Annotated in this window: 47 protein-coding genes (1 of these 47 running past the window's edge); 26 read left to right on the forward strand and 21 right to left on the reverse strand. The window is 45.6% G+C overall.

Annotated elements, in window-relative coordinates:
- Positions 1-144: 144 nt before the first annotated feature.
- Positions 145-1,296: a TauD/TfdA family dioxygenase gene (locus EHO57_RS16130; RefSeq protein ID WP_135641787.1), complete on the reverse strand. Its 1,152-nt coding sequence runs from the start codon at positions 1,294-1,296 to the stop codon at positions 145-147.
- A gap of 350 nt (positions 1,297-1,646) precedes the next feature.
- Here EHO57_RS16130 and EHO57_RS16135 point away from each other — a divergent pair, with 350 nt between their 5' ends.
- Both EHO57_RS16135 and lfb1 read left to right on the forward strand, forming a co-directional pair.
- A complete protein-coding gene (locus EHO57_RS16135) occupies positions 1,647-4,892 on the forward strand; it encodes a carboxyl transferase domain-containing protein (RefSeq protein WP_135641789.1) in 3,246 nt (1,081 codons plus the stop codon).
- 99 nt (positions 4,893-4,991) lie between these two features.
- Positions 4,992-5,351, forward strand: coding sequence for an LIC10280 family protein (gene lfb1, locus EHO57_RS16140; RefSeq protein WP_135641791.1), 360 nt, complete (start codon positions 4,992-4,994; stop codon positions 5,349-5,351).
- Between the two features lies 1 nt (position 5,352).
- Here the strand turns inward: lfb1 and EHO57_RS16145 are convergent, their stop codons facing one another.
- From EHO57_RS16145 to EHO57_RS16175, 7 genes are all read right to left on the reverse strand, one after another.
- The gene (locus EHO57_RS16145) at positions 5,353-7,536 is read right to left on the reverse strand and encodes a caspase family protein (protein WP_135641793.1); all 2,184 of its coding nucleotides are present in this window, start codon (positions 7,534-7,536) and stop codon (positions 5,353-5,355) included.
- Positions 7,537-7,551: 15 nt separating this feature from the next.
- Positions 7,552-8,463 carry a prohibitin family protein gene (locus EHO57_RS16150; RefSeq protein ID WP_135641795.1) on the reverse strand — a complete coding sequence of 304 codons (912 nt, stop codon included), beginning with the start codon at positions 8,461-8,463 and terminating at the stop codon, positions 7,552-7,554.
- Positions 8,464-8,546: 83 nt separating this feature from the next.
- A complete protein-coding gene (locus EHO57_RS16155) occupies positions 8,547-9,578 on the reverse strand; it encodes a DUF4384 domain-containing protein (RefSeq protein ID WP_135641796.1) in 1,032 nt (343 codons plus the stop codon).
- A gap of 127 nt (positions 9,579-9,705) precedes the next feature.
- Positions 9,706-10,770: a sulfate/molybdate ABC transporter ATP-binding protein gene (locus tag EHO57_RS16160; RefSeq protein ID WP_135641798.1), complete on the reverse strand. Its 1,065-nt coding sequence runs from the start codon at positions 10,768-10,770 to the stop codon at positions 9,706-9,708.
- Positions 10,771-10,779: 9 nt separating this feature from the next.
- Positions 10,780-11,679, reverse strand: a complete 900-nt coding sequence (gene cysW, locus EHO57_RS16165) for a sulfate ABC transporter permease subunit CysW (RefSeq protein ID WP_135641800.1) — start codon at positions 11,677-11,679, stop codon at positions 10,780-10,782.
- Entirely contained in the window at positions 11,676-12,503 is an 828-nt protein-coding gene (gene cysT / locus EHO57_RS16170; protein ID WP_135641803.1) for a sulfate ABC transporter permease subunit CysT, read from the reverse strand. Before cysT ends, cysW begins: the two co-directional genes overlap by 4 nt.
- A gap of 105 nt (positions 12,504-12,608) precedes the next feature.
- The gene (locus EHO57_RS16175; protein WP_135641805.1) at positions 12,609-13,640 is read right to left on the reverse strand and encodes a sulfate ABC transporter substrate-binding protein; all 1,032 of its coding nucleotides are present in this window, start codon (positions 13,638-13,640) and stop codon (positions 12,609-12,611) included.
- A gap of 222 nt (positions 13,641-13,862) precedes the next feature.
- Here EHO57_RS16175 and EHO57_RS16180 point away from each other — a divergent pair, with 222 nt between their 5' ends.
- The 7 genes from EHO57_RS16180 (at position 13,863) to EHO57_RS16210 (ending at position 21,460) form a co-directional block, all read left to right on the forward strand.
- Positions 13,863-15,893 (forward strand): PP2C family protein-serine/threonine phosphatase, encoded by a 2,031-nt coding sequence (locus EHO57_RS16180; RefSeq protein WP_246050751.1) that lies wholly within the window; start codon positions 13,863-13,865, stop codon positions 15,891-15,893.
- A gap of 198 nt (positions 15,894-16,091) precedes the next feature.
- Entirely contained in the window at positions 16,092-16,226 is a 135-nt protein-coding gene (locus tag EHO57_RS19040) for a hypothetical protein (protein WP_008589440.1), read from the forward strand.
- 85 nt (positions 16,227-16,311) lie between these two features.
- On the forward strand, positions 16,312-18,798 hold the full coding sequence (locus EHO57_RS16190; protein ID WP_135641807.1) for a hypothetical protein: 2,487 nt from the start codon (positions 16,312-16,314) through the stop codon (positions 18,796-18,798).
- A complete protein-coding gene (locus EHO57_RS16195) occupies positions 18,783-19,934 on the forward strand; it encodes a DUF445 domain-containing protein (protein ID WP_246050753.1) in 1,152 nt (383 codons plus the stop codon). Before EHO57_RS16190 ends, EHO57_RS16195 begins: the two co-directional genes overlap by 16 nt.
- A 56-nt stretch (positions 19,935-19,990) precedes the next feature.
- Complete coding sequence (locus EHO57_RS16200) at positions 19,991-20,287, forward strand: hypothetical protein (protein WP_135641810.1); 297 nt, start codon at positions 19,991-19,993, stop codon at positions 20,285-20,287.
- Positions 20,284-20,628: a hypothetical protein gene (locus EHO57_RS16205; RefSeq protein WP_246050754.1), complete on the forward strand. Its 345-nt coding sequence runs from the start codon at positions 20,284-20,286 to the stop codon at positions 20,626-20,628. The genes EHO57_RS16200 and EHO57_RS16205 overlap by 4 nt, the downstream gene beginning before the upstream one ends.
- A gap of 115 nt (positions 20,629-20,743) precedes the next feature.
- On the forward strand, positions 20,744-21,460 hold the full coding sequence (locus tag EHO57_RS16210; RefSeq protein WP_135641811.1) for a pirin family protein: 717 nt from the start codon (positions 20,744-20,746) through the stop codon (positions 21,458-21,460).
- A gap of 232 nt (positions 21,461-21,692) precedes the next feature.
- Here the strand turns inward: EHO57_RS16210 and EHO57_RS16215 are convergent, their stop codons facing one another.
- Together EHO57_RS16215 and EHO57_RS16220 are read right to left on the reverse strand one after the other, a co-directional pair.
- Positions 21,693-22,718: a S1C family serine protease gene (locus tag EHO57_RS16215; protein WP_135641813.1), complete on the reverse strand. Its 1,026-nt coding sequence runs from the start codon at positions 22,716-22,718 to the stop codon at positions 21,693-21,695.
- Positions 22,719-22,902: 184 nt separating this feature from the next.
- Entirely contained in the window at positions 22,903-23,214 is a 312-nt protein-coding gene (locus EHO57_RS16220; RefSeq protein WP_135643211.1) for a putative quinol monooxygenase, read from the reverse strand.
- Positions 23,215-23,295: 81 nt separating this feature from the next.
- On the opposite strand from EHO57_RS16220, the gene EHO57_RS16225 reads away from it, so the two are divergent.
- Positions 23,296-24,213, forward strand: coding sequence for an NAD(P)H-dependent flavin oxidoreductase (locus tag EHO57_RS16225; RefSeq protein WP_135641816.1), 918 nt, complete (start codon positions 23,296-23,298; stop codon positions 24,211-24,213).
- Between the two features lie 73 nt (positions 24,214-24,286).
- On the opposite strand, the gene EHO57_RS16230 is transcribed toward EHO57_RS16225, so the two are convergent.
- From EHO57_RS16230 to EHO57_RS16250, 5 genes are all read right to left on the reverse strand, one after another.
- The gene (locus tag EHO57_RS16230) at positions 24,287-24,559 is read right to left on the reverse strand and encodes a hypothetical protein (RefSeq protein WP_135641818.1); all 273 of its coding nucleotides are present in this window, start codon (positions 24,557-24,559) and stop codon (positions 24,287-24,289) included.
- A gap of 135 nt (positions 24,560-24,694) precedes the next feature.
- Positions 24,695-25,339 carry an MXAN_6521/LA_1396 family lipoprotein gene (locus EHO57_RS16235; protein ID WP_135641820.1) on the reverse strand — a complete coding sequence of 215 codons (645 nt, stop codon included), beginning with the start codon at positions 25,337-25,339 and terminating at the stop codon, positions 24,695-24,697.
- Entirely contained in the window at positions 25,336-28,251 is a 2,916-nt protein-coding gene (locus EHO57_RS16240) for an efflux RND transporter permease subunit (RefSeq protein ID WP_135641822.1), read from the reverse strand. Before EHO57_RS16240 ends, EHO57_RS16235 begins: the two co-directional genes overlap by 4 nt.
- The gene (locus EHO57_RS16245; RefSeq protein ID WP_246050798.1) at positions 28,251-28,790 is read right to left on the reverse strand and encodes an ABC transporter substrate-binding protein; all 540 of its coding nucleotides are present in this window, start codon (positions 28,788-28,790) and stop codon (positions 28,251-28,253) included. Before EHO57_RS16245 ends, EHO57_RS16240 begins: the two co-directional genes overlap by 1 nt.
- A gap of 184 nt (positions 28,791-28,974) precedes the next feature.
- Entirely contained in the window at positions 28,975-29,607 is a 633-nt protein-coding gene (locus EHO57_RS16250) for a TIGR04282 family arsenosugar biosynthesis glycosyltransferase (protein WP_135641826.1), read from the reverse strand.
- A 252-nt stretch (positions 29,608-29,859) separates the two neighbouring features.
- Here EHO57_RS16250 and EHO57_RS16255 point away from each other — a divergent pair, with 252 nt between their 5' ends.
- The 4 genes from EHO57_RS16255 (at position 29,860) to EHO57_RS16270 (ending at position 32,311) form a co-directional block, all read left to right on the forward strand.
- The gene (locus EHO57_RS16255; protein ID WP_135641828.1) at positions 29,860-30,042 is read left to right on the forward strand and encodes a hypothetical protein; all 183 of its coding nucleotides are present in this window, start codon (positions 29,860-29,862) and stop codon (positions 30,040-30,042) included.
- Positions 30,039-31,271, forward strand: coding sequence for an LIC_12337 family protein (locus EHO57_RS16260; RefSeq protein ID WP_135641830.1), 1,233 nt, complete (start codon positions 30,039-30,041; stop codon positions 31,269-31,271). Before EHO57_RS16255 ends, EHO57_RS16260 begins: the two co-directional genes overlap by 4 nt.
- Positions 31,272-31,496: 225 nt before the next feature.
- On the forward strand, positions 31,497-31,811 hold the full coding sequence (locus EHO57_RS16265) for an ArsR/SmtB family transcription factor (protein WP_135641832.1): 315 nt from the start codon (positions 31,497-31,499) through the stop codon (positions 31,809-31,811).
- Positions 31,808-32,311 (forward strand): SRPBCC family protein, encoded by a 504-nt coding sequence (locus EHO57_RS16270; RefSeq protein ID WP_135641834.1) that lies wholly within the window; start codon positions 31,808-31,810, stop codon positions 32,309-32,311. Before EHO57_RS16265 ends, EHO57_RS16270 begins: the two co-directional genes overlap by 4 nt.
- A 156-nt stretch (positions 32,312-32,467) precedes the next feature.
- On the opposite strand, the gene EHO57_RS16275 is transcribed toward EHO57_RS16270, so the two are convergent.
- Positions 32,468-33,802 (reverse strand): sterol desaturase family protein, encoded by a 1,335-nt coding sequence (locus tag EHO57_RS16275; protein ID WP_135641836.1) that lies wholly within the window; start codon positions 33,800-33,802, stop codon positions 32,468-32,470.
- A gap of 167 nt (positions 33,803-33,969) precedes the next feature.
- Between EHO57_RS16275 and EHO57_RS16280 the strand changes: the two genes are divergently transcribed.
- The 10 genes from EHO57_RS16280 to EHO57_RS16325 all read left to right on the forward strand — a co-directional run bounded on the left by EHO57_RS16280 (position 33,970) and on the right by EHO57_RS16325 (position 50,273).
- On the forward strand, positions 33,970-35,031 hold the full coding sequence (locus EHO57_RS16280) for a saccharopine dehydrogenase family protein (protein WP_135641838.1): 1,062 nt from the start codon (positions 33,970-33,972) through the stop codon (positions 35,029-35,031).
- A gap of 92 nt (positions 35,032-35,123) precedes the next feature.
- The gene (locus tag EHO57_RS16285; RefSeq protein WP_246050756.1) at positions 35,124-35,801 is read left to right on the forward strand and encodes a hypothetical protein; all 678 of its coding nucleotides are present in this window, start codon (positions 35,124-35,126) and stop codon (positions 35,799-35,801) included.
- The gene (locus EHO57_RS16290; RefSeq protein WP_210409991.1) at positions 35,798-36,700 is read left to right on the forward strand and encodes a hypothetical protein; all 903 of its coding nucleotides are present in this window, start codon (positions 35,798-35,800) and stop codon (positions 36,698-36,700) included. The genes EHO57_RS16285 and EHO57_RS16290 overlap by 4 nt, the downstream gene beginning before the upstream one ends.
- Before the next feature lie 348 nt (positions 36,701-37,048).
- Entirely contained in the window at positions 37,049-38,473 is a 1,425-nt protein-coding gene (locus EHO57_RS16295) for a circularly permuted type 2 ATP-grasp protein (protein ID WP_135641840.1), read from the forward strand.
- A gap of 77 nt (positions 38,474-38,550) precedes the next feature.
- Complete coding sequence (locus EHO57_RS16300) at positions 38,551-39,495, forward strand: alpha-E domain-containing protein (protein ID WP_135641842.1); 945 nt, start codon at positions 38,551-38,553, stop codon at positions 39,493-39,495.
- Between the two features lie 48 nt (positions 39,496-39,543).
- A complete protein-coding gene (locus tag EHO57_RS16305; RefSeq protein WP_135641844.1) occupies positions 39,544-42,849 on the forward strand; it encodes a transglutaminase family protein in 3,306 nt (1,101 codons plus the stop codon).
- Positions 42,850-43,047: 198 nt separating this feature from the next.
- A complete protein-coding gene (locus EHO57_RS16310; protein ID WP_246050757.1) occupies positions 43,048-44,256 on the forward strand; it encodes an imelysin family protein in 1,209 nt (402 codons plus the stop codon).
- Positions 44,256-46,658, forward strand: a complete 2,403-nt coding sequence (locus tag EHO57_RS16315) for a TonB-dependent receptor family protein (protein ID WP_135641848.1) — start codon at positions 44,256-44,258, stop codon at positions 46,656-46,658. The genes EHO57_RS16310 and EHO57_RS16315 overlap by 1 nt, the downstream gene beginning before the upstream one ends.
- Positions 46,659-46,861: 203 nt before the next feature.
- Positions 46,862-49,378 (forward strand): circularly permuted type 2 ATP-grasp protein, encoded by a 2,517-nt coding sequence (locus EHO57_RS16320; RefSeq protein ID WP_135641850.1) that lies wholly within the window; start codon positions 46,862-46,864, stop codon positions 49,376-49,378.
- Positions 49,371-50,273 (forward strand): transglutaminase family protein, encoded by a 903-nt coding sequence (locus tag EHO57_RS16325; RefSeq protein ID WP_135641852.1) that lies wholly within the window; start codon positions 49,371-49,373, stop codon positions 50,271-50,273. The genes EHO57_RS16320 and EHO57_RS16325 overlap by 8 nt, the downstream gene beginning before the upstream one ends.
- Before the next feature lie 60 nt (positions 50,274-50,333).
- Here EHO57_RS16325 and EHO57_RS16330 read toward each other — a convergent pair whose 3' ends face one another.
- Positions 50,334-51,422: an acyl-CoA desaturase gene (locus EHO57_RS16330; RefSeq protein WP_135641854.1), complete on the reverse strand. Its 1,089-nt coding sequence runs from the start codon at positions 51,420-51,422 to the stop codon at positions 50,334-50,336.
- A 181-nt stretch (positions 51,423-51,603) separates the two neighbouring features.
- On the opposite strand from EHO57_RS16330, the gene pyrE reads away from it, so the two are divergent.
- A complete protein-coding gene (gene pyrE, locus EHO57_RS16335; protein WP_135641856.1) occupies positions 51,604-52,161 on the forward strand; it encodes an orotate phosphoribosyltransferase in 558 nt (185 codons plus the stop codon).
- 3 nt (positions 52,162-52,164) lie between these two features.
- Positions 52,165-52,875, forward strand: a complete 711-nt coding sequence (locus EHO57_RS16340) for a hypothetical protein (RefSeq protein WP_135641858.1) — start codon at positions 52,165-52,167, stop codon at positions 52,873-52,875.
- Between the two features lie 14 nt (positions 52,876-52,889).
- Here the strand turns inward: EHO57_RS16340 and EHO57_RS16345 are convergent, their stop codons facing one another.
- From EHO57_RS16345 to EHO57_RS16360, 4 genes are all read right to left on the reverse strand, one after another.
- On the reverse strand, positions 52,890-53,828 hold the full coding sequence (locus EHO57_RS16345; protein WP_135641859.1) for a hypothetical protein: 939 nt from the start codon (positions 53,826-53,828) through the stop codon (positions 52,890-52,892).
- A 49-nt stretch (positions 53,829-53,877) separates the two neighbouring features.
- On the reverse strand, positions 53,878-56,385 hold the full coding sequence (locus tag EHO57_RS16350; protein WP_135641861.1) for an FtsX-like permease family protein: 2,508 nt from the start codon (positions 56,383-56,385) through the stop codon (positions 53,878-53,880).
- Positions 56,382-57,086 (reverse strand): ABC transporter ATP-binding protein, encoded by a 705-nt coding sequence (locus tag EHO57_RS16355; protein ID WP_135641862.1) that lies wholly within the window; start codon positions 57,084-57,086, stop codon positions 56,382-56,384. Before EHO57_RS16355 ends, EHO57_RS16350 begins: the two co-directional genes overlap by 4 nt.
- 175 nt (positions 57,087-57,261) lie before the next feature.
- Positions 57,262-57,671, reverse strand: partial view of a SpoIID/LytB domain-containing protein gene (locus EHO57_RS16360; protein ID WP_135641864.1) — the 3' portion only. 712 nt of this gene lie beyond the right edge of the window; only the last 410 of its 1,122 coding nucleotides appear in the window; its start codon lies beyond the right edge, outside the window; the stop codon is at positions 57,262-57,264.

Genomic DNA, 57,671 nt, shown 5'->3' on the forward strand with positions numbered 1-57,671 from the left:
GAGGGGGGAGTGGCTCGTGGGCTTTCCTTCCTGCGCTATATCACAAAAATTGGATCCGCGCAAGAAAAATATTGAGCAGTTCCCATTCGCGTAGGAACTCTTGAGGTTCTTTGTAGGAACTGTATAAATTCTCTATAAGAAAATCTACTTTGTCCAAGCGACTTGGATCTCTCTCGGTCCGACGAACGGGAGTCTTCCGTGAGAGACGGAATAGTTGTCTATATACAAGATGTCGTTCTTTTTCCAGGAGAAGATCTGGATATTCTTCCAGAATACATCCAGTATTTCTTTGATCTCTTTCTGGCTGATCTCTACTCCATCCCCATAGGTAGCGTGCACGTCCAATTCTTCCGATCTATGAAATAGTTTTTTGAAGAAGGTGAGGAAATTCAATGTCAAGAAGACTCCGAGCCCTCTCAAGGTCCTCTGTCTATTAAGCACGTATTTGTATTCTAATCTTGGGGAATCTATATGAAAGGTTTGGATATGATTGTGCCAGGCTTCTGTTCCAGAAGAAGGGTGCCTTCTTGTCCCGACCTGAATATTCGTTAATCGTAATTTGTTTTTAGGAAGCCATGCATGTTGGAAGTTTTGCTTCTTAAATTCCTTCTCTGCATTTTCTTTTCGCGTCGTATTGAACATTTCACTCCAACGCTTCGTTTTCCAGAGGCTGAATCTGGAAGAATCCGGACCGTCGTAGTGTCGGATATAGCGAACTCCTTTTTCTTCTATCTTCTTTCGGATATTTTCCGGGATCTGCTTTAAGACTGCTCTAAGATCTGTAATCGGAGTTTCCCCATTCTTGTTTGGGGCTGTCTTCGCGTAGAAGAAAAGTTTTTTAGGAGGTTGGTCTAGAAAACTCATCTCTGCATGTTGCATGATTGGATAGGCTGAGGGAAGTTCACTTGCCGTATGAACATATTTCGTAACCTTATCTCTGGGAGAAGTGCCCAAATATGCTTCGGAAAGATTCGAATCTAAGGCGAGGGCAATCTTCTCAAAGTTCTTGGAATCCTCTATTTCAAACCCTCTGAATAGGATCGCTCCATAGATGAGCAGATCCCGTTGGATCTCTCTTTGGTTCTTTTTGATCCAAGAACTTAAAATATCCTCGCTCGCAAATTTAGAAGCAGAAGGAGAATAAACGATCGGTAATTTAAGACCTGGTAAATGATCTTTGAATATAATATTTTCTTTATGCTCTTTCTTCTGTTTAGGGATTTTTCGGACTGGGGTTAGTTTCCTGGAGGAGAGTTTCGATTTTCCGGAAGAGGATTTGGATTTTGTTTCAGCCATTTTTTTTCTCCTTTTGCCCAGCTTGGAAATCGGAACGGTTCGGCCTATTCCTATATCTCATATCATGAAGGAAAATTCGTTATAATGAATAGGCGCTTGCTCGACTGCTCACTATATTGTTCTTCCTTCCAATCCTATTTATCCAGGTGTGGATTTCGGAGTTCCTACAAAGGGTGGCCAATAGTTCCTACGCGTGTGGAAGCACTTTTTATTCTCCTTGCTCTGGCACAGTTTCTGTGATATAGCGCGAGGAGCTCCCACGGGCCACTCCCCCCACCCAATACAGGGCGGGGGCCCTCTTGAAAATAGATCGACCTCACGCAGTTTTTAGAAAAAGTACTGCGCATTCTATGAAAGTATCCAAATTACTTATCGCGAACAGGGGAGAAGTCTCTCTTCGCATTTCTCGCGCAGCTGCGGAGCTCGAGATCCAATCCGTTTCCATTTACTCAGAAGACGATCAAAATTCAAGACATAGGCTCGCGGCGGACCAGGCCCTTCCTTTACGCGGGAAGGGAGTTCCCTCCTATATGGACCAAGAGCAGATCTTAAAGCTGGCTAAAGAGAATCATTGCGATGGTATTCACCCTGGTTACGGCTTCTTGAGCGAGAATCATGAGTTCGCAGAAAAATGCGAAAAATCTAATATAGGATTCATTGGTCCAAATTCTTCCACATTGAGGATGCTTGGAGATAAACTGGAAGCAATTCGCTTAGTAGAGGAATTGGGTCTGCCTGTGCTTCCCGGAATTCGGAAGGTCGCGAGTTTGGAAGATGCGAAAGAATTCCTTTCTGAACAAGGATCTATCATGATCAAGGCTTTGGCTGGAGGAGGGGGAAGGGGCATCCGAGTCGCCACAAAACGGGAAGAGTTAGAGGAATTATTCAAGACCTGTTCGGAAGAGGCAAGGGCTGCATTCGGAAATTCTAATGTATATCTGGAGAAGTTCCTTCCAAAGGCGAGGCATATAGAAGTTCAGATCTTAGGGGACGGGACCGGGGATATAGTCCATCTATGGGAAAGGGATTGCTCCTTGCAGCGGAGAAATCAGAAACTTGTGGAGATCGCGCCAGCTCCCTTTCTACCTTCTCAAATTAGAGAGAAGATCTATTCATATTCTAAGACTATTGCCAAACATTTGCAGTATAAGAATCTTGGGACCTTTGAATTTCTCTTGGATTTGGAAGATCCGAAAAATGTCTATTTTATGGAGGCCAATCCTCGTTTGCAAGTAGAGCATACGGTTACGGAAGAAGTTACCGGACTGGATCTTGTACAATTGCAATTGCAAATTGCGAATGGAAAATCCCTGAAAGATCTATCTTTAACCCAAGAATCTATCCCTTCTCCTAAGGGATATGCGGTGCAGATCCGGATCAACTCCGAGATCATGGATGAAAAGGGGAATACTCGTCCTTCTTCCGGAAATATCCGTTTGTTCGAGCCTAGTAGTGGGCCAGGGATCCGAGTGGATAGCGCCGCTTATTCCGGCTACGATCTGAACCCGAATTACGATTCTCTGCTTGCGAAGTTGATCGTTCGTTCTAGGTCAGAGAACTTTACGAATTTATTATCTTCTTCTCTGCGTGCCTTGGAGGAATTTAGGATTGTAGGAGTTCCTACTAATATCGGTTTTCTACAAAATTTACTGCGATCCAAAGAAGTACGAGAATATTCCATCCATACTCAGTTTATCCAGGAAAGGATTTCTGAATTGGTTCAAGCCAAACCTTCTGATTCTAAGCAATTCCCCTTTGAAGTCGGATCTCTAACTCTCTCCAAGAGTAAATCGGATGCGGATGAAATCTTTGCGGACGGGATCGTTCGCTTTGCTTCTCCGATGGCAGGAAGGTTGATGGAAATACTTCCTTCCGAAGGGGATTACATTCGTAAGGGACAGAAATTGGCTTTGCTTTCTTCCATGAAGATGGAGCACGTATTGAGCTCTGAGATCAGCGGTTATGTGGAGAGCATCCTTGTTTCCGCAGAAGATACTGTTTCGGAATCCCAGACCCTTCTTCTGATCCGCAAATCGGACCAAGAAGAAGAACATCATACGGAAGATGTTTCCGTGGATCCGGATCGCATTCGTGTAGATCTGCAAGAAGTAAAAGATCGATTGTCCATAAACGAAGATGCTGCCAGATCCCAGGCAGTTTCCAAGCGTCATAAGAGAGGGCAAAGAACGGCAAGAGAGAATATCGCAGATCTTTGCGACCCTGGAAGTTTTGTGGAGTATGGCGCTCTTGCTTTAGCCGCGCAGCGTCGTCGAAGAACCTTGGAAGAATTGATCAAACTGAGTCCGGCTGACGGTCTCGTGGCGGGACTCGGAACGACTAACGGAGATCTTTTCGAACCGCATAGATCCAGAATTTCTGTATTAGCTTATGATTATACAGTTTTTATGGGAACACAGGGGGCTATGAATCATAAGAAGACGGACCGCTTTCTGCAAATGATAAAAGAGCAAAGACTTCCTCTGGTATTTTTTACGGAAGGAGGAGGAGGTCGCCCGGGAGAAGTAGATGTGCCGGCAGTCGCAGGCTTGGATCTGCATACATTCCGTCAATATGCGAGTTTAAAGGGCATCTTACCTAGGATCGCAGTGAATGCGGGCAGATGTTTTGCGGGGAATGCTGCCTTATTTGGAGCCAGCGATATTCGGATTGCAACAGAAGATTCTAATATAGGAATGGGCGGACCAGTCATGGTAAAGGGGGGAGGCCTTGGCTCCTTCTCCGCAGAAGAAATTGGACCTACCAGTGTGCAGACTCGAAATGGGGTAATAGACATTCTGGTCAAAAATGAATTAGAAGGAGTCCGAATCGCTAAACAGGCATTATCCTATTTTCAAGGGAATCTTCAGAAATTCGAATCTTCCGACCAAAGAGCACTTAGGAATAGTATTCCGGAAAATCGCCTTCGCTCTTACGATATCCGAAAGTTAATAGAGGTCTTAGCAGACAAACATTCCGTTCTCGAACTCCAGAGAGAATATGCGAAAGGTATTGTGACTTCCTTTATTCGAGTAGAAGGAAGGGCTCTGGGCCTTGTTGCAAATGATCCCACTCATTTGGGAGGAGCGATCGATGCAGAAGGAGCGGAGAAATCCGCCAGGTTTTTGGACTTCTGTAATACATTCAAAATTCCTGTATTATTTCTTTGTGATACTCCTGGATTCATGGTAGGACCGGATGTGGAGAAGAAAGGACTGGTCCGAAAAGCCGCCGAGCTATTTGGTGCCGGAGCCTCCTTAAGGGTTCCGGTATTCACGATCATTCTCAGAAAAGGATACGGTCTGGGAGCCATGGCGATGGCAGCAGGAAGCTTTCACGCTCCCGTGTTTACGATCTCTTGGCCTACGGGAGAATTCGGTGCAATGGGGATCGAGGGGGAGATCAGGACCGGCTTCCAAAAGGAGTTGGCCGAAGTTAAGGATTGGAAGGAAAGGCAATTACTCTTTGAACGCTTGGTCGCAGAAGCCTATGAAAGAGGGAAGGCGATCAATATGGCTTCGTATTTAGAGATAGATGCCGTCATCGATCCAGTCGATTCCCGCAAATGGATCGTCCGAGGCTTGGATTCCTGCGATTAGAGTTATTCTACTTTGGAAATAAATGTTTTTCTTCCTCCAGGAAAAATCTTGATAAGATCCTGATCTATGATCAGATTTTGCCTCTCTTAGGAGGATGGCATGTTTAAAAATCCCAAGGCCAGGATCTTGACTCTCGTAACGATCCTTGTGTTGATCGTTTCCTTTTCCTATGCGCATGCGCAAGGCTTGAACGTCTACGGAATGTACAAGGTAACTGGAACGAATCCGGATGGTAGTAGATACAAAGGTACAGTGAATGTTACCTTAAACGATGATGGTTCTTACAATTTCGAATGGAGTGTGGGAAACACTTTTTCGGGTACGGGTTCTTTGGATGGTAATACTCTCACGGTGGATTGGGGGGACACTTATCCTGTGATCTATACCGTGAAGAACGGAGGTGCGAAACTGGAAGGTACCTGGGGAAATGGTGCCGGGACAGAGATCCTATCGAAATAGTTTATTCCGCGATCACGAAATCTCTGCCTCGCTGGGAAGAATACGGGAATTGTTCCTTCTTGATCACAGATTTCGCGATCTCAGGCACTCTTAAATTTATATAAGAGATCAAACTGGAAGCTGTGACCTTTCCGTTCGTATTTGCTCTTCCTCCCAGCCCCTCCAATAACGCAGTAGTAAATACTCCGTGTTCCAAAGCGGAAGATTCATATGCATCTTCTTTTTCTAATGTAGATGCAATTACGCAAAGCCCTGCGGATTTAGCAAGATTTCCTAACTCTTTGAATTGGGTGGTCCATTCTCCTCCCGAATCACAGGTATCGAAGATCAATAGCTTTCGGGTAGCGTTCACTTTTGCAATGGAGGATACAAAGTCTTCTTGGCTAAAGCCATTCTCAGAATAATTAGGATTTTCAGGGTCGAATGTAGAAGTGAGAAAATAGAACTTACCATCCTGGTTCGCTCCGTGTCCCGCGATAAAAACGAGTAAAAGATCTTCAGGAGCGGATTCTTTAGCTACTTCCTCAAAGATCGAGAGGATCCCTTTCTTGTCGGCTTTTCTATCGTAAGCGGTATAGATCTTAGTAGAAGAGAATATATTCTTCTTTTTGAATGCTTCCGCCCCGGAAAGAGCAAGCGCGTCTTTTACCGCATATCTCAGGTCCATGCTCTTTCCTTTATAATCATCCACAGCTAACAGAACTAAATGAAGTTTTGGTAATGTGGATCCAGACGCTGTTTTATGAAAGGATACCATTTTAGAATATCCGACTATTCCTGCCTTGCTTGCGCTCGAGACCCTAAAATAATTTTCTCCGGGAGAAAGATCCGGAGAGAATGTCTTATGCACGCAAGTGTCTCCGGGGATGAGTCGGATCGCTCTGGACGTTTCTAACGAGACCAAGGAGTCGTTGTGATATAAGTAGAGATCCCCGACTCCTCCTCCTTCGTCGCATGCCTTTACGGAAACGGAAACTGTTTCACGATCCGAAGAAGGCTCTAAACTGATATCCACTCTTGGAGGAGGAGAAGTATTGATGAGATCGGAGACGCTTGGCCTTGTTTCCTTGCTACCCTTGAAGATTTTTTGGATCAAACCGGGAGAAAAGAAAAGACTGTAAAAGGAATCTAGCCCGGAATGAATATCTACATTTTCCGTATTGAAATAGAAATAGCTCTCCAAGAATTCCGAATCATAGTCGAATCCTCCGCTTGGATCGAAGACTATCTTTCCCTTATCGGTTAGGACTATATTCGCTAGTTCCTTTCCATTTATATCGAAGATCTTTTGGGTTCCGTCGTCACTCCCTGTAAGGATCTGCTTTTCATCGTTAATGAAGATGGCTTGATTAACAGTATCGGAATGACCCACTAATGTGGCCTTTAGTCCTGTCTTGGTATCCCAGATCTTTACTGTTAGATCTTCCGAAGAGCTTAATAGATACTTTCCAGTTTTTGAATATACTACGGATCTGACAGAGGAAGTGTGCCGTCCTATTTCTGTCTTTTTTCCGTCTTCGACGAAAATCTCTCGGATCTTTCCATCGTCTCCGCCTGTAGCTACTTTCTTACCGTCCTTTGAGATCTTTGCGCACAATATAGGACTGTCCCTAGTATCCAGGACTTTGATCTGAGTTCCTTCAGTATTCCACAAGGAGGCAGTTCCATCCTCGCTGGCAGTTAATATGGATCTTCCATCCGGAGAGAATTGCACAGAAGTGATGGATAAGGAATGGGCCTGAAAGTTTCCTCGGATCTTGCCACTTAGGTCCCAGATCCTGACTCTTCCATTTTCATCTCCTCCTACTAGCTTAAGGCCATCCGGGGAGAAATCCAATGAAGTAATGGAGCCAAGCGAATTTGGGATCTCCATGTTTGTCTCTAGATCTGGAGAAAGGATCTTGATCTTACTTTCATCCGATTGATAGGCGATTTTGCCCGACGGATCGGAATGAGCGATGGAAGAAATAATGGAAGTATTCGAGGTCAATGCCTTGAATTTTCGATTGGTAAGATTCCAAACCAGAACTGTTTTATTTTCCAGACCTGTAGCAATGCTTCCATTTCCAAGATCCGTAAACGCAGTGATAGCTGAGGATTCTTTCCAAGCAGGATGGAATGGGTTTTCTATGGCGAGTATTCCCGCACTTAGAATGAAACATGCCGCTAAGAAAAAGATCCTCATCGTACTATCCTTACGTTAGTTATTGTCATCGTCCGAATTGATCGAATTTTGCTTCGTATTCGTAAAAGAGCCGCTCACATTCGCTTTGGATGGCGACTTAGCGCTTCCGATCGGTTCGTTTATATTCATTCGAACCGTCACAGGCAAACCGTTCGGACCGACGGGAACAAAGATCAGTTTATTCTGAGGGTTATCATACGCCTTGTACTGGATGTATTTGGAGGAAATAGCCTCGTTCACAATTTTGATCGCATCGGCTTCTGCTTTCGCCTTAATGCTTACGATCTCGGCGTCCCTCTGCGCATTCATCCTAGCGATCTCATTGTCCTTTTTCTGGATGGCGATCTCGAATTTCATGGTTTCTAATTCTTGTTCTTTCGTAAGCTTCTTCTGGATAGCGTCCATGATCTGTTGGCTAAAAGAAATATCGTCTATGTTCACATTATTGATCTCGATATGACGGGAGCTTAGTTTATCCTCCATCATCGCCTTGATCTCTTTTACGATCTGTTGGTTGTTCTTAGAGATCTGGATCATGGGATAATTGGTGAATGCGTTTCTCACGCTCGTCCTAAAGTCCTGTCTCACTACATGATTATAATATTGAGGGCCCACCTCCGTATGAAGACTGACCAATTGACTCTGGATCGGACGAAGGGTAATAGAAGCGACTACGTCTATCCTTAGATCGTCTCGAGTGATCACATCTATAGTTTCCTTGTAAGGCTCCCATTGCAGGTTGTAAACGATCACGTCTTTGGTGGGAGGGATCTGATAATTTCCCGCAAGTAGTATGTCCTTTTCTACCTTATTGTCGAAGGGCGCAAATACGATCCCGGCTCGCCCAGGTTCTATGGTGGTAAGGCAGCCGGTTGTGGAAAGGGCAATCATGATCGCTATGCCCGAAAGGATGGATTTATTGAACATCTTCGTACTCCTTTTATCTTCTGGAATGAAAGACCGAGGATGTTCCTAAAAATTTCCATTTCTCTAATATTCTATTTGGAAATTTATTTTTCCAAGGTAACGATACTCAATTCGGAGGTATTCCAATCTCCGTCAGACACCGTTGTCTGGATAATTTTTATACCTCGACTAACGGACTCGAATGGACGATCAATAATGCCGAAAGGAGAATCTCCGTACGGTTTCGTTCGGAATAGATCTAGTTGAGATTTGGACGCAATCAGCTTAATGGAATCCGTCCCATACGGTTCGCCTGCCGCCAAAATATAACCCGATCTTTCATCCGGAATAAGAAGTCTGACGTTTGCCTTTAAGAAATTGTTCGATTGAAACGAGTTTGGGAACAAAAGCAAAGTTTCCCCGTCGCTTTGTAAAAGGATCAGATATACATAACAATCTTCCGATGTGCTTACGGAGAAGGAAACAGGCTCATTCGACCTATAGACTTTTTGAGAAGAATTCAAACTGACTTTGATCGTTTGGCTTTTCGGTTTTAAGGCGCTTAGATTTCTAAGAAGAAGGTTTTGGGTGAGGAATCCCGTAAGCTCAGTAAAGATCTTTTCCGACTTTTCTCTTTTAAAAGAACGCAAAAACTCGGACTTGGATGTTTCCACGTCCACAAGTTCCACGCTCCAACGATCCTTTTGGCTCTTTAAGTAGATTAGTTTCTGAGCGGCCAGTATCTTTCCTAACCTGGGAGCATTTGCGGTATCGGTGATCCCTGTTTGGCTCAATGAGATCTCATTCAATACGTCAGCAGTCCTTTGTCTATCGATCACAGAAATCCTTTCGGATCGGATCAGCAAATCTTTCAGTTCGTCTTGCGGATTTTCGGAAGAAGTGTCCGAGCTAAGTAAGGCTATATTATATTTATCTAAAAAACTGGGAGAAGGGCTTGCCTCCGATCTTGGAAGAGGGGCAACAGGAACAGAAACGGTTTCCGAAGGACTTGCGCAATTGACTAAGACGAATAAGGAAATGAATAAGATGGTTTTGGATAGAACGAAAATACCTGGAAGAAGCAGGGTCACCTGGAGTTCCGGGCCTCGGCCGTTCTTTACGGAAATCCTCTGCATGGTTGCCTCCGGAGACAAAGCTCTGTAAGATCCTACTTTGTACTTGGACCTTTTCGAAACCTGTTTTTCCTCGTTTTCCGGAAATTTTTTGAGCTGTTCTACAAGAAGGAAAACCTAACCTAAGGACTTAGATCGAGAAATCTTCCACATAGACTTTCGCCTTGCGGATCCTCAGATAAACCGTTTCCCCAGGGAGAAGGTTTAGTTCTTTGTATATGTTCTGATCCAAAAGTGATTCTATCAGAGTGCCAGAATCTAGGCGTTTGAGTTCGATCCGCACATTCCTTCCTGTAGAATGGATGTATTGGATCTCGGCGGGAATCCCAGCCTCTGCCGAGCGGGAAATTTCCACGTCATACGGTCTTACATAAGCAACTGCTTCTTGGTCTACTAGGTCCGAATGTTCCGGAGTCTCCACATGAAGATCGCCTATCGTAGCTTTTCCTTCGTTGATCCTTCCGTGGAACAGATTCACATCTCCTAAGAAATGGAATACGAAAGGGGTCTTAGGTTTATTATAAACCTCGTCCGGAGTGCCGATCTGTTCTATCTTTCCCGAGCGAAGGATCACAATAGAATCGCTAACCTCTAAGGCTTCTTCTTGGTCATGAGTTACGAATACGCTGGTGACGTGGATCTCATCATGGAGTCTGCGTAGCCAAGTCCGGAGTTCCTTTCGTACCTTGGCATCCAATGCACCGAAAGGTTCATCTAAAAGAAGGAACTTGGGCTCTATCGCCAATGCTCTTGCCAAAGCCACCCTTTGTCTCTGTCCACCGGAAAGTTCGAAAGGAAATCGATCGTGAAAATTCTCCAATTGGACCAATTTCAGAAGTTGGAAAACTTTCGCTCTAATCTCTTCCTTAGAAGGACGAGTGGCTCTCGGACGGACCTTTAGGCCGAATGCGATATTCTCAAAGATCGTCATGTGCCTAAATAAAGCATAATGTTGGAATACGAATCCAACTCCTCTGTCCTTGGAATTCTTGGTCTTGGATCTTTCTCCGTTGAACAAGACCTCTCCTTCATCGGGGACATCCAATCCTGCGATGATCCTAAGCAGAGTGGTCTTTCCACTACCCGAAGGACCGAGTAACGCGACCAAATTTCCTTCGGGAATGGTCAGGTCCACATGAGAGAGAGCTTGGAACTCTCCGAATCTTTTGCTAACATTGCGTATCTCTATGGACATCTGTATCTCCTAAATTTGGAAATCCGGCGTATTATTCTGGGCAAGCGATTCCTTGGAAGAAGAGGACGGAGTTCCTTCTTCCGGCTCCTTCTCCTCTTTCTTAGAATTAAGATTTCTTTCTAAGATGGATTTCAAGACCAGAGTGAGTAAGGAAAGAAATACTAAAATAGAGGCTGCGGAGAAGGCTCCGATAGAGTTGTATTCATTGTACAACATTTCGATCTGCAGAGGAAGCGTGTTTGTCTTTCCTCGGATATGGCCTGATAGAACGGAAACCGCGCCGAATTCTCCCATCGCTCTTGCGTTACATAAGATCAATCCGTAGAGAAGGCCCCATTTGATATTCGGGATGATGATCTTGAGAAAAGTCTGCCTAAGAGAGGCCCCCAAGAGAATTCCAGCTTCTTCCTCTTCTTTTCCCTGGCTTTGCATAAGAGGGATGAGCTCTCTTGCGACAAAAGGAAGAGTGATAAAGATCGTCGCTATGACAAGGCCAGGAGTATTGAATACGATCTTAATATTCCATTCTTCTAATGTATTTCCTAGCCAACCCTGTCTTCCGAAAACCAGCAGGAAGATAAGCCCCGAGATCACCGGAGAAACAGCAAAAGGAGAATCTATGATAGTAAGAAGGATATTCTTTCCCGGAAATTCGAAACGGGTGAGAAGGAACGCCGCAACGAGTCCGAATACTGTGTTCAAGGGGACCGCGATCGCCGCCACCTTAAGGGTCATGATCATCGCAGAGATCGTATCCGAATCCTGCAATCCTTGTAGATAGGCCTCCCATCCTCCGGCGAACGCCTCTAAGAATACGGTGGCGATCGGAAGAAGAAGGATGAGCGACGCAAGTACAAGCACGGAGCCGATGAGCAGGATCCGGATCCAGATAGGCTCGGCATGTTTCATCCCAACCTCCTAGATGCTCTGTTCTGGAAGAAATTGATCGCAAGCATGATCGTAAAAGACAGAACCAACATTAAGAGTGCGATTCCGGTAGCCTTCGCATATTCGTATTGTTCCAACTTAGTAACGATGAGAAGGGGAAGGATCTCCGTCTTACCGGGCAAATTCCCGGAAATGAAAACTACGGAGCCGTATTCTCCTATCCCTCTTGCAAACGCCATACTCGTTCCCGTTAACAGAGAAGGAATAAGTTCCGGCAAGATCACTTTCGTGAATGTCTGGAACCTGCTTGCTCCCAAGCAAAACGCACTCTCTTCTAATTCTTTAGGAAGTTCTTCCAGGATGGGTTGCACTGTGCGGACCACAAAAGGAAATCCGATAAAAACGAGAGCGATCACGATCCCGGCGGGAGTGTAAGCGATCTTGATCCCGAGGGGTTCGAAGAATTGGCCGATCCAACCCTTGGGAGAATAGATCGTAGTGAGTGCGATCCCTGCCACTGCAGTGGGAAGAGTGAACGGAAGATCCACTAAGGAATCCAAGATCCTCTTTCCGGGAAAATCATAACGGACTAGGACCCATGCGAACAAGAATCCCACAAATAGATTGATGATCGCTGCGACCCCTCCGGCCCCGAAACTAAGGATTAGTGCCTTTTGGATCCTATCCTCGGAAAAAACCTCTAAGAGTCCGGACCAACCTAGATTTGCCGATTTGAATACAAGAGAGGATAAGGGAATAATTACGAAACAACTCAGGTAAAATATGGTCAGGCCCAAGGAAAGGCCAAAGCTTGTTTTAGAATAAGGGCGAAAGATCAGTTTCAAAGCGGAAGGAGTCCCTGAAGTCGATTCTTGGGAGACAGTCTATTTCGTCAAACCAAGAGCCGACAAATGCCGGCTCTTGTAGAGTAAGCTTTTTTAGAAGAAGGATTACTTCTTCGCTTCTCCGTAAATGGAGTCGAATAGACCTCCATCCGCGAAATGCTTTTTGTGAGCTGCTGCCCAAGATCCTTCAATGCTTCTTACATCGAATAGATTGATCTTAGGGAATTTGGAAGCGTTTGCTTTCAATACCGCAGCATCGTTCGGACGGAAGAAATGTTTTGCAACGATCTCTTGTCCTTCTTTGGTATATAAGAAATTCAAGTAAGCCTTTGCGAGTTCCGTAGTTCCTTTCTTCGCTGTGACTTTTTCCACGACTGCAACAGGGGTTTCCGCAAGAATACTGGCGCTCGGATACACTACTTCCAATTGGGAGTTCCCACCGTTCGCTTTTTTGGATTCGGAGATGGCGAGTTCTGCCTCATTTTCCCAAGCTAAAAGAACATCCCCAATCCCTCTTTGCACGAAAGTGGTAGTGGAACCTCTGGCGCCAGTATCCAGAACGGAAGTGTTTTTGTAGAGAGCCTTCACGAATTCGGTAGCCTTCGCTTCTGTCCCGTACTTCTTTTTTGCGAATCCCCAGGCTGCGAGATAATTCCAACGAGCGCCTCCGGAAGTCTTAGGATTCGGAGTGATCACACCGATACCAGGTTTTACTATATCGTCCCAATCCTTGATCGCCTTGGGATTTCCCTTTCTTACTAAGAATACGATGGTAGAATAGTACGGAACGGAATGATGAGGGAATTCTTTCTCCCATTCTTTAGAAATCGCACCTGAATTATTTACGATGCTATCAATATCGTAGGCCAATGCCAAAGTAACCACGTCCGCTTCTAAACCGTCGATCACCGCTCTGGCTTGCTTACCTGAACCGCCGTGGGATTGTTGGATGGTAAGTCCTTTGCCTGTCTTCTTCTTCCAAGAATCGATGAAGTGCTTATTTACATCTTCGTAAAGTTCACGGGTGGGATCAAAGGAAACGTTCAGTAAAACATCGTCTGCATACACGGAAAATGCTGCCACACTGCTGAGTAGGAAGATCGCCAAGGATCGGAGGAACTTAGATTTCGTTTTCATAGGATTCACTTTTACATCCCTTTTGCCAATAAGCCAGAGGTTTAATCCAATTTATTGGATATTTTTCTGCTATACTTGGAAGACCTCCAGGGTTTGTCAAGGAAGGTTTTATATCTTGGAAAGATTTTTTTCCTATGCTTTTCACTCGATCTAGGTAAATTTTCCGGTAAGCGAGGAGTTCCTACCATTCATCGATTTGTTACCAATCTGAAAAATGGGTTTTTGGTCCTTCTACTTGCGGCCGTCGTTCTAGTTCTTCCTGGTTGCGGAGATATTTGGGAGAAGGCCGATCATCCTCCTGTGGTCCAGGGTCTCCTGGAGTTAAACTCCCACGATCTGGAAACCCAAGGTCCGATCTTACTCTCCGGAGTCTGGAAATTCCGTTGGTTGTTTTGGAAAAGTCTGGGCTCCGAAGACCAGGGCACCTACGAAATGCTACCAGTTCCCGCTTCCTGGAATGGAAAGAACGGGACCAGATTGGGAGAAGGGTACGGAACCTACGAACTCACGATCAAACTGAACCGGCACTATGGAGAACTTGCTCTTCTTGTGCAAGAGCAGAGTTCTTCCTACTTCTTGTACGTGGATGGAAAGCTACTCGCTTCCTGCGGAGAAGTAGAATTCCCGAATACTACGGATATCACCGTCTTCGAAGTGAAGCCTGCTTGGTGCACTAAGTTCGTAACCTTCTATCCTCAAAGCGACGAGGTGCATATAGCTATGCAGATCGCGAATAAGGAGCATAGGTTGGGTGGCTTCTGGGCTCCCATGCGATTCGGGACGGCTAAGAATCTGGCTCAGGTCTGGCATGGGGAAAGGTTCATGGATGTGTTCCTTGCAGGAGGACTTCTTTGCATAGGACTACTGCATTTGATCTTTGCCGTTGTACGAAGGGGGGAAGCGGCTTCTCTCTATTTTGGACTGTACTGTCTCATCATGGCAACGAGGGGAATCTTTGCAGGAACAAGGGTCGTTTCAGAATATTTTGATTTTCTAAAATACTCTCATTTTATCCGGATAGAATATATTACCTTCTACTTGGCCATTCCCGTCTTCTTAAGTTATATCTTATCCGTATTTCCCAGAGAATTGAAGAGGATCCTTGTGGATCTGGTTTGGTGGATCGCTGCCGGAGCCTGCTTAGTCGTACTCATCTTTCCCGTACGGATCTTTACTTATACGGTCACTATTTATTACTTGGTGGCTTTTCTTGCAGGGACCTTAAGCCTATTTTCTCTCACGAAAGCGGCGCTGCGAAAGAGAAAGGGTGCGCTTATCATTCTCGCAGGATTCGTATTCGTATATGCGGCGCTCATACATGATATACTCTATGCTACCTTCTTCTTGGATACCGGATACTTTACGAATATAGGAGCATTCATCTTCTTGATCGCTCAATCCGTATTCTTATCTATACGGAGCTCGGACAATTTGGACAGGCTCTTGGATCTTTCTAGAAATTTGGAGAGAAGGGTAGAGGACAGGACCAAGCAATTGAGAAACGCTCTTCGTCTCATCCAGAACGATCTGAATATTGCAAGAGAGATCCAGAAGGGTCTCTTGGATCTGGAAGACGGTGCCGAGCGTATCCTAGACGGTCTGCGATTTCGGATATTGCATAAGCCTCTTGCCGAAGTAGGGGGAGACCTCTACGATATCGTACGACTTCCCGATGGAAGGGTCCGTATCTTTCTTGCGGACGCTACAGGACATGGGATCCAAGCCGCTCTCATCACCATTCTGATCCGGAGAGTATACGAGGATCTGAGATGGAAGGAAGGAACTCCAGGCAGTCTATTGTCCGAAATGGGTTCCGAGTTCCATGGCAAGTACGGAAATATCTCCACATACTTCTCCGCTGCGATCTTAGAGATCTCCCCGAATAAAGAGAAACTCACGCTGTCCTTGGCAGGATCTCCTCCTATTTTAGTGCAGACCCAAGACGAGGAGCATGTAGTAGAGTGCGAAAATCCTCTCGTAGGTCTTTTGCCTAGTTTTCAATTTACGGATAGAGAGATCGCGCTTACGGAACACTATCGTATTCTTTGCTTTACGGATGGGCTTTCGGAGTCGGCGAGATTTCCAGGAGATTTCTTCGGAATGGAGAGAGTACTCGCAGCTTTAAGAATGGGGGGCGACCAGGATCTCCAGGAACTACTTTCTACGATCCATTCCGATCTGCAAAGATTCTTGGGAAGTGCGGAACCGAAGGACGATCTTCTCCTTATCGGCATAGAAGATAAGAGAAAGTAAGGCTACACCGCGACGGATTTTTATAATGAATAACGAAAACCTTTTTCTTTTAAATTACGGATATTGAGATCCTTTCTTAGTACATGGTGTTCGTTTTCTAGTTTTATTGTATTGATCTCTTTAAAAGATGGTTAGAGAGATGGTACACGGGATCTCCTTGAGAGATATTCCCGAAATCATTACCAGGTAGAGGACCCTATGGCATTTAAGCTCGACGGGGCAAAATTCCCCACTTTGGAAGAGCTCATTACGGCTCTTTATCCACTCTATGCGGATAAAATGAGCGAAGCTGAATTCAGAAAGTACGTTCAGGAAAATGTGAAGGAAGAATAATCTTCCTTCTACTTGATCCTTTAGGGAATCGGAAACTGCCTTAGTTTTGCTTGTCAATTCGGGCCGTTTTCCTTACCTTCGCGGCATGCCTTTTTTTCAGAAGAAATGGAGACTCGCTCCCGCCTGGCGTAGGCCCTTACTCTTACTCGCCTCTTTTCTCATCCTAATCCTAAAATTCAGTTTTCTATTCAGCCAGGATACTCTTTCCGGTTGGAGCCTTCATGCCCAAACCCACTTGGCGGAGATCTACGATTCTCTACTGAACGGAGGGCAGTCCTTGGGCTACGATACTCGTTGGTTTTCCGGAATGCCTGTCTTTTTTTACGAGCCTCCCTTCTTCTATTTCATGGTGGCTATCCTTCACAAGACTGTATTCTTTTGGTCTTCTCTTTCTCTTTCCTTTAATATTGGGATACTTATTTCGATCCTACTTTTTACGTACGCTTTCATCAAGTTCAGTCTCCTTTTGTTAAGCGAAACGAACCATAGGGCAAATACGGTCATGCTCGCTATGACCGGGTTACTATTCTTCTTCTTATGTGCGGGAGAAGAGCCCTTCGGTCTCTCTTTAGTAGGCCTATTTAACGGTTCCGTAACGGGATTCTTCGGTTTAGGTTGGAGTTTATTAGGATTTTATTATTTAGAAAAGTACAGGACCACCGGAAAGCTCTCAGCACTAGCAAAATACTTGGTGGTCAGTGCCTGCGTTTACTATTCCGATTTTCCTTCTTCCATGTTCTATTTGGTTTCCCTTCTCATTTACTTCTTATTCTTAGGAGAAGAGTTGGGGAAAAGGGCCTTCTCCATCGTATTCTTTACACCTCTTCTCTTCGCCGCTCCTGTTTGGTGGAATTTCCTGAAATATTCTTCTTATAGAGCGGAGACATTCCCGATGGAATCCACTCCGGGACTTATCTCTATTTTGGGATCGGGAGCCTTAAAGCCGATTTGGGAAGGAAGCGGGCTATTCGCATTCTTATGGAATTTTGTCGTTGGGTTACATTGGATCCAGGCAGTGTTCCCGATCCTGTTTCTATTAGGAATTCGTTCTATTCTAAAACGTAAAATATTCCCTCCTGCTTCCCGATTTGTGTTCTTCGCAAGCTTGATCTTCTATTGGATCGGAGTGGATACTTCTCTCTCTAAATTCTTCCCTGGCATAGGCTTTCCATGGTTTAGGGCATTGGATCTTTCTCTCCTTTTCTTGACCCTATCTGCTTTGGAAACTGCAGTCCATTTGTTGAAGAACAAGACCTCCTCCGTGGTCGCGCAGTATTCGGTGGCCGCCTTATTATTCTTTGCGCTGATCCGTTTCTTTAATTGGCATCCCGAATTGGAATGGAAGGAGAATACTACTTTCCTAAAGGATAGTTTCTCCACGGTCGGAATGAAGGAAGTAGAAGCGGCACTCTCCGAGCTTCCCAAGGATTCCAAGATCTTTCCGGAAATCGATTCTCGTAGGAAATGGGGAGACAGTCCTTTCACTCTAGGACTGATCATTCGCAGGGCAGGACATCGAAATGTTTTAGGAATGGAAGCGGATGCTTCTCTCAGTTCTCTTGCGATCCAGCCGTACTTAAGCCGCTATCTGCCTTGGACTTCTTGGAAAAGGAATCCGGGCTATGAGGAAGAACTTCCGGATGAGGAAGCAGGGAAGGGACTGCATCGTTTCCTTCAGTCTAACGGAACCTCTTATGTTCTAGGTTCCACGGAGAAATTTTACAGAATTCTAAAATCCAATCCGGAGCGGTTCGAACTAGTGAAGGGCTGGGTCAATGAGGATATACTCCAGACGAACGAAAGCCCTACTCATACGTACGAAAAGGAATTGGAGAACAAAGCCTTCTTGTTCCTATTCAAGGTTAAGGATCCAGGAAGCGATTTAGCGATCTTAACGGAAAAAGCCTGGGGAGTCGCGGACTATCGGGAATTGACCGGAGGAAAGGCGCTTCGCCCAAAACGATTCTTGTACAATACGAACGAGGCGATACTGCATGAAGGCTTGGATAGCGGGATCGTATTTGCAAGAGTAGGAAAGAAGGAGATCCAACAAGCAGGAGGAAATCTTTCGAAATGGTTCCAAGGGATCCTGGTCCTGAATGTTCCTCCTACACAAGCTTTTTGGAAGGAAGAATTAAAGGCGGAATTCGGAGATCTGCAGTTCTTAGATCGGAACGAATTTTTCGGAAGATTCTTCCCTGTGAAAGACAGAGCTAAAGTCGAAGCAGAGATACCGAGACTCTCTGAGATCCCTGTATTACCGATCATTCTTTCCGATGAGTTCGTGCAGAGCGAGACCAAGACTGTTGCATCGGTGTCGGAAGCCAAGGGGCCTGAAAAGAATTCTGACTGCAAGATTGTTCGCAGATCCTTCTTTCCAAAATGGGAAGATGAGAATGGAGGAGTCCTTTTTCAAACGCAAAGAAATGAGATCTTGGTCTGTTCTGAAAACAAGGACCTGCGACTCCGGTTTTGGAAGGGAAACTCGCCCATACTTACAATCGTGATGTTCTTATTACCCGTACTATTCTTATTCGCGGCCTTTGTTAAGGGAAGGTGGTTTTTCCGGTGATCCGTCTGTACGGAAACAAACCGTACTCTCGCTTACAATTCGTATCGAATCTATTATTGGTTTTGTTCGGAGGGTCCTTACTCTCCGGATTCTATTTCGGATGGAGTTCCTACGCTTGGGGAAATATCCTCGTTCACGGTTTGGAAGGAGGACTCGTAGGCGCCATCTGTGATTGGTTCGCCGTTTGGAAGACCTATAAGGCAGTCGAGGCCCAGAGCGAAAGCATCGCAGAAGAGATCGGGAGTTGGGTCTCTACCGATCTCTTGAACGAGCACAAATTGAAGTCCTATTTGGACGAGATCCTGGACGGGCCGGAGAATATCAGGATCATCCGAGAACTCTTGGACAAGCATATCCATGGAGAGAAAGAGATCCGAGAATTCCTGGATCTGGTCTGGAATAAGGTAGAAGAAGATATCGTTCTCTATGTGACTAACTTCAAGTTCTCCGGAGCCGACAAACAAATATTACACGAACTGAATCGAAGAAAAGAGATCTTGTTGACCGTTCGCTTTCTCGTCGGAGAGGCATTGGTCAAGGCAACCGATAAGGAGGATTTCGGAGAAAGGATAGATAAGATCACTAAAGGGTTTTCCTTTCTTGCTAAGCCTCTCATCTGGTTGATCGATCCCAAGAAAAGGATCCGAGAATTCGGAGAAGGTCTCAAAGAAGGAAAGGATTTCCAGACGGAAGAAGAGGAGGTGTTGTTCGAAGTATTCTCCTTATTCTCCGAATGTGCGGAATTATATGTGGGTTCCTGGAACGAGTTACCGGATCATAAGAGACAAGAGGCCGTAAGAGCACTCGCGGATTTTGGAAAGGAACAGCTGAATCGACTCATCAGCGAGTTGGTATTATCCCATAAAGAAGAATTATCTAAATTAGAGAATCTGAGAGAATACGGACCGATCCGAGGACTTCTCGAATTTCTCAGGTCCAAGACAAGCGAATCCGTCTCTCAATATGTAGGAGAGCAGATCGCGAAAGGACTGAAACTGTTGGAGCCGAAGCAATTCCGCGAAAATCTGGAAATGAAGACGCGCAGGGTCCTGGAGAGGATCCGAATTAACGGAAGTTTATTGGGTTTTTTAGTAGGATCTTGTATCGGAATTCTCGTCTTATTATTCCAAAGCTAGGCGGGAACCGTTTATCTCTTGCCTAATTTTATATCCAAGTATATAAGATTATTTCGATGAAGTCCCGCGTTCTCATTCTTCTTCTTATTAGCTTATCTTTCGCGAATTGTTATTCGAGCACGGCTTTCTATTTTTATAATTTACGAATGGATCAAATTCCACCAGGAGTGCAGCGGGGATTGTATAAGCAGGATGAGAAGGCCTGCGGAGAATCGATCCGAAATATACTGGTCCGCATTCCTCGAAAAAATCCGAGCGCTACCCATATTCGGGACTTAGAGATCTTGAAGAAGGACGATGGATTGTTCAGTAGCTGTTATAGATTGCATTATGGCCTGGAGATCTCTCATTGAAAATTTCCGGCCTAATCCTAATTCTATCCGTTTTCTTTTTCTTCGCAAATTGCTTCGGAGAATCTCTGATCTATCGAGTAGAGAGGATCCGACCAAGCAAGGATAGACCCGTATTCTCCAACCAAAGGGTAGAAGGGGAAGATTGCTCGGCACTCGTATTTCCTTTCTTTTTCGGAAGGTTTGTGCCCGACTTACAAAGGGCATACGACCATGCCATGGAAAAGGCCCCTCCAGGTACGAAGTCCTTAGCAGACGGCGAAGTATATACGAAAGGGTTCTTCCTTCCCCCCTTATTCTTTATTCGCTGTGTGACTGTAACCGGTTCCCCTAGTATGGAATGATCCGAAAATCGGCTTTTCAAAAAGATCGTCCTCAATACTTTAAACATGAACTAATTCGACTTACCCATGTCTAATTAGTAATCGCCCGCCAAAGTCAGGGCGAGAAGGAGATACAATGGAAGCGGTGGTTCATAAGGCAAACACAAGAGGGAAGGTGGATTTCGGTTGGCTCAAATCCAATCACACTTTTTCCTTCGGCAACTATATGAACCCGGAAAGAATACGATTTGCTTCATTACGAGTTTTGAATGATGACATCGTTGCTCCGGGAAGGGGATTCGATCCGCATCCACACCAAGATATGGAGATCATTTCGATCCCGTTGAAAGGGGCCTTGGAACATAAGGATAGTATCGGGACTGCAGGTGTGATCCGATCCGGAGAAGTGCAGGTCATGTCCGCGGGAACAGGGATCGTTCATTCGGAATACAATCATTCCAAGACGGAGCCTGTAAATTTTTTACAGATCTGGGTGCTTCCGGATAGAAGAGGTGCTGAACCTCGATACGACCAGAAGCAATTCTCCGTCGAGGAGAGAAGGAACAAATTCCAGGTAGTGGTCTCTCCAAAAGACTCTACAGAAGGGCTTTGGATCAACCAAAACGCATGGTTCTCCATGGGAAATCTGGAGGCTGGGGTAGAGGTTTCGTACCAACCCAAGAATGAAGAGAGAGGTGGAGTTTATGCTTTTCTAATATCAGGAAAAGTGAATATAAATGACACCGAACTTTCTGCGAGAGACGGAGCGGGGTTTCCTGCGACCGAGCTCTTAAAGGTAAAAGCCTTGGAAGAATCGGAACTTCTACTCATGGACGTTCCTGAGATCGTTTAAGCAGATAGAAGGGAAATTTTCGCTCTTCCTTGTAGGAACAATAGTTCCCACATAGAAGTTCGCGAAAATTTTCCGTTGCCGGTTTGGGGAATTTCTGGTATAGGGAATTCTCTTCTCCCACGAGCCACTCCCCCCAATCCCGAAGATGGGTGGGGGCTGTTCAAAATTACCCTGAGCCTTCGATTGAATCCAGTCTCTCAGTTAACTTGGCTGGCTCGCTCGACTTCGCTTTTTACTTCAATTCTCCTGGTTCCACAAAGAAAGTCCTGATCGAACCGTCTCTCAATAATCGGATCCCAAGCTTCTTACCGATAGAAGATTCATCTAAGATCTTGTGCAGGTCATCGATCGTATGGATGTCTTTCTCATCCAAACCTATGATCAGATCGTTACTCTTTACGCCTGCTTTGTCTGCTGGAGAGCCGGATTCTAGAGACATTACGAGAATTCCAGAATCCAAATGTAGACGGTTCATGGATTTGGTAAGAGCCGGGATCTTTTGGTTTTGGCCGGCAATTCCTAGATATCCTCGTTTGACAGAACCATAAGAGATCAACCTTGTGATCACATACTCGGCGGTGTTCGAGGCCACTGCGAAACAGATTCCTTGTGCGGGAAGAATGATTGCGGTATTGATCCCGACGATCCTACCTTGGGAGTCCACCAGAGGGCCTCCGGAATTTCCTGGGTTCAATGCCGCGTCCGTTTGGATCACGTTATCGATCAGACGTCCATTACGAGAACGTAAACTTCTTCCGAGAGCGCTAACCACTCCTGCGGTAACCGTCGATTCGAATCCGTATGGATTCCCGATCGCGACTACCAACTGCCCGACTTTTAATTGTTTGGAATCCATGAAAGAAGAATGAGCGAAAGAATTCCCATGAACTTTCAGGACTGCCACATCCGTATGAGGGTCGTTCCCCACAAGGTCGGCTTCTTTACTAGAACCGTCGGAGAGATTTGCCACAATCTTCTTCGCACCATCCACAACATGGCTGTTCGTAGCTATATATCCATCCGGAGTCAGAAAGAAACCGGAACCGCTCCCGCCTTCTCCCTTTGCATTCGAGACCTGTAAGTGGACTACGCTCGGTCCAACTGTCTCCACCGCGCGGACCACAGACTTGGAGTATGCATCTAAGATCTCTTCTTCACTAAAGGAGCGATCTTTGGAGGGAACTTTCTTTAGATCCTTCTCTTCTCCTCCTTGTAAAGAAGACACAAAATTTGAGGTTGTGTTCGTAAATAATACCATGGTACTTCTTTGACTCCCGGCGTCCAAATGAGAGTCCCAAAAAGAGCAAAATTACTAGGTGAAATTATTAGGTCAGGTCCAGGTTTTAAGGATCCGGACCCTGTTCTAAGAAGGAGCAGATAGATAGAAAGAAAGTGGAAGTATTTTAGAAAAAATGAATACTTATCCGCTTCTTATATTGAGATTATTTTTTGTATTCTTCCGCTTTGGGAGATACCGGTTTATAATAAACGGTGGTTGTTCCTTGCGAGAACATCTCGGGAACTGTTCTTCTCCAATTCACGAAATGAGGAGTCTCCAGGTGTGCCTTGCGGATGCTTTCGTTTTCATACGCCTCTATCAATAAGAATCTGCCATCGTCTCCATCGTTTTGCAATAGGTCGAAGCGAAGGATCCCTTTTTCTTTCAAAGATTCTCTGGATAGTTCTGAACTGATCTCCAAGAACTCTTGGATCTTTTCGGGAAGGATTTTGTAAGAAGAAACGGTGATCACCATGCTCCCTAGTTTCAAGATCCGATTTTCTTTCGCCAGAAAAAAAAGATGGATCGAATCCTGTAGAGATGAAAGTTTTTCCCTATGAAAATAAAAACTCCCATCACGGAGATGCTTGGTATTGACCTGCCCATTATCGGGGCCCCCATGTTTCTCGTTTCTTATCCGGATCTAGTCGTAGCAGTTTCCGAGGCCGGCGGTTTGGGAACGTTTCCATCCCAAAACTATCGTACTCTGGAAGAATTAAGAAGAGGTCTAGAAGAGATCCGCTCTCGCACAAAGAAACCTATCGGTGTTAACTTAATTTTACATAAATCGCATAATCCGAATTGGGCCAAACATTTTGAGATCCTTTTGGAGTTCAAAGTGGAATTGATCATTACTAGTTTAGGAAGTCCTCGCTCTATCGTCGGAGAGGCCAAGTCCGTAGGAACAAAAGTATTCTGCGACGTAACTACATTAAAACATGCGAATATAGTAGCGAAGTCCGGAGCGGATGCGCTCATCGCAGTCTCTCAAGGGGCAGGCGGACATGCCGGTAATATTTCTCCGTTCAGCTTATTCCCATATTTGAAAAAGGAAGTAGGTCTTCCGATCATCGCTGCAGGGGCGATCAGCGGGGGAGCTCAGATGGCGGCTGCCATGTCTTTGGGAGCGGATGCAGTCTATGTGGGAACTAGACTGATCGCTACGAAAGAAGCCTCCGCTTCCTCCGAATACAAGAATATGATCGTAGAGTCGGCTCCGGAAGAGATCGTTTATACCGAAAAAATTTCGGGAATTCCCGCGAACTGGTTAAAGCGTTCTGTAGAAAAAGCGGGAGATAATTTCCATAACGAAGGGTCCGGGGATATAGACCAAGAATTCAAGCGTTGGAGAGATATTTGGTCTGCAGGACACGGCGTGGCACAGATCGATTCCATCGTTCCTGCAGGAGATGTGATCCGAGGAATGGCTCAGGAATATTCGGATATAGTAAAGAATCTGCCGAAGATGAATTAAGATTTCAGAATATAACACTTAAGGACCCCGAGTTATCTTAGGAGGCTCGGGGTTTTTTTACGTACTTGTGGAATTATTTCTTTTCGGAAAAACTGACCGGGATCAAATGAAACACTCCGAACAAAAAGACCTGTAGCGCGTCGGAGATCTGAAACCCACCTCTACTTCCGGAGCGGACGGAATAAATTGCCACTTCTATGATGTGAAGTCCTAAAATAATCCAGCCTAGAGCAGTAACGATCCCGTTTAGGCCCTCATGCAGACTTACGAGATTTACGAAACCGCTTAGAACTCCCAACCAAAGTAACCAGAAGGCTCCGGTAGCAATCTTATTGATCAAATTCATTTTCTCTTTCCTTTGCGAACGATGGAGAGTATGGGAGCCTATGCGACTCGATCGGTCAAGAAGAAGTTACTAAATTTGGGAATGGAAACGTTGTTCGTTAAGGATTTTGAATAAAAGAGAAGAAGGAGCCGAAGGTCAACCTCCGGCTTCTACCTCGATCTTCTCATCTTGTTCCGATTCCGTAAGGACAGGGCTTTCTACCTGATCCAATAAGGACTTTAGAAGATCATAATATGGAAGGACTTTGGGGCCGATGGATTTTCCCAGTTTATTCTCATAAGAAGTCCTGAGAGTTGCATCCTCGTCTCCTTCGAGAGGATAAGAAGAAGAGGCTCTTCCTTCCCAGAGAGTTTCCTTAGTATCGCATTTCTGGATGGATGCGGAGATGGAGAGCCTCATCCCGGTAGAAGAAGGGCCCAATACTGCCGGAAGGAGCCAAACCAGAAATCCGGGAGTGCTTCCGTGCAAGGATTCTTCCAGTTTTAGTTTGAGAACTCCCTGAGACTTGCCGATCTTCGCTCCACAATCCACATTCTTATTAGAGGGATCCGGATACACGATGAATTCCTTATGATGTGCAAGCTCTTGCTCTGCGATCGCTTTTGCAAGAATTGCCTCCGTCGGATTCACCTTGGAGTCAGGAGAAACCGAGATGGTAAGCCTTTTGAAATTATGGAGAGAGGTCTCGTAATTCGGGGATTGCCTTACTTGCTTTACCGCGCAGTCCATGAAGAAGACTGCGAGGATCGGTAGTATTAAGATGGAAAACTTGGATCTCATTTCTTCTTCCCTGTTTTTTTCTTGGCTGCCGTCTTCTTCTTAGCCGCTTTTTTAGGGGCAGGCTTCTCTTCCTCTCTTGCGAGTAAGGGAGAGAGACCAGGAGTTTCGGACCCTTCTTCTTCCGAGCCGAACCCAAGAGGGATTGCCTCCGATTCCTCGGACTTTCTTCCTCTATAAGCTAATTCTAATATGGCAGGAAGTAGAGTGAGCGCGATCAATAAACAGGCGGCGATCCCTATGGTGGCCACATTCCCGATGGAATGAAGTCCCCTTTGCTCGGCGAGTAATAAAGCGCTCCATCCGACCAAGGTAGTCAGCGTAGATGCGATAACTGCGGGGCCGACCATCGCCATCGCTTTTACGATATCATGATCCTCTCTGAATCTGTAGTAGATATAGATCCCGTTTTGGATCCCGTATCCTATGATGACCGGGAATACCAACACATTCATAAAATTTAATTTAAGATCTATAAGAGCCATGAAGCCTACGGTCACTACGATCCCAAGTAGGAGCGGGATTAGAGAGAGCAATGCCGGCAAAAAGGCTCTGTAGAACAATATCAGTACAACAATGACCAGGGCCAAAGTCACGAAGAAGGCGATGAAACCTTCTCGCTTCACGATCAGTACAAGGTTTGCAAATAGGACCAAGCTCCCCGCGGTATCCGTTTGGAACGTATAAGAACGCACCTGTGCGATATCCTTGTAGGGTCTATGCTCTAAGATCGTGTCTACCGTCCCCGGAAGGATATGGACCGAGAGGAGTTTTTCCTTGGAGTAGGTATTCAAGGCTTTGAGTAAGACCTTGGTTTCCTCTTGGGAATAATTCTCTTTCACAGGATCCAGATATCCTTTTCCTGCGATGCCGGTGGAATACAAGATCGCATTCAAGGTCCTTCTGGAAACTTTAGGAACATCTAATCTTCCGATCGCAGCAAAGAATTCTAATAATTTCCCACCATGCCAAAGTGCAACCTTAGGATAGAGGAAAAGAACATGCCCTTTCACTTTCGATTGAGGCACTTCTTTGAACTGGCTTGCAAAATAATCCGGAACCTCTTTATAGTCGTAAGGCTTAACGGAAAGAAATAGCTTAGCCTTAGGGAGATACTTTCTCTGTTCAGGCTTCAGGAAGGAAGGCTTCACAGGTTTCATATCCTTGGAAATTTGATCCAAGATCTTTCGGTTCGCCAACTGCTGGTTGTATGGAGGAACGAAGTTCCAAAGGGAAACTACCTGATCCACGGAGCCTGCGATCTTGTCCGGCACAGGGCTCAGATAATCGAATACAGCTTCAGATTCTTCTAATGTCTGTACTACGATCGCCTGCGGATCCGAAGAAATATCGAACCGATCTCCGATCTCGTCGTACAGGTTCACTGACTCCAGGTTTTCCACGAGAAGGTTCTTACCATTCACGTCGAATTCTACCCGAGGAGCAAATATGCCGATTGCGATCACAAGTACTAAAACGGTAATGGAAAGGACTCCCGGCTTGGAATAGAATCTTCTTAAGAGTCCGGAAGGAGTTTGCTGATCTTCACTCAAAATAAAGAGCTTTGCAAGAGAAGGAAACCATTTTAACAAGAGAGCGATCTGCAGTGCCGTTACGCCATACATTGCGATCGCGATCAAAACGATACCGTAGGTTGCGATGATCCCGAATTCGCTGAATCCTCTAAATTCGGAGAAGGACAGCACTACGAATGCAGAAGTGGTGGTCAACGCGGAACTAAAAGAAGCAATCCCGGTATGATAGATGGTATCCTTGATCGCTCTGACGAGATCTTGCTTTTTAGTGAATTCTTCCCTGAATCTATATAAGAATTGGATCCCGTAGTCTATTCCTAAGCCCATTAAGATGGAGCCTATGATGCTAGTGATACTATTCAATTCTCCGATAATAAGCCCTGTCATTCCGAAGGTCATGAGTAGTCCGCTGACAAGGGAGAATAGAAGAATAACGATGAAAAGAGGATTACGGAAAAATAATAGAAGGAGTAGGGCTATCCCTAAAAAGGAAGCGATCCCTATCGGTTTCAGTGCCCTAACTAGGGTCTCGTAATCGTCCTGGTTTAATTTATAAGCTCCTGTATAACCCGCATAAATATCGTCTTTCTCAAAGTTCTGGCTCTTGACAAGGTTCTGGACCCAAACATCCAGTTTTTCCGTGAATTGAATGTCAACAAAGGAGCCGGTAGGTTTGATCAGGACGATCAGCATTCCCTTGTCCGGAGAAATATTATACTCGTCGAATATATCTCTTTTGGCTAGCTTTTGGTATTTGGCAATGATATCGGAGAAGTCGGGATTGTATTCTTCGTTCGTGAGCTTGATGAAGAAAGGATTCGCTTTCTCTATCTCGTCATCTATCTTGCGTTTTACCCTCTTACGGATCTCTATCAAATCGTCCGTTTTTAGGAAGAGGGGAAGCCTGTCCTGTAAAAAGGAAACATTGTAACGAAAGGAAACATAACGCACCATCTCCTTATTCTCTAGGAGTGCGGCCGCCAAACGATCGGAGGCTCTTTTGAGCGCGATTTCCCGAGCCTTATAGTAGGCAACGTTCTTGCGTTTGGCCTCGTCTGCGAGATCCAATTCCTTCTTTTGGGTTTCCGGATCGCCGTTCCTTTTGGCGGCAAAGGCTTTCGCGAGATGTTCGCTCATTCCCTTATCGTCTTTGAATTTGAGAACGACAGTGTAGAAGCCGCTTCCTCCTACCATCTCTATGACCTTCTTGGTCTGGACCACGGAAGGATTATCAGGAGGGAGAAGTTGAAGGTTATCGCTGTTGATGGAGAGTCTTTGCGTATAGAAAATAGATAACGCTAGAATAATAAGTAAAAGGAGAGAGGAAGCGGCCGGTCTGGTTAAGACTAACTCGACCGCTTTAGATAGAAGTTTTCTCATCAGTTTTTAGCTGCTTTACGAACCAATTCGATCGTGCCCTTGACCCCGTTTTTCTTGATAGAAGGATCTATGTTCTTCACACGGTTGATCTCGGTGGCAAGCTTACCTTCCGTTTCAAAATCGCTAATATACCAAGCACCTTCCACTTCGGAGAGGATCCATGCAAACTTGATCTGGTCCGATCCTTTGTATAGGATAGAGGAACCGATCCTTGCGTTTGTCCCGTTCACGCTCGGTTTTTCATACGTAATATCTATCTTGTCGAAGTACTTGAGTGCGATAGGGAAGGCCTTGTTTATGATATATTCCCCGATCGCATCTTCGAAATCCTTTCTGTCTGCAGCGGAGATCTTATGACCAGCCAAGAGTTTATCGGAGAATTTTCCCACATGGATGAGAGCCAAAGCCTTATCATTCTTTTTATATCGAATAAAACCGATGAGTTTCTTAACAGCGGCTAACGTTTGCTCTTCTACTGAGACTTCGGGAGAAGGAGACGGATTTTCAGCGGGAGCCTGGGCCTCTTCGGCGAATAGAATGCCGGAGGAAAGAAGAAGCGAACAAAGTAAGAAGGTTCTAAAAAGTCTCACAGTATTACCTAAGAGGTGGCCGAAGAGGAAATTTTACAATCGCATGAATCCGATCGCGCTTCGGCCCGGATAATTTACAGTAATCGGAGACGAATGCCTAAGTCAACGGAAAATAGGACATATCCAAAGAGCTTTACGCATTGGGTTTTTTCCAATCCAAGACTCCCTTGGATTCGAAATACTCCAGATCCTTGCCGTCGTCCAAGTCGGATAAAACCGGAAGAAGTCCAACTTGCTTGCGAGCCCATTGCATTTTTTCCAAACTTCTGGAAAACACCGTTTCGGTGCTCCATTCTATTCCATGAAAAAGCTCGGGAGTGTCCGACTGCAGACCAACTAAATAATATCCTCCGTCTTTTGCCGGTCCGAGGATCACATCCTTATTTTCTAATATCTGGAATGCTTCTCGAATATGAAGAGTGTCTAACTCAGGGCAGTCGCTACCGATTAACACGGATAAGGTGGCTCCATTTTGAAAAGAATACAGAAATGCATTCCTCATCTTCTCGCCTAGATCCTTGCCTTGTTGGAGACGAATATGTAGAGGGGAATGACCCCAGCTTCCTAGATCGGAAGGATTGGGAAGATAGGAATCGAACCAAAGTACCTTGGTCACATCCACTCCCTTGCAAGCTTCTCTTGTTTTTTCTACAAGAGCCTGGTAGACTTCCAGTGCTGCTTCTTCGCCTATTTCTTTAGCAAGCCTGGTCTTTACTTTCCCAGGCACTGGGTTCTTTAAGAATATATGCAGTATTGGGCCTTTCATTCGGAAAACCTAGTATCCTTTCTTTTTTACTCTGAGGCAGTTTTTGGCGTCCCTCTTTCTAAAAAAACATCTATTTAGTCTGTTCCTTGGGGGATGTTCTCTTTGTGTCCAATGCTAACAAAGGCGAGTAGGACCAAAAGAAAACGGTTTGTTATAAAAATGATCTTGTAATTAGAACAAGCTCTTTAAATGATCAAAAATCGAAAAATTCCCTCATTTGGAATGTCATTCAATTCAAGAGGAGATATCATAATGATCTTAAATCTAAAACGGGGGCTATTGCTCCTGATCCTAGGGATCCTTCTCAGCGGTATCGTTTCTTCCGCTTGTAAGCCTGGGGGAGGAAACGGACTCATTCCACTTTTCAATCTTCCCCACGTGGAAAAAAGTAAGACAGGTTATTTCATCATCGTTCCACAAGGGATCGCACAATGAAAAAGAATATTCAAAAAGTCTTACATAAGACTGCTTTAGTCCTCTTTATTTTCTTTGCGATCAGTTCCGGATTTAAATTCGATACTGTCTCCCAAAAAGACGCGAGTCCTTTTCCTCTCTCTTTGAAGTTTGGGCTTTTGCAGCCCTTGCACGCTTCTGCGGATGATTGGGGATTTGTGAGACAATCTGCCACCTGGGCCAGAGGAAATTCCCTCTTCATGGACGATATCATTGCAGGGATTGAATCGAATACCTTGCTTGTCGCAGCCGCGAGTGGTAGCACTGTAACGGCTACCAATATGAAGGTGGGTGACGGAGGAGGGGTTTTTGATGTTCGATTGACATTGAATAATTCAGGAGCCGAATTTTCTCCCACCTCAACCGTATACACAGGAACAAAGACATTCTCGAATTATTTCGAATTGAAGGTAACCGGAACTTCTACGATAGCACTCCAATTCTATTGGGACAATAATCCGAGAGATCCTTCTACCCAAGGAGCATTATTGCTTTATAATTTAGCTTTGGTCGCTCCGGATCTTTGGACGGCGACTGCGAATATTGAAAGCTACGTGTACATGCCGGATTTGGCAAACGATACTACTAACACGTATACATCCTATCCTCTCCAAGGTTTGATCCAAACTTATTCTTGGTCGGGACCCTTGGGCACAGATTCGGAATTATCTAAGCATGCTCAAAGAGGCAGGGTGATCTTGGAAGAAATGGACAACCGGACTGTTTTCTGTTTCAAGACGGTAGTCCGTATTGATGCGACTACAGACCTATTTCCGACCATTCCTTCATTCTCCAGTAAGGGGCTTTGCCAACCCGGTGGAACTTCTAACGAATATTATAAATTGGCCTACAGCCAGAAGTTGACAGGAGATCTAAACGTAACCGCGAAAGAAGGATGGGACGAGGGAACCATCGCCGCTTCCGGAACGGATACGATCTGCGGAATCGGCGGGACCAGTCTTAGTTATGGTCTGTTCAATTTCAATGGGTTCGTTCGGGATCATGTAGCTGGTACAGATATTCCTTCTGATTATGTGCCTTCTTCCAGAGTGGACTTACTCTATGGAAGAGTCGGTGGTCAGGGTAAAACTGGAAGTGGTGACGCGAATGGTGTCCTTTGGGACGATACTACTCAGGCTACGATCGACGGCTTAAGTGTTTCCTTTCAAACTCCTCCCGGACAGGTCGGCTCTCTCATTCCGATCAACTAGAAGTTAAAAGTATAGAGTAACGAAGGGAATCGTAACGATTATCCTCTAAAAAAGCCCCCGACCTCGGGGGCTTTTTATTTCCTTCTTCTGCCCTGGAGATCCCTAAGAAATTCCATCTACTCCTCCAAGGTCGTCGGATACTCCTGTTCTTCTTTCAAGAATGTCTTACTAAATTCCTCCTTTTACTCTTGACATGCAGTTATTTACCTGCATAATAAAAGCTGCATGCACGACGTGTTTCGGGCTCTTGCTGACCCGATCCGAAGGGAATTACTGGATATGCTCTATAAAAAGGACGGCCAGAGCTTAGGGCAGCTCTGCGGATCCATGTCGATCCGCAGGCAATCCGTTTCCCAGCACTTGGAGATCCTAGAAGAGGCAAACCTGATCGTTACTCTGAAAAGAGGAAGGGAGAAGATCCATTATCTCAATCCTGCACCTATTCATGAGATCTCTGAACGTTGGCTAAAGAAATATGAGAGAAAAAGACTGCAAGCATTGCAGGAGCTCAAGGAATCGTTGGAGGGTCCTAAGAAATGAAAACTGTTACCGATATAAAATTCGTATATAGCACCTATATCTCCTCTTCGCCGGAAAAGGTATGGGAGGCTTTGACCAGCGCCGAATTCTCTAAGAAGTATTGGTTCGGTAGGGCCATCGAAGGGGAATGGAAGGAAGGCGGTGCAGTCCGGTTCATCGACCCGGAGGGAAGGCCCGAGATCGTAGGCACTATTTTAAAATGCGAGAAACCACTTCTTCTTTCCTATACCTGGGCGATTAGCCCGGATCATCCCTTCTTGGAGAAAGTAAAGGATAGATTGGAAGAAGAGAACGCGCCCACTAAGGTAAGTTTTATCTTAAAGAAAATGAAACAAGGACTGACCAAGCTTACCATTCTGCACGAAGATCTTCTTCCTAAGGACATTGTGGAAGATAGCGATACATTCTTCGGATTGAATAACGGATGGCCTGCAATCCTTTCTTCTTTGAAAAGCCTCTTGGAAACCGGAAAAGCGATCGAATACGATCTCTCCGAATAAAAGAAATTCTAGATGTAAGCAGACAGAAGGGTCTTGATTTGCGTTCTCGCAAAACCCCGACTCAGTCGGAATTTATAGATAAAAAAAACGGAGGATGATCGGGCAGGAATTCCCGTTCGTCCTCCGCTCTTTCGGCAAGGATCCTCTTTAGAGATCTTACGCCGCTCTGCGTCCCATTTCTTTAACAGGATCGATCTCTTTCCAGATAGAGAACGCATGTCTTTGGGAGAAGAACCAAACCAAGGAAGCGAGTCCGATCCCAGCTGCCACCATAAGAAAGGTAGAAGGAAATCCCAATCCGTAAGCGGTATAGACCAGTAAAAGAACTCGGACAGGTTCTAAATACAATGCCCAACGTTTCAGATCGAAGATGGCACCAATAGTAGTCAGAGATAAAATGCTAAAGAAGAAGATGATATACTGTATGTTCGTAGGAATGGAATTGATCTTTACGAGCATCGCGAAGGTCCCAACCAAAGTGACAACGAACCAGGTCAAAGCATAAGCGGTAAGCGCCTTGGGAAGGGTAATATCATATTTTTTGAATGTTTTTACATCCACTTCCGGGATCGGGTATTGTCCGCCCAATTCCTGAGGTCTCCAGCCCGGCATCGCAAAGAATACCTTGATCTTGTCGATGAAACGAGGGCTTTTCCAGGCTTGCTCCACCATCTCCACCCAATAGTGAACGTTGGCCCAGATCGGATTGAAACTACGAAGAGGTTTTACCGTTCCATATACCGGAGTCTCTTCTTCTTTTTGGAAGGTTCCAAACCATTTGTCGAATACGATCAAGGTCCCGCCATGGTTCCTATCGATGTATTTCGGATTGATCCCATGATGCACTCTATGATGAGAAGGAGTGTTGAAAATCGCTTCGAACCAAGAAGGAAGTTTATCTACTGCCTTAGTGTGGATCCAAAATTGATAGATCAAATTGAGTTGTCCGTTCAATACCATGACGATCGGAGAAAAACCTAAGAGCGCCAAGGGAACATAGAAGATCCAAGTGAACAAACCATGAAAGCTCGCCTGACGTAAGGCTACGGTTAGATTGTATTCCTCACTTTGGTGATGGACCACATGTCCGGCCCAGAGAAAATTCACCTCATGGCTAAGTCTATGGCTCCAATAATACGCCAGGTCATAGAGTACAAAGCAGGCGACCCAGACTCCCAAAACGATGATCCAGGACCAAGAACCAGCAGAAATGCCCCAGACTTCTCCGGTAGGCATCCAAGCAGCGGGTTCGCTTGGCCAAGACGGAAGGTCAAACAGCTTCCAATTCTCATATATCCAAATATATGCAAAAAACTTAATGGTCTTGAAGATGATCCCGAAGATCTCGCTAGAGATCCCAGCGCTTAGATCGTTGATAGAATCGTTAAGTCGGTATAACTTCCCTTTATGAAACCAAGAAAAGGCTAACTCCATACCAATAAGTAAGAAGAAGAACGGAATCGCGATTGTAATTAGATTTATTTTTTCCATAGTAATGGCCGTTGGCCTCTATGATTCTCCCAAAACAAACCGGGTCAATCCAAAACTAAGTAAGCTTCTAATACTTATATTTTTACCTATCAAACGTATTAAAAAAAATAATCCTTTGGTCGTATGCCGGTTGACGAAATCCGGATTTCATTCCAATTTCCTCCCTAATGGCAATTTCAAAATGGATGATCTACGGAGCGAACGGTTACACGGGGGAGCTCATTGCAAGAAGAGCAGTTTCTCGAGGACAGAAACCTGTGTTAGCAGGAAGGAGCGAATCTAGGATCGCTGAACTCGCAAAAGAACTTCGATTGGAGTACAAAGTATTCGATCTTAAGGATCCTGAGGAAATTGCCAAGAATATTCGGTCCTTCCAATTGGTCTTGCATTGTGCCGGTCCATTTGTGCTTACCTCCGAGCCGATGGCCAAGGCCTGCATCGCAGAAAAAGTGCATTACTTAGATATCACAGGAGAGATCCCGGTCTACGAATCCTTACAGAAATTAGGAAAGGATGCGGAGAAGGCGGGAGTCCTTCTTCTGCCAGGAGTGGGATTCGATATCGTTCCTACGGATTGTTTGGCTTCTTCTTTAAAGAAATCCCTTCCGAATGCGAAAGGATTGGAGCTTGCCTTTGTGGGTTTAAGCGAAGTCTCTCCGGGGACAATGAAGAGTGCGCTTGCGCAGCTTCCCTATGGCTCAAAGGCGAGAAGGAATGGCGAGATGGTGGTCCTTCCTCATTTGAGTACGAGTCGAGAGGTCCAGGCGGGAGGGAGATCCTACAAAGTCTTCGGGATCCCTTGGGGAGATGTTTTCACTGCCTATATCTCGACCGGGATACCGAATATAGATGTGTACACGGATATTCCGGAGAGCCAGGTCAAGGCACTGCGTTATATGAAACCGGCCCTATCCTTATTAAAAGTGCCCTTTGTTTTAAAAGCTGTCCAGGCCTTGGTCGGAAAAACGATCAAAGGACCAGGGGAATCGGTTCGCACCAATACCATGACTACGGTCTGGGGAGAAGTGCGCACGGAAGACGGAAAGAGATCCAATCGAATCCTAGAATGCAAAGAAGGATACGAGTTCACGATAGAATCTTCCTTGGCTGCTGTCTCAAAAGTTTTGGCGGGGAAGGGAGGAAAAGGATTCAAGACCCCAAGTCTTGCGTTCGGAGCGGATTTTGTTTTGGAGATCCCCGGTTCTAAGTGGACGAATCTTCCCAACTGACAGAAAGGAAGAAGGAACTCCATCCTTTGCAGAAAGGAAAAATTTTCTTTACATTGTCTTGGATGGAAGAAGCATGATCGCGCGTACAAAGAATGATATCTTTCTTTCGACTTAGTATCCTATTCGCTTTTTTACTAATCTGTTTGGGATGCACAACCATCAAGGTGCATGTTCCTAGAACCTTACCCGATCCGCACCTGATCCAAGAGAATTGGAACGAGATAAAATATCTTGCGTATGATCCTGCCCAAGACTGGAAATCTGAAAATTTGGAGATCGAATATTCCCAAGAAGATCCAAAACGTTTCGTAAACTACAGAGATATCTTTACCACTTGGACTGGGTGGGGAAGGGATTACGAAAATCTTTATGGTCCGGTCACAAAACTTCTCGCAAAGGAATTCAAGGACAATCCGGAGGAGTATTTCGGAAAGACAAAGATACTGATCCGAAAATTCCATTTGGAATCCGTAGATCATTGCATATACAACTCTGTGAATGTAGAGTTTGAGGCGGATGTGATCTCAAATGGAATATCTTGGAATTATAATTTTAAGGATGGGATCGAGTCGGAGGTCAGCGATTGCATGACGGTGCTCGCTACTCTTCCCGTTCTAACCGGATGGATCGTTTATCTTCCTTATATAGGGTATAGGGGAAGCAGGGAGGATCAGCTGAATCAAATGGGCCGAGTCGCCATGCTGGATTTCTTGGATGAATGGAAGAAGCGTAATCCGAAACCTACGGATAAAAAGGGGAAAGCGAAATGAAAAAGTCACTTCCTATCCTTCTTCTTTTTCTCAGCTTCACATTTTCCTGTTATTATTCTACGGACAAGAGATATACGGTAGGTCAGCCTTACGAGCCGAACAAGGATATGTATTTCGATGAGGAGAATCCGCAGTTCGAGGAAGGAGAACCTTATTCCGTAATCGACTTTATAGGAAAATGGCTCTGGCCGGATAGCTTATTCGCAAAGGTAATGATCTGGGACAGAAGAATGCAGAACCATTCCTTCTCCTTTGAGACCAAAAGGTATTTGAAAGAATATATCAGGGATAATAATCTCAAAGACGTAAAGGTCCGTTTCAATCAGTATGCTCCCTGGGACGATCTCAAAAGACTATGGCATTCTAGATCCGTGAATCCTTTCTTGAAATGGACGATCGGGCTCTACGCATATTTTGTAAATGATCTGATCTTAGTGGGAAGGATCTTTGGTGGGGACCATTATAACCCCTATTCGAATACGATCCATGTGTATTCCGATATCCCTGCTGTGGTCGTGCATGAGGGAGGCCACGCCAAGGATTTCTCCCAAAGGCAATATCGTTCCTTGTATGCACTTGGCTATGCTGTTCCTGTCTTAGGTGCCTTTTATCCGGAAGCGAGAGCTTCGGATGATGCGATCCGATATTTCAGATATCGCTGTGATAAAACAGAAGAGATAACCGCCTATCGCACGTTATATCCTGCCTATGGTTCCTATGTGGCCGGAGGGGTATCGGATCTTGTCCCGACTTCTCCCTATTCTACGTTAATCTATTATTCCCTACTGGCAACTGCAGCGACTGCCGGGCATCTGGTTGGCTACGTACGCCAGCGTCAGGTGGAAAAGGAATGGATCCCGAAAGAATGCCAGATCGCAAACGAGCTAGGAAAGAAATAGTTCCCACAGCGTAGATCCGAAGGGTCCCCGCCCTGGTTCGGGTGGGGGGAGTGGCCCGTGGGCGGCGCGAAATCCCTATATCACAAAACCGAAATATTTGCAACTCCTCTTAAAAACAGTTCCCACGCTGTAGGAACTCCTTCCTCTCCTAAAATCGAACTTCCTTGGTTTTCCCTACAATCCGGCCAAAACTAGATTTCTTTCCAAACACTTAGTTTATATATTAAATAAAATGATTAGTAATTAATCATATATGAAGTTATAGTATAAAAAATAAGCGTATAATTTAATTTCTGCTTGTTTATTAACAGGGAAAATCGTCCCCTTCAGTTAGATGGGAGGGACGCTATGCTCCTGACAAACTATCAAACGGATTCTTTTTACGATGAAATGTTCTCCGAGGAAGGCGGGATTCGCCAGAGTTATCATATTCTGAAATCCCGGATCGAGGGGATGGACGATAAAGAACTTCTGAGCAGGAAGGCTTCCGCAGAAAAGGCACTTCTTTCTCTCGGGATCACATTCAATGTCTACGGAGACGAGGAAGAAGAAGAAAGGATCATGCCTTTCGATATCATTCCGCGTATCGTCACCGCTTACGAATGGAAAAAAATGGAAGAGGGCTTGAAGCAAAGAATTCGTGCCCTGAATCTTTTCATCCAAGATATTTATGGAGATGAGAAGATCATCAAGGACGGGATCATTCCCGCGGAGATCGTCTATAGTAGTTCCGGTTATTTAAAGGAATGTAAGGGGCTCGTTCCACCTAAAGGGATCTGGATCCATATTACTGGGACCGACCTTGTCCGTGACGGGGATGGGCAAATGCTCGTTCTGGAAGATAACCTTCGTTGCCCTTCCGGTGTTTCCTATGTATTAGAAAATCGTGAAGTAATGAAGAAAACATTCCCGGAATTATTCGCGAGTCTTTCTGTGCGTCCTATTTACGACTATCCGATCCGTCTTCGGGGAATGTTGGAGCATCTCTCCGACAAATCCAATCCGAATATCGCCGTTCTTACCCCTGGGATCTATAACTCCGCTTATTATGAGCATAGCTTCCTTGCGTCCCGCATGGGAGTCTCCTTGGTAGAAGGTACCGATCTTACTGTCCGGGACGACAAGCTCTACATGAGAACAACCAAAGGATTGAAGCAAGTCGACATTCTCTATCGCAGGATAGATGATAATTTCCTGGATCCTAAGGTCTTCCGTAAGGATTCCATGCTTGGTGTTCCGGGCCTCTTTGAAGTATTTAAAAAAGGAAATGTTGCTCTTGCAAACGCTCCTGGGACAGGGGTTGCTGATGATAAGGTGATCTATTCCTATGTTCCTGATTTTATTAAGTACTATCTGGGAGAGGATCCTATCATCCCGAATGTTCCTACTTACCTTTGTTCCAGAGAGAAGGATCTGAACTACGTTTGCGAGAATATCGGCAATCTGGTTGTAAAGGCGGCTAACGGAGCTGGCGGATATGGAATGATCATAGGTCCAGTCGCAAGCCAAAAAGAGAAGGAAGAATTCGTGGCCAAGGTAAAAGCCGATCCACGCAATTATATAGCTCAGCCTGTGCTTAGTCTTTCTCGTATCCCTACATTGATCGAGGATAAATTGGAAGGGCGACATGTGGATCTAAGACCCTTTATTCTCTATGGGGAAGAGATCTATGTCATGCCTGGAGGATTGACGAGGGTCGCCTTGAGAAGGGGATCTTTGGTGGTAAATTCATCTCAGGGTGGAGGATCCAAAGATACCTGGGTAATGGGTTGATCTCAAGCCAAATAAGCAAAGAGGGAATGATTTCAAGCGGAACCGAAACATACTATAAAAACTAGAGAGGTTTCCTAATGCTAAGCCGAGTCGCCGAATCCGTATATTGGATGAATCGCTATATGGAGAGAGCGGAGAATTATTCGCGTTTCTTGGACGTGAATTTTCAGCTTTCTCTGGACCTGAATGAAGACTCCAATCGCCAATGGATGCCGCTAGTCTATACTACCGGTGATAACGAACTATTCTTCCGCAAATACAATTCTCCTAGTAAGGAAAACATAATACACTTTATGAGCTTGGATACGGAGAATCCGAATTCCATCATGAATTGTTTGATTCGTGCCAGAGAGAATGCGAGGACGATCCGGGAGAATATTTCCACTCCAATGTGGGAAGTGATCAACGAATTCTATCTCACGATCAAATCCAAGAGACGGTTTGATGAATCCGATATGCCTGGCATTGCCGAATTCTTCAAGGCGATCCGGAACCAATGTCTCTTATTCTACGGTTGCCAAGAGGCTACTATCTCTCACGACGAGGTTTGGCATTTTGCTCTGCTTGGGAGATTGCTTGAGAGAGCGGATAAGACTACGCGTATCCTGGATATGAAATATTTTATCCTACTCCCTTCCGGAGAAAATACGGGTTCGACTTTGGATCTGATCCAATGGCTATCCCTTTTGAAGTCGGCAAGTGCTCATGAGATGTTCAATCGCTTCTACACTAGGATCACTCCTAAGAGTATCGCAGAATTCCTGATCTTGGATAAGATCTTTCCGAGAGCGATCCGATTCTGCCTCTCTAAGACCTTCGATAGTTTGAAGACCTTAAGCGGTACCGAAAAGGATAGCTATGGAGAAGAGACTGAGAAGAAGGTGGGAGTCCTTCTCTCCGAAATGAATTATGCTTCCATTGACGAGATCTTTACTTCGGGAATGCACGAATATCTGGATCAGTTGCAGGTCCGATTGAACGGGATCGCTTCCCAGTTGGACGAAACATATTTTAGAAATTAATAATACTCGGGTATCTTCTCGATCTTTCGGGTAAAAGGCAAAGACCGCATGTCTCTTTTAGTTTCATTAACTCACGAAACATCCTACGAATACGATAGGCCTGTAAATTTATCTCCTCATGTGATCCGCTTGAGGCCGGCGCCTCACTCTAGGACGAGGATCGTATCTTATTCCCTGAATGTGGAGCCTGCAGAGCAATTCCTGAATTGGCAACAGGACCCTTTTGGGAATTACCAAGCAAGGCTTGTCTTCCCTAAAAAGACCGAGAAGCTAAAGATCCTAGTCGATCTCGTGGCGGAGATCCAAGTCATTAATCCTTTCGATTTTTTCTTGGAGCCGGACGCGGAAGAAACCCCTTTCATTTATTCGGATGCTTTACGAAAGGAACTTCTTCCGTATTTAAGTGCGACGGATGGAAGCCACGCTCTTGCGAATTATATTTCTTCTCTTAGAAAAGACGGCATATTGAAATCAAAGAGAACGGTGGATTTCCTAGTAGGGCTCAACCAAAGAGTGTACCAAGATGTTTCTTATGTGATCCGAATGGAGCCTGGTGTCCAGACTTGCACGGAAACCTTGGAGAGAAGATCCGGTTCCTGTAGGGATTCCGCCTTCTTGCTTGTGCAGATCCTTCGTCATATAGGTCTCGCCTCTAGATTCGTATCCGGTTACCTCATCCAACTGAAGCCGGATGAGGTTGCGATCCACGGACCGGCAGGACCAAAAGAGGATTTTACAGACCTGCATGCTTGGGCCGAAGTCTTTTTGCCGGGTGCCGGTTGGGTGGGTCTTGATCCTACCTCCGGTTTATTTGCAGGAGAAGGTCATATTCCATTGGCAGCGGTGCCGGAGCCGATCAGTGCCTCGCCTGTGTTCGGTTATTCGGATCCAGCGGATACAAAGTTCGGGTTTCGAATGGAAGTAAGACGCTTTCAGGAGAGTCCGCGGGTAACTAAACCTTATTCGGATGAAACCTGGGACCGGATCTTGAAGATAGGAAAGCATCTGGATGAAAGATGCAAAAAGAATGATATTCGTATCTCAATCGGAGGTGAGCCCACATTCATCTCGGACAAGGACAGGCAGGATCCTCAGTGGAATACTGCTGCATTAGGAAAAGAAAAATTAGAATTCGGTGAAACTCTCCTGGAGAAACTGAGAGAGCGTTTTTCTAAGGGATCTCTTGTGCAGGTTACGCAAGGAAAATGGTATCCGGGAGAACCCCTTCCTCGATGGTCTTTGAATACATTCTGGAGAAAAGACGGGGATCCTCTTTGGAAGGATCCTTCTTTGCTCTCCGATTCTCAAGGCAAGAAGACGATCCCGGACTTGGATATCGAGATGAGCCAAGCACAGGCTTTCGGGGAAAAGCTTTGCTCTATTCTCGGAATTTCCCCTCGGCATTTGGTCCCTCTCTATGAGGACGGATTCTATTATCTTTGGAAAGAAGGCCAGTTCCCGGAATGGAAAGATCCTAAAGAAGGAGATCCTGAGAAAGACGATTTTTCCTTCGAGGCCTTGGAGAGAAGAAAAACACTCTCTCTGATAGACAGGGATTTCAAATTAAAGAAGGCTTTCGCAATTCCATTACAATTTAATTATATATCTTCCGAATGGGAAAGCTCAGAATGGAAGTATAGAAGGGAAAAGCTCTTTTTGATCCCGGGAGATAGTCCTGCCGGATTCAGACTGCCTTTCTCTTCCATTTCGGATCATTTCCGAAGCAGTGCCGTATTCACCGATACATCTAAAAAGAGATCCTTCCCGAATAGAAAGGAAATAGATTCTCGTTTAGAAAAAAGAAGTAAGAAGGAGCCAAAATCCTTTCCTGCAGGCAAGGACCTCCCTATAAGAACTACATTGGTCTTGGAGCCTCGTTTTGGGGTCTTAAGAATCTTCCTTCCTCCTGTAGAGGGAGCGGAGCCTTGGTTGGATCTGATCGCTTCCTTGGAAGAAGCAGCGAGATCTTGCGGGATTGCAATCGTTCTGGAAGGATACGAACCTCCTTCGGATGCAAGACTTGGCCTATTTCGCATAACGCCTGATCCGGGTGTTTTAGAAGTGAATTTACATCCTTCTTCTAATTTTGACGAGTTGGAAGAGAAGACCCGTATCCTGTACGAAGAGGCAAGAGAGCTAGGTCTAAGCGCAGAGAAGTTCATGATAGACGGAAGGCATACCGGAACCGGAGGAGGGAACCATATTACGGTAGGTGCCATGTCTCCGGAAGATAGTCCCTTCTTAAGAAGACCGGATCTGCTCAGGAGTCTTGTAAGCTATTGGCAGCATCATCCTTCTCTTTCGTATTTGTTTTCCGGTTTGTTCATAGGACCTACTTCTCAGGCACCTCGTTTAGATGAGGGAAGGGACGAAAGCCTGTATGAATTCGAACTAGCTTCTTCTCAATTGGAAGGGATCAAGCAGCCGGATCCTTGGCTCGTAGATCGGTTATTTCGGGATTTATTAACTGATCTTACCGGAAATACCCATAGGGCCGAGATCTCCATCGATAAATTGTATCCTCCTTCGGGTCCTCGCCTCGGGCTAGTAGAGTTAAGAGGTTTTGAAATGCCTCCTCATTATAGGATGAGCGTGGTCCAACAACTTCTCGTTCTCTCCTTGCTCTCCCGTTTCTGGGAAAAACCTTATACTCATCCTCCTATTTTTTGGGGAACAGAGTTGCATGATCGTTTTTTATTGCCTCATTTTGTATGGAACGATTTCAAGAATGTACTGCAAGATCTGAAAGAGCACGGCTTCGATTTTAAAGAAGAGGAGTTCCTTCCTTTCTTCGAATTCCGCTTTCCTGTCTATGGAAAGACCCAACGAGAAGAAGTCTTCTTGGAATTGAGAATGGCGCTCGAGCCTTGGAACGTTTTAGGAGAAGAAACTTCTTCTTTTGGCACTTCGAGAGCGGTGGACTCTGCATTAGAAAGATTGCAAGTAAAGGTGGAAGGCTGGAGCGATCGCTACGTTCTCAGTTGCAACGGTTACGAGGTTCCTCTTCGGTCTACCGGCAAAAGAGGAGAAGCGGTTTCCGGGATCCGGTTCAAGGCTTGGAATCCTGTATTCACCTTACATCCGAATCTTCCCATTCATTCCCATCTCGTATTCGATATTTGGGATACTTGGTCTTCTCGTCCTTTGGGAGGATGTCGCTATTATGTTTCTCATCCAGGGGGAAGGTCCTACGATACCTATCCCGTGAATTCTTTCGAGGCCGAGAGCCGTAGGATCTCCAGATTCCTGGCTGACGGCCATTCGGTGCAAAGCGGTTCCGCCCCCAAGAAGGTGAGCCATTCCGGCGGTTATACCTTGGATCTTCGCTGGGCAAGCACCCGGAAAGAGAAGTAGGAGATCCTACACTCTTTCTCTTTCTTTGGGAGGCAAACGATCCCTTAAACCCCATTCTGATATTTGTCAATTCTTGAGAACCTCTCTCAAAAACGGTTGCAAGCAAGGACTTAAAAATAATCCTGATTCTGAGAAACAGACTTAGTTAGAGCCGGGGTAACTATGCGACCAATACATACAAAATGGCAGGAAATAAATTTGTTTTCCTGGCGTTTGGATCGATTCACGATCCCGCTCGGAGTTTTTTCTAGTCTGCTTCTGGTCTTCTTTTTCTTCGTGTCTTGCGCTCCGAAAAACTCGGCGAGCGCAGAGTCCGGTATCAACGGATATCTCTATCGAATGTTCAACTCTTTCGATCCCAAGTCCATGTTGAACAATCTTGGGAACAATGTCATGCCCCCTTTGTATGCGGATTTGGGGACTCAGGCGGACGATCTATTAGCAAAAACGAATACGTTTGTAGGCGGTTGTTCGGCAGGGGCCTTGAGCGGTTTACAAACCTCTTGGTTAGCGAATATGAGCGCCATCCAAAAAATAGAACAGTTTCGCTTTGGAGTGATGCTTTCTCCTTATACGCATGTGGATCCTTTTGCAGTCGAATATTTGAGCGAGACCCCTCCGATCAACGATGACCTGAACGATATGGACCTTTTTAGCGGTTCCAGTTTGGGAGCAGCACAGGTTTATATCAACGGCCTGGACCGGGATGCAAGAGGCTTGACTGCAATCGAATATGTTTTATTCAGCAAGGCTTCTCCGAGTTGGGGAACTGCTCCGGATTGTTCCGATTTTACTACCAGCCGTACGTATCTACTCCAGGCTCTCGTTGTAGATTATAATAATAACGCACATATCATGTCCGATGCTTGGATCGTAAGCGGCACGAATTATGGGGCTCAGATCTCAAATGCCGGCAGCGGGTCGACCGCATTCTCCAGTTCGGGAGCTGCGTTAGACGCATTCGTAACAGGCACGATCCAACTCTTAACCATTATGAAGGATGGAAAGTTGGAGATCCCGGCGGATCTTTCTAGCGGGGGGAATGGCTCTTCTCCTGATCCGAGCCGTCCTGAGTCCAGATTCTCTGCGAACTCTTTCCAGAACCTGGAAGATAATCTAAGCACTTTTAAAATCGTATACAATGGGAATGGAACCGGGGCAGGCCTTTCGGATTACGTGAAATTCTATAGCCCCGATCTGAATACTGAGATCCTTGCTACGATCACTCATTTAGAAAGCGTGCTCGCTCTTGCGAAAACGGACGGTACTTGGGGTAGTTCCAATCTTCCTAATATTAAGGCCGCGATCAAAGATATAGGGCATCTATTAACTATTTTGAATACTGAATTGGCTGCGCTCACCGGTTCTTCGCCCGTGTCCGGCGGACCTGGAGGGGACGGAGACTGATGTTTCTCAGAAAAAGTTTCCGACTCACTTTATTCGTTTTTATTTTCATTCCATTCAGCTTCCTCCTCTCCCAACCGAACGATACTACTAACGGTACGTCGGAGGAGGACCCTTCCAAGAAGGGGACCTCTTCTTCCGAGGAATCCGTAAACGAAAGGAGAAGAAGATTCCTCGAAAGCGGTCAGATCAATGTGATCGGTGCCAAAGACGATGATATGAAGAAGATCCCCGGATCTGCGAGCGTCATCGGGAAGAAGATCCTAAAAGAGACTAATCCGATCGATTCCATGGAGGCCTTGCGTCGGGTTCCCGGCGCCACGATCCGTTATCAGGATGCCGTCGGTCTCACTCCGAATATCGCATTTCGAGGTGTAAGTAATGAAGAGTCCCGTAAGACACTGATCTTGGAAGACGGTGTATTTACTTCTCTCAGTCCATACGGGCAACCGGAGAGTTACTTCATTCCTCATATCGATAGAATGGAACGAGTCGAAGTGGTAAAGGGCTCCGGTTCTATTCTCTTCGGGCCGACCACTCTAGGCGGTATTGTAAACTATGTGACCCGCAAGCCTCCTGAAAAGCCTACCTTTAATGCGAAGATCATCGGAGGTATGAACGGATATGCTTCCGGCTTATTGCAATACGGTGGAACTTCTCAGGCAACGAATACCGCATACGATATTTCTTATCTTAGGACACAAGGGAACGGATTCAGGGATTACCAAGGCTTCAAGACCAACGATTTCAATATGAAGCTTATGCAGAAGATAGGGGAGAAGGATACGGTCTTCTTAAAATTCCAATCCTATAACCAAGATTCCCAAGCTACCTATCTAGGTTTGACCCAAGGATTGTATTGGAAGAATCCAAAGATCAATCCTGCCAAATATGATCATAAGAATATAGACAGACAAGCGGCAGTCATTGGCCACGATCATACCTTCAACGAAAATTGGAAAATGATCACAAGAGCCTATTGGACAAATGTAGGATTCAAGTTCAGACAGGAATCCTTCTCTTACAATAGCCAAACCAATTTCGGATTTGCTTCTCGTCCTCCGGACAATGCGTTTGGGGTTTATGCTCCAGGTCTTTTCGGGAACCAAGCTGGCGATGTGATCTACATGTTGGATTCCACTCCGAACCGGAACTTCTTCTTTAAGACGGGCGGTTTGGAAACCAAGGTAGAGGGAAAGTTCGTTACTTTTGGGATCGAGCATGAGATCGCTTTCGGAGCGAGAGTGCATTCCGAGAATGTAAATGCCGCGAATAATATATTCCCTTATCCTAATATGACCCAAGGGATCACGACCCAACAGCAGAACAGGAATTCTCGCGCACTCGCTACCTATGTCCAAGATACGATCAAAGTAACGGAAAAGTTTAAGGTTATTCCGGGAGTCCGTTACGAGGACATTCATCAAAACGTATACACTCACAGAAGGCTTGCTACTTCTGCGGATGTGGCGGCAGGGACCGCTTCCAGTGTGGGACAAACACTTGTCGTGAGCGAGGCAAACGATTCCGTAACAAGGGTTGTTCTTCCCGGACTCGGTCTCACTTATGATATTACTGATAGGTTTATGTGGTTTTCCGGAGCACATACCGCATTCTCTCCTCCTACCTTCTCTACATTGCAAAACCCCGCAGTAGGGATCGGATATAAGTTGAGCGCGGAGAGATCCAATAACTACGAAACAGGCTTTAGGGGAAATATCACCCGTTACTTCTATACCCAAGTCAGTACATACGCATTATTCTTTTCGAATCAGATCGTTAATACGAACGAGGCCGGTTCTCTTACGGGTGCGGTTCCAATTAACGCCGGTAAGTCGGTGAACCGAGGAGTGGAGAGTAATTTTGTTTTCGACTTCGGAAAATTCTACCAGTCTAGATGGGAGATCCCATTGGAGATCACCTATTCTTATACCAAGGCTGTCTCTACTACCTACCAACCTGTTGGTACCGTGCAGAATGCCGATGGGACAGTCAGTGTTACCAACCAACCGCAGTTCGCGATCAATTCCAGTGGGAATCTGATCAAGGTGAATACCAACGGAAATTATCTGCCTTACGTTCCGATGCATACATTCATCGGAGGGATCGGTTTCAAGAGCCCACAAGGTTTTTATGCTAGAATGGAATACCAATACTTCGATAAACAATATTCCGATCTACAGAATACCAAGAACCAAAGTACGGACGGAAGCCAAGGTGTGGTTCCCGCGTACGGAATTTGGAATGCGGACTTTGGTTACGAGGCTCCCGGAGGAAGATGGTCTTTCTTCGTGAATGGAAAGAACTTACAAGATAGAGTGTATATTTCCGGAAGACTTCCTGTGGGGATCCAGCAAGGGCCTTACAGGCAGATCAATATCGGATTTACTTTGAAGCTGGACTGAAGGATCTGAGGTCCAGATTTCTATCCGCATTCTCCCTAATTTGTACGCAAAATGCTAAAACAAAATGAGAAGGAACTCCTTCGCATTTCGTAGGCAGAATAAGCATACCAAAATTTTCCTGTTCTATTTCTGAGCAAAAACTCATTCGGAGTCTTCGAAAGGATGGAAAAAATCCACCACTAGGAGAGAATGACTCCCGGCGGATGAATCAGAGAACTTCCCAAACTGCGAATCTTCTCTCCGGATATCGCCCAGGTCCGGGAGTGTACGACGAGGTATGCTTGCCGGATGGAAAATCCAGGGAAAAGTATGAGTTCCTTCTTCGGACATTCAATCATTTAGGCTCTCCCGAACTTAGGCGTAGAAAAGAAGACAGTCTTCGGATCCTGCAGGAGAGCGGAGTTACCTATAATGTCTATGGGGACGATCGAGAAAGAGTTTGGGGTCTGGACCTTTTTCCTCTTCTCATGGAGAGTAAGGAATGGGAAGGGATCGAAAGAGGACTCGCTCAGAGATCCGAATTACTCAATGAGGTCCTAAAGGATGCATACGGCCCCAGACGTCTCTTATTCGAGCGCAAGATCCCTCATGAAGTGCTTTTTCAATCCGGTGGTTTCTTAAGAGCCTGCGCTCCCGTTTACGATTCCACAAATTTTCGTTTGGCCTTCGTCGCTACTGACGTTAGTCGGGATCATCTCGGCAATCACTATGTGATCGGAGATCGTATCCAAGCTCCTTCCGGGTCCGGTTATGCCTTGGAGAACCGTATCGTTCTCTCCCGTATTTTTCCTTCTCTCTATAGGGATTCTCAAGTCCATAGAGTGGCTCTGTATTTTAGGGCCTTGCGTAAGACATTAAATTCCTTTTCTCCTACGAAGGACAGAGAACCACTGATCATCCTTCTTACTCCGGGGCCGGGGAATGAGACCTATTTCGAGCACGCGTACCTTGCCGGTTATCTGGGATATACTCTTGCTCAGTCCGAAGACTTAACTGTCCGAGAAAATAAGGTGTTCCTAAAGACTGTAGAAGGCTTGCAGCAAGTGGATGTGATCTTTCGTCGTGTGGACGATTGGTACATGGATCCTCTCGAATTAAAAGGAGATTCTCTTTTAGGAGTTCCCGGGATCTTGGGTGCAGTTCGCGCGGGCAACGTGGTGGTAGCAAATCCCATCGGTTCCGGTTTTTTGGAGAATCGTGCGATCCATGCTTATCTTTCTATATTATGTAAATTTTATCTAGGAGAGGAGCTCATTCTTCCGAATGTTCCTACTCTCTGGATGGGAGAAGAATCCTCTCGCAACGAAGTATTCTCTAACCCTCATAAATATGTGCTAAAACCGGCGATCCGTTCTCCTCTGGATCCTTCTATCTTTCTATCTTCTCTGAGCGATGCGGAGAAGGAGGAATGGAAACAAAGAGTGGGGGCAAGACCAGAACGTTATGTGGCTCAGGAGATACTGACCGGCTCCACATGTCCTATCTTCTCCGGAAACTCCGAAGAGTTATTGGTAGGGAAATCCGTATTACGTACATTTACCACTCTTTCCGAAAACGGATATATCTCCATGCCGGGGGGACTAGTTCGGGTTTCTCCTAAGCCGGATGAACTCATTATTACCAACCAAAGAGGGGCCATTTCCAAGGATCTGTGGATCCTGGCTTCGGAAGAGAAGAAAGAATTCAGTCTTCTTCCTGGGCATGTGGGAAGGATCCCTCTCCGAAGAAAGGGTTCCGGGATCCCGAGCCGGGTCGCGGACAATATGTTCTGGATGGGACGTTATGCGGAACGCGCAGAGAATATGTCCAGGCTCCTGCGCGAGACGGTCCACAAGATCCTGGAAGCCGAGGAGACGTATGAAAAGGAACAGTTCTCCCTTCTTCTTGGAGTCGTGGACCAATTGTCCGGATTCAGCACTCAATTCTTCGATCAGAACGGCGCGGACTCTTTGGATACGGTTCGAGAGAAGGTATTCGCTTTGGCAACTTCTCCTCATTCTTCCGGAAGTATTCGTCACGACTTGAATTTCTTTGTAGGTTCTAGTAAAGCAGTGCGAGATAGGATCTCGGACGATACCCGTTATTTGATCTCTAAGTTGGAATCCGAATACCCGAATAATTCCAGCTACGACGAGGTATTGGAATATTTACAAAAGCTTGTGAACCTATTCGCTTCTCTTTCCGGTCTTGCGAACGAGAGCATGAGTAGGGAAGCGGGTTTCTTCTTCTTAGATATGGGGAAGAGATTGGAGAGAGCTCAGTTTATTTCCAGATTGGTTCTCTCTGCGATGGAGAGGACTACCATTTATAATAAGGGGATCTTCGAGAGCCTATTGAATGTGACCGATATTCGGATCACCTATCGTCGTCGTTATAAGTATAGGATCGAAGCGGAGTCCGTGTTGGACATCCTTCTTTTCGATGAGAGTAACCCTAGATCCCTTGCCTTCCAGTTAGAAAGACTGAGAGAGAATACGATGTTCATATCCAGTGGCAAGGGAGAAGAGATCTCCGAAGAGATCCAGATACTCACCGATCTTTTGGCAAGATTCAACGAAGAAGACGCCAAAAGGATCTTCGAATATGCGGACCCTGCCGGCGGATTGAAACGTTGGCTCTTGGATATATTAGATATTTTGAAATCTCTTTCAGACGCAGTGGCGAAAAAATACTTCCGCTATGTGGAAAACCAGGTCAGATTGGGAGGGCCTTATGGCTGAGTATTCGATTCGACATCTGACCCATTATACGTATGAGAAGGAAGTATCTCACTGTTTGAACCTGGCCCATCTCTGTCCTACTTCCAACGATAGACAGATCTGTAGGGAACTGAGGATCGTCATCCTTCCTAAGCCAAAGGTGACCGAATTCAGAACGGATTATTTCGGAAACACCGTATATTCCTTCGCAGTGGAATCTCCTCATAAGATCCTCTCCGTTACCGCGGAAGCGAAGGTCTTTACTTCCGATCCGATCAAGAAGGATGTTGCTCCTCTTTCATTCAAGGAAGTCTTGGAAAAAATGAGATCTTCTACGGATAAGGATACTCTGGAAGCGCTGGAGTTTGTGGGGGATTCTCCCTTTATCGCACGCTCGAATTTATATAAGAATTTCTTGGAGAAGTATCTTCCTGCGGATCGTCCCTACTTGGATGCGGTTTTGGATTATGTGAAAAAGTTCAGAGAGGACTTTAAGTTTAAGGCGGGAAGTACTCATATCTATACCCCTTTAGAGGAAGTTTTGGATAAGAAGGAGGGAGTCTGCCAGGATTTCACTCATTTGTCCGTAGCGGCCTTTCGTTCTTTAGGACTTCCTTGCAAGTATGTGTCGGGTTATATAGAGACCTATCCTCCTCCCGGTAAGCCTAAGCTCCGAGGAAGCGATGCAACCCATGCATGGATCTCAGTGTACTGTCCCGGTGTAGGCTGGTCCGATTTTGATCCGACAAACGGAAAGGCGATCACAGAGGAATATATCCATACTTCTGTAGGTCGGGATTTCTCAGATGTTTCTCCTTTGAAGGGGATCCTATTCGGTGGAGGGAAGCACAAGCTCAAGGTCGAAGTGGATGTTTCTCCCATCGGAGATCCGGACGCGATCGGCAATCATATCTAATAACAAAAAAGCCCTCCTTTATGGGGAGGGCCAGTAATGGGTTCAGGTATATTGAGTTCTTTATGCTGGAGCTAAATCTCCGGAAACGAACCTCTTCCATGTATTCAGAGCTACCTTGAAATCGGACTCCGCTTCTTTGATCGCCTTCTTCTCAGCGTTCGTTTCGGAAGCCTTCAGATCGATCAGTCTTTGTTGAGACTCTTGCACTGAATTCCTAAGAGCTTCTAATCTTTCTTCAAAACCCTTGCTAAGAGCTTGGGACTTGGATTCGAGTTTGCCGCGAAGCTGCTTCTCATCCATGACCATTTTCTTACGCAGGATCTGCTCTTCGGAGATCGTCTTTCTATCGGAAGCTAATCCGAAGAAAGCGAAGGTATTGATCAACCATTTGGTTGGATCGTAATCGAACCAACGGATCCCGTTTCTGTAGTCCGCTTGGAACTCATGGTGGAAGTTATGATAACCTTCTCCGAAAGTAAAAAGTGCGATGATCCAGTTGTCTTTCGCAGTATGCTTGTCAGAGAAAGGTTGATCTCCCTTATAGTGAGCCAAGGAGTTTATGAAGAAGGTCATGTGATGGTTGACTGCAATTCTAAGAGAACCTGCAAGCAACAATCCACCTAACGCGTCTCCCCAAAGCGAGCAGAGAAGGGTAGGGAAGATAAATCCCATGAAGATCGCGATAGCGTAATAGTAATCATCTTGGAACTTAACTAATTTGTCTTCGTAGAGATCGTTTACATTCACAGGCGTCCTATGATCTCTATTTTCGAATAACCAAAGAATATGTGCATACCAGAATCCTTTGGTGATCGCATACGGATCTTCGTCTTTGTCGACAAAACGGTGGTGGATCCTATGGTCGGAACTCCATTCGATTACGGATTGCTGGAACGCAGCTGCGCCGAAAAGAATGTAGAAGAGTTTGACCGGAAAAGATGCCTTGTAAGCTCGATGAGAGAATAATCTGTGATATCCTCCGGTGATCGAGAGTCCGGTGGCAGCGGTCATGAATAGGTAAACCAACCACGTGTTTAAAGGGATTCCCCGGGTGAGGAGTAGTGCTCCTGTACCAATGACTCCAATGATTGGAGTCGCAATCAAGAAGATGGTAGTCTTCAGCGCTATTTTCTTTTTCGTTTGTTCCATATCGGTATTCCGGTCTTGGTTTTCCTGATACGAGCCAAAACCTTCCATTAGGTTGCAAAAAAAAAAATCCGGGTCCTGGAATTTTTCGGCCAGAGCCTTTCCTTGCCCAAAAATCTGTTTTTTCCTGGGGAGTTCCTACTAAGATGGAATTCCGGGCAGAGAAGCTCGAAGAGAGGATCCAGTGAGGGAAGAACTATTTCGACTCATCCAAAATCATGCATATCGGTTCAGAGAAGAGCCCTTTACCCTAGCGAGCGGAAAGAAATCCAGGCATTATTTCAATTGTAAAGAGATCACATTGCATCCGGAGAGACTGGAACTTCTCTGCAAATACATCGTCCAAAAGCATCTTCCTGAGACTGGCCTGGACGGAGCGGAAGCATTCGGAGGGCTGACCATGGGAGCGGACCCGATCTGTTTTGGGATCTCCTTGGAATTCAGAAAGCAGTTCAAGAATGTATTTCCTTTGATCGTGAGAAAACAAGCCAAGGATCATGGTACCAAGAATCTGGTGGAAGGGGGAGTGAACGCAGTAAAATCCTGTGTGGTCGTGGACGATGTGATCACGACCGGAGGTTCCACCCTGCAAGCGATCAAGAGCCTAAGAGATGCAGGACTGGAAGTCAAGGCTTGCATTTGCATCTTGGATAGGGAAGAAGGCGGAAAGGACGCGATAGAAGCGGAAGGCATACGGGTCTTTCCTCTCTTCAAGAAATCGGAATTCGGAAGCTTGGAATAGAATATGTCCGTATATAAATACGACTCTCCCGTTTTTAGAAAGAAGCTTCTCGTTCGCACCGGGCTAGTGCTTCTCGTTTTTCTAATATTCATCGGCGTGAGCGTGGTCCATTTGGACGAGGACAAGAAGCAGACATTCCTCACCACGTATCTGTTCTTGGGAGGAGTTCTCCTTCTTCTTTTAGTAAAGAATTATAATAGGCAATTGAAGATCCTACAAGGTGCAAGCGTAGAGATAGATGGTCCTGTCCTCAAGCAATGGAATGCGAAGGGTCAATGTATGGAGTTCGAATTCTCCGATCTGGAACATATAGAGAAGGATAGTTTTCGGGGTTACGATCGTATCCTCTTGATCACCAAGGAAGGGAATTATATCCCTCTTTTGAATCTGGAGAATATGGAGGGTTTCTTAAGCGAATTGGAAACAAGATCCGGCAAGAAGGCGACGATCATAGAGGGAGATACAAGGGTCCTGACTTGGAAAACACTTCTGTATTTCATTCCTTCTTTCGGGGCTGCGATCTCTTACGGGGTTGGGATCTGGCAGATAAAGCAAGATGCAATCTTTATCGTATTCATCGTGAATGCTCTTCTCTTCTTACTTATCTTTCCAAAGGATAGAATGGATACAGGCTACTCTGCCAGAAGAAGATATATTTTTATCCTTCTCGTCTTGCTTGCTGCCTTTGTGGCCCGGTATTTCGATCTGATCTAAACGAACGGGAGAATTCAGGAAGTAATGGATCCTGAGTTGGTGATGCCTTTTAGGATATTCATTTTCTTTTGAGCGAGTCTTCTTAATTCGATCATATCGTTTGCGTAGGCCTGGAGGCTTGCGTCTAGGCTCAAATGAGTTTCCATTTTCTGAATGCTATCTCGGACATATTTCAGATCCTCGAATTCTGTCAGCTTTCCGCCTAGGATGAGTTTGCGAATGGTATCGAATTCATACTTTCTCAGATGGATCCTGATCAGGAATTCCACTGAAAATTTGGAAGTCAATCTAGACCAAGGACTCTTGGGATTGTAAGGTACCTCGTTGGATGCGACCACATCCGAGGCTCTCTTGAAGCCTGGATTGCTTCCGGAAGGAGAAATCTCGTAATCCGGTATGTCCCTTGCGATCGTAGTGGGAGTTCCTGCCTTTTCCAATAATTCCGAAAGCAGGTTCCGACGACGATTATCGTCATATTCATTCGCGGAAGAAGTGAGAACCCTTTGGTATTCTTCCAACATGACGGATATGTTGATGAATCTACCCAGTGGAGTATTATTGTGCTCTTTGATCTTTGGGAATAGTTCGCGAGTGATCTGAAAGGGCGACTTACGTTTGTAATACGTAGCCTCGTAAGCTTTCTCTAATTTCTTCTCGGCATACGCTTTTAGGTCGGTCACGATCTTTAGATCGGCGTAGACATACGCGTCCACTCCCTGGTCCTGTTCCCTGGCATTTTTGGATTGTTCCGGAAGAACGATCTTGATGATGAATATATACTTTGCTTGGCGAAGTAATTCCAGGGAATGACGGATCTCGTTCGTTTCCCTAGAAAAGAAAGCCATCATATCTTTCAAAAAGGAATCGGAAGAAGGGATCTTATTATCTTCCTGCAGATTGGTTTTCTTGATCTCTTCGGCGAGTTCCAGGGCTATTTCTAGAGGGGTAGCCATCGAAGGAGTACCTTACTCGGACCTAGTCTGGAATCAAGATAGTTTTTCCTTATTCCGGGCTGAGTTGGAAGCTCATTTTTCTCAAGATCCGGAGCGGATAGATCGCGGAAGCCCAACCCAATATGGGTGCAAGTAGAAGGATCAGTACGGGTATGGTGGGTAAGAAGGAGAAGGTTAGGGTCCATCCGAACGCGTTCCGATTCACTACGTATAGAATGATGGGCGACATTACAAGGGAGGCTAGGATCCCGAATATAGCTCCGAGGCTAGTGAGATAGATCGCTTCCGTTTTTAGGATGGTTCCCAATTGTTCCGGAGAAGCCCCCAGATATTTGAGTAAACCAAGCATCCTTCTTTTATCATAAAGAGTGTGAACAAGAGAAGATAAAAGGGAGATTACGGAGATAAAGATTGCGGTAGCCTTCAGGGAATCCAGGACCCGAAAGACCTTGTTGATCTCGTAGAGATAGATCTCCCTAAGTTGCGCGGAATCCAAAAGACTTAGATCCTTGTATTCCGGGTTCGATCGGAAAAGTTCCAGTATCTTCTTCTTGGCACGTTCCTGGCCTATGGGACCGGAATATTCCTTGTTTAAGAAAAGCTTAATGGAATTCAAAGTCTGGAATCCGAAATTCTTTTCGTAAGAACGAATGTCCATCATGACAGTTCCTCTTTCCGAGAAGAAATGTTCTTTGATTCCTTGAATCCTGAATTGCTTTTTTCCCTGAGGGGTTTGAGAGAGTAAAATATCTCCGGCCTTCAATTTCTTTAAATATGCCATATTAGAAGAAATTAAAATATCCGTTTCTTGTTTCACTGAGTTCTCGATTCGTTCCGGTTTATCTGCATAGACCGAGAAATCATATGCGTGAAGAGTGAATGTGCCCAGATCCGTTTCGAATCCGGTATTCACTAAGAATCCATCCAAATAGGAGCTGATCCCGAGGCTTCGGATCTTCTCCGGGAGATCCTTTGGAACCCCTCCGTGGATTCCGGAATAGAAGAAGCGGTCGTTGATGATAGTAAAGTCGGAAGGATATTCCGAATCCACCCAATCGTTCAAAGACTTCTTGTAACTATCCGTAAGGATGGTCAGGCAAAGAACGAGAGAAACTGCGAGCATTACTGTAGCAGCGGTTAGGGTATTTCTCCCTGGATTTTCTTTCAGCTCTTCCAATCCGATCCTAAAAAAAGGAAATCCTTTGTCCGAACGATCGATCAGCTTGGAAGTCAAACGGCCGAATACGGAAAGTAAATAAGGAAAACTGAATGTGATCCCGATCACGATTCCTCCCACGCCCATGAGCCCAGGTAAAGGCAATTTCCAAGGTGAGGGGAGATTGGAGATAAGAAGGGAGCCTATAAATAATACCAGGCCGTACAATGCCAATTTTGGATCGGAGATACGCCTTTTCTCTTTTTGAGAATCTCGTAAAATGGAAATAGGAGGGATCTTGCCTGCTCGAATAGCCGGGTAAAGAGCGGAGACTACTGAGCCTACAATTCCCAAGGCGGCAGCGAGACTTAGATCCCAGGAGGAAACGGAGTTGTAAGTGGATAATAGATCCTTATCTACAAGGCCGGATTCCGGACGGAAGAAATCCAAACCGGAGAAGAAGATCCCTAAGAAAAGTCCGAGTATGGTCCCTAGAATTCCCAGCAGAACGGATTGGCTTAAGAAAAGTAGAATGGACCGATTTACATCCAAGCCTAGGGTTCGCAAGATACCTAGTTCTCTCTCCCTACTCAGGAAAAGTCCGGACATGGTATTGGAGACCATGAAGAATGCGATGAGTAAGGAGATAAAAGAAATTATGAGAAGGTTGAGTTGAAAAGAACGCAGTGCGCTTGCCGATCTTTCCTTGATCTCTTCCGAGGTCTCTATCTTTAAATGGGATCCCAGAGCGACTTGCAACTTTTGCTTTTCTTTCGAAAGATCCGAGCCAGAAGTCTTTAGAAGAAGATAATCGGGTCCTGTCCATTCTGGCATCTTGCCTTGTAAATAAGAGAGGTCTTCTATGATCAGAAAACCTCCCTCTATATCCACGGGAATATAATCCTGGAACTCTAAGGTTCGACCATTAACTAGAAGAGTAAAAGGTCCATTCTTGAATCTGTTCGCCAGTGCTCGGGATACATACGTTTTTTCTAATGGACCTGAACGATTCGGGTCCTTCTCCTCCGGTAGGGGAATGCCTAGATATTCTTTGGTCAGGTCCATTCCCAAATACAGGACCCGTATATTGTCGGAAGAGATCCCTTCCCTCTGGATGCGGGGCCGGATCAGAAGAATAGATCTGAGTTTCGGGTCTTTATAGATTTGGGTAAGCAGATCCCAAGGCGGGCTTTGATTCGGTTGCGGTGTGGAGATCTTAAGATTGAATTCTCCTTTCAGATATCCCATGGAAAAATCCACAAGGGACCTTTCCGCCTTATTTGCATTCGTGGTTGTGGATAAGAAGAGCCCGACTCCTAAGGCAATCCCAAGTAGCGCAAAGATAAACCTGGGCAAATGGGTCTTAAAGTATTCGTAGAGAAATAGAAAGTATAGTGTCATACTCTAAACACAGGGTCTTCTTGCGGAAGGATCAGGCCGTCCTTCATTTTCAATCGGATCTTTCCTTTTTCGCCGATCTCTCTATCGTGGGTTACGATAAACAAAGAGAATTTTTCCTTCTCCTGAAGCTCCAAAAGAAGCTCCAGGATCTTATGAGCGTGATAGGTATCCAAATTCCCTGTCGGCTCGTCTGCCAGAACGATACTTGGATTCTTGGCTAAGGCCCTTGCGATCGCGACCCTTTGCTGCTCTCCTCCGGAAAGTTCGTCTGGTTTATGCTTAAAACGATGGGATAGATCAACTTTTTCTAATGCGTTTTTTGCGATCTCTCGTGCTTTCGATTTCCCGATCCCGGCAATATAAAGGGGGAGGGCCACATTCTCGAGCGCACTCAAGTAAGGAAGTAGATGAAAGAATTGGAATATGATCCCGGTTTCCTCTCTTCTATAATTAGTGAGCTCTTCTTCGGAGAAGGTGGCGAGATCCTTTCCCCCGACCCAAACTTCACCGGAATCGGCTTTGTCGATCCCGGAAAGAATATTCAAGAATGTGGATTTGCCCGAGCCGGAAGGGCCCATTAGGGTCAAAAAAGTATCGGGAACATCCAACTGGATCCCTTTCAAGACCGGAACGGAATGAGTGCCATTCCGGTAAGACTTGATCAGATTGCGAATGATGATTCGATTCGTCGGATTCGACATGGGCCTATTTTCAATCTTCCGAGAGAATGGCAAGTGAAATGCGACGGCCCCCGCTCCGGGGCTTGGGTGGGGGGAGCGGTTCGTGGGAGCGCGAAGGCCTCTCTATATCACACCTCCGCCCACCTCTCCACAGAAAAACAGCGACAACCGGGCGTCTTACCGCCCGAGCCTCAGGTTATCGCGTAATTCTCGCGAATTCAATTCCTTGGTAATAGTGACGGAGGATTTCCGCATACGTGTAGTTCTGCTTCGCCATACCGAAGCTTCCCCATTGGCTAAGTCCCACTCCGTGACCGGAGCCCATTCCCTTGATCAGAAATCCTTCGTGGTCTCTTTTGATCCCGAAGCGTAAGGATTTCACGGAGGCGCCCAGTAGATTTCTGAATTCCTTTCCTTTGATCTTGGAGGTTCCTTGTTTCCCGATGACTTCGAGAAGATCCACTCTACCGGATGGAGTTCTGGAAAGGACTTGGATGGATTGAACGGAGCCCACTCCTAAAGAAGAGAGATTGCTGTCCATGCGCTCTTGGCTTAAAATATCCTTCCAAACAAAATTGTCTCCGGCTTCATCGAATTTAGAAGAAA

The sequence above is a fragment of the Leptospira langatensis genome, from assembly GCF_004770615.1.
GTDB lineage: Bacteria > Spirochaetota > Leptospiria > Leptospirales > Leptospiraceae > Leptospira_B > Leptospira_B langatensis.

Bases quoted from the DNA above. Each gene is read 5' to 3' on its own strand.
- EHO57_RS16130 (WP_135641787.1), bottom strand. From the start codon at position 1,296: ATGGCTGAAACAAAATCCAAATCCTCTTCCGGAAAATCGAAACTCTCC.
- EHO57_RS16135 (WP_135641789.1), top strand. From the start codon at position 1,647: ATGAAAGTATCCAAATTACTTATCGCGAACAGGGGAGAAGTCTCTCTT.
- lfb1 (WP_135641791.1), top strand. From the start codon at position 4,992: ATGTTTAAAAATCCCAAGGCCAGGATCTTGACTCTCGTAACGATCCTT.
- EHO57_RS16145 (WP_135641793.1), bottom strand. From the start codon at position 7,536: ATGAGGATCTTTTTCTTAGCGGCATGTTTCATTCTAAGTGCGGGAATA.
- EHO57_RS16150 (WP_135641795.1), bottom strand. From the start codon at position 8,463: ATGTTCAATAAATCCATCCTTTCGGGCATAGCGATCATGATTGCCCTT.
- EHO57_RS16155 (WP_135641796.1), bottom strand. From the start codon at position 9,578: ATGCAGAGGATTTCCGTAAAGAACGGCCGAGGCCCGGAACTCCAGGTG.
- EHO57_RS16160 (WP_135641798.1), bottom strand. From the start codon at position 10,770: ATGTCCATAGAGATACGCAATGTTAGCAAAAGATTCGGAGAGTTCCAA.
- cysW (WP_135641800.1), bottom strand. From the start codon at position 11,679: ATGAAACATGCCGAGCCTATCTGGATCCGGATCCTGCTCATCGGCTCC.
- EHO57_RS16175 (WP_135641805.1), bottom strand. From the start codon at position 13,640: ATGAAAACGAAATCTAAGTTCCTCCGATCCTTGGCGATCTTCCTACTC.
- EHO57_RS19040 (WP_008589440.1), top strand. From the start codon at position 16,092: ATGGCATTTAAGCTCGACGGGGCAAAATTCCCCACTTTGGAAGAGCTC.
- EHO57_RS16190 (WP_135641807.1), top strand. From the start codon at position 16,312: ATGCCTTTTTTTCAGAAGAAATGGAGACTCGCTCCCGCCTGGCGTAGG.
- EHO57_RS16200 (WP_135641810.1), top strand. From the start codon at position 19,991: ATGAAGTCCCGCGTTCTCATTCTTCTTCTTATTAGCTTATCTTTCGCG.
- EHO57_RS16210 (WP_135641811.1), top strand. From the start codon at position 20,744: ATGGAAGCGGTGGTTCATAAGGCAAACACAAGAGGGAAGGTGGATTTC.
- EHO57_RS16215 (WP_135641813.1), bottom strand. From the start codon at position 22,718: ATGGTATTATTTACGAACACAACCTCAAATTTTGTGTCTTCTTTACAA.
- EHO57_RS16220 (WP_135643211.1), bottom strand. From the start codon at position 23,214: ATGGTGATCACCGTTTCTTCTTACAAAATCCTTCCCGAAAAGATCCAA.
- EHO57_RS16225 (WP_135641816.1), top strand. From the start codon at position 23,296: ATGAAAATAAAAACTCCCATCACGGAGATGCTTGGTATTGACCTGCCC.
- EHO57_RS16230 (WP_135641818.1), bottom strand. From the start codon at position 24,559: ATGAATTTGATCAATAAGATTGCTACCGGAGCCTTCTGGTTACTTTGG.
- EHO57_RS16235 (WP_135641820.1), bottom strand. From the start codon at position 25,339: ATGAGATCCAAGTTTTCCATCTTAATACTACCGATCCTCGCAGTCTTC.
- EHO57_RS16240 (WP_135641822.1), bottom strand. From the start codon at position 28,251: ATGAGAAAACTTCTATCTAAAGCGGTCGAGTTAGTCTTAACCAGACCG.
- EHO57_RS16250 (WP_135641826.1), bottom strand. From the start codon at position 29,607: ATGAAAGGCCCAATACTGCATATATTCTTAAAGAACCCAGTGCCTGGG.
- EHO57_RS16255 (WP_135641828.1), top strand. From the start codon at position 29,860: ATGATCTTAAATCTAAAACGGGGGCTATTGCTCCTGATCCTAGGGATC.
- EHO57_RS16260 (WP_135641830.1), top strand. From the start codon at position 30,039: ATGAAAAAGAATATTCAAAAAGTCTTACATAAGACTGCTTTAGTCCTC.
- EHO57_RS16265 (WP_135641832.1), top strand. From the start codon at position 31,497: ATGCACGACGTGTTTCGGGCTCTTGCTGACCCGATCCGAAGGGAATTA.
- EHO57_RS16270 (WP_135641834.1), top strand. From the start codon at position 31,808: ATGAAAACTGTTACCGATATAAAATTCGTATATAGCACCTATATCTCC.
- EHO57_RS16275 (WP_135641836.1), bottom strand. From the start codon at position 33,802: ATGGAAAAAATAAATCTAATTACAATCGCGATTCCGTTCTTCTTCTTA.
- EHO57_RS16280 (WP_135641838.1), top strand. From the start codon at position 33,970: ATGGCAATTTCAAAATGGATGATCTACGGAGCGAACGGTTACACGGGG.
- EHO57_RS16285 (WP_246050756.1), top strand. From the start codon at position 35,124: ATGATATCTTTCTTTCGACTTAGTATCCTATTCGCTTTTTTACTAATC.
- EHO57_RS16290 (WP_210409991.1), top strand. From the start codon at position 35,798: ATGAAAAAGTCACTTCCTATCCTTCTTCTTTTTCTCAGCTTCACATTT.
- EHO57_RS16295 (WP_135641840.1), top strand. From the start codon at position 37,049: ATGCTCCTGACAAACTATCAAACGGATTCTTTTTACGATGAAATGTTC.
- EHO57_RS16300 (WP_135641842.1), top strand. From the start codon at position 38,551: ATGCTAAGCCGAGTCGCCGAATCCGTATATTGGATGAATCGCTATATG.
- EHO57_RS16305 (WP_135641844.1), top strand. From the start codon at position 39,544: ATGTCTCTTTTAGTTTCATTAACTCACGAAACATCCTACGAATACGAT.
- EHO57_RS16315 (WP_135641848.1), top strand. From the start codon at position 44,256: ATGTTTCTCAGAAAAAGTTTCCGACTCACTTTATTCGTTTTTATTTTC.
- EHO57_RS16320 (WP_135641850.1), top strand. From the start codon at position 46,862: ATGAATCAGAGAACTTCCCAAACTGCGAATCTTCTCTCCGGATATCGC.
- EHO57_RS16325 (WP_135641852.1), top strand. From the start codon at position 49,371: ATGGCTGAGTATTCGATTCGACATCTGACCCATTATACGTATGAGAAG.
- EHO57_RS16330 (WP_135641854.1), bottom strand. From the start codon at position 51,422: ATGGAACAAACGAAAAAGAAAATAGCGCTGAAGACTACCATCTTCTTG.
- EHO57_RS16340 (WP_135641858.1), top strand. From the start codon at position 52,165: ATGTCCGTATATAAATACGACTCTCCCGTTTTTAGAAAGAAGCTTCTC.
- EHO57_RS16345 (WP_135641859.1), bottom strand. From the start codon at position 53,828: ATGGCTACCCCTCTAGAAATAGCCCTGGAACTCGCCGAAGAGATCAAG.
- EHO57_RS16350 (WP_135641861.1), bottom strand. From the start codon at position 56,385: ATGACACTATACTTTCTATTTCTCTACGAATACTTTAAGACCCATTTG.
- EHO57_RS16355 (WP_135641862.1), bottom strand. From the start codon at position 57,086: ATGTCGAATCCGACGAATCGAATCATCATTCGCAATCTGATCAAGTCT.